This window comes from Halorubrum rutilum (genome assembly GCF_024494565.1).
The window spans coordinates 328,555-383,208 of the sequence record NZ_JANHDN010000001.1 but is presented as its reverse complement, the minus strand read 5'-3'; the positions used below and the strand labels follow the sequence as shown (position 1 = coordinate 383,208).

Annotated in this window: 57 protein-coding genes (2 of these 57 cut by a window edge); 15 read left to right on the top strand and 42 right to left on the bottom strand. The window is 71.0% G+C overall.

Features of this window, described 5'->3' with window-relative positions:
- The 4 genes from NO900_RS02080 to NO900_RS02065 form a co-directional block, all read right to left on the bottom strand.
- Positions 1–456 carry the 5' end (the start) of an ABC transporter substrate-binding protein gene (locus NO900_RS02080; protein WP_256407552.1) on the bottom strand. It extends 498 nt beyond the left edge of the window, so only the first 456 of its 954 coding nucleotides appear in the window; it begins with the start codon at positions 454–456; its stop codon lies beyond the left edge, outside the window.
- A 246-nt stretch (positions 457–702) separates the two neighbouring features.
- On the bottom strand, positions 703–1,554 hold the full coding sequence (locus NO900_RS02075; RefSeq protein WP_256407551.1) for an Nmad3 family putative nucleotide modification protein: 852 nt from the start codon (positions 1,552–1,554) through the stop codon (positions 703–705).
- A gap of 22 nt (positions 1,555–1,576) precedes the next feature.
- Positions 1,577–2,170 carry a DJ-1/PfpI family protein gene (locus NO900_RS02070; RefSeq protein ID WP_256407550.1) on the bottom strand — a complete coding sequence of 198 codons (594 nt, stop codon included), beginning with the start codon at positions 2,168–2,170 and terminating at the stop codon, positions 1,577–1,579.
- Positions 2,171–2,264: 94 nt separating this feature from the next.
- Positions 2,265–2,444, bottom strand: coding sequence for a hypothetical protein (locus tag NO900_RS02065; protein ID WP_256407549.1), 180 nt, complete (start codon positions 2,442–2,444; stop codon positions 2,265–2,267).
- 221 nt (positions 2,445–2,665) lie between these two features.
- On the opposite strand from NO900_RS02065, the gene NO900_RS02060 reads away from it, so the two are divergent.
- Entirely contained in the window at positions 2,666–3,322 is a 657-nt protein-coding gene (locus NO900_RS02060; protein WP_256407548.1) for a helix-turn-helix domain-containing protein, read from the top strand.
- A 33-nt stretch (positions 3,323–3,355) separates the two neighbouring features.
- Here NO900_RS02060 and NO900_RS02055 read toward each other — a convergent pair whose 3' ends face one another.
- Together NO900_RS02055 and NO900_RS02050 are read right to left on the bottom strand one after the other, a co-directional pair.
- On the bottom strand, positions 3,356–4,258 hold the full coding sequence (locus NO900_RS02055; protein WP_256407547.1) for an acyltransferase: 903 nt from the start codon (positions 4,256–4,258) through the stop codon (positions 3,356–3,358).
- Between the two features lie 65 nt (positions 4,259–4,323).
- Positions 4,324–4,500 carry a hypothetical protein gene (locus NO900_RS02050; RefSeq protein ID WP_256407546.1) on the bottom strand — a complete coding sequence of 59 codons (177 nt, stop codon included), beginning with the start codon at positions 4,498–4,500 and terminating at the stop codon, positions 4,324–4,326.
- 142 nt (positions 4,501–4,642) lie between these two features.
- Here NO900_RS02050 and NO900_RS02045 point away from each other — a divergent pair, with 142 nt between their 5' ends.
- Positions 4,643–5,713, top strand: a complete 1,071-nt coding sequence (locus NO900_RS02045) for an aldo/keto reductase (RefSeq protein ID WP_256407545.1) — start codon at positions 4,643–4,645, stop codon at positions 5,711–5,713.
- A 516-nt stretch (positions 5,714–6,229) separates the two neighbouring features.
- Here NO900_RS02045 and NO900_RS02040 read toward each other — a convergent pair.
- The 14 genes from NO900_RS02040 to NO900_RS01975 all read right to left on the bottom strand — a co-directional run bounded on the left by NO900_RS02040 (position 6,230) and on the right by NO900_RS01975 (position 19,572).
- Complete coding sequence (locus tag NO900_RS02040) at positions 6,230–6,727, bottom strand: type II toxin-antitoxin system VapC family toxin (RefSeq protein ID WP_256407544.1); 498 nt, start codon at positions 6,725–6,727, stop codon at positions 6,230–6,232.
- Complete coding sequence (locus NO900_RS02035) at positions 6,690–6,971, bottom strand: AbrB/MazE/SpoVT family DNA-binding domain-containing protein (RefSeq protein ID WP_256407543.1); 282 nt, start codon at positions 6,969–6,971, stop codon at positions 6,690–6,692. The genes NO900_RS02040 and NO900_RS02035 overlap by 38 nt, the downstream gene beginning before the upstream one ends.
- 23 nt (positions 6,972–6,994) lie before the next feature.
- Complete coding sequence (locus NO900_RS02030; protein ID WP_256407542.1) at positions 6,995–8,494, bottom strand: P-loop NTPase; 1,500 nt, start codon at positions 8,492–8,494, stop codon at positions 6,995–6,997.
- A complete protein-coding gene (locus tag NO900_RS02025; protein WP_256407541.1) occupies positions 8,494–9,120 on the bottom strand; it encodes an RAD23 family protein in 627 nt (208 codons plus the stop codon). Before NO900_RS02025 ends, NO900_RS02030 begins: the two co-directional genes overlap by 1 nt.
- Complete coding sequence (locus tag NO900_RS02020) at positions 9,117–10,070, bottom strand: HEAT repeat domain-containing protein (RefSeq protein WP_256407540.1); 954 nt, start codon at positions 10,068–10,070, stop codon at positions 9,117–9,119. The genes NO900_RS02025 and NO900_RS02020 overlap by 4 nt, the downstream gene beginning before the upstream one ends.
- A gap of 8 nt (positions 10,071–10,078) precedes the next feature.
- On the bottom strand, positions 10,079–11,104 hold the full coding sequence (locus NO900_RS02015) for an ethylbenzene dehydrogenase-related protein (protein WP_256407539.1): 1,026 nt from the start codon (positions 11,102–11,104) through the stop codon (positions 10,079–10,081).
- Positions 11,101–11,862 carry a molecular chaperone TorD family protein gene (locus NO900_RS02010; protein WP_256407538.1) on the bottom strand — a complete coding sequence of 254 codons (762 nt, stop codon included), beginning with the start codon at positions 11,860–11,862 and terminating at the stop codon, positions 11,101–11,103. Before NO900_RS02010 ends, NO900_RS02015 begins: the two co-directional genes overlap by 4 nt.
- 10 nt (positions 11,863–11,872) lie before the next feature.
- Positions 11,873–13,054, bottom strand: a complete 1,182-nt coding sequence (locus NO900_RS02005) for a 4Fe-4S dicluster domain-containing protein (RefSeq protein WP_256407537.1) — start codon at positions 13,052–13,054, stop codon at positions 11,873–11,875.
- Positions 13,054–13,734: a molybdopterin dinucleotide binding domain-containing protein gene (locus NO900_RS02000; RefSeq protein WP_256407536.1), complete on the bottom strand. Its 681-nt coding sequence runs from the start codon at positions 13,732–13,734 to the stop codon at positions 13,054–13,056. The genes NO900_RS02005 and NO900_RS02000 overlap by 1 nt, the downstream gene beginning before the upstream one ends.
- A gap of 99 nt (positions 13,735–13,833) precedes the next feature.
- Positions 13,834–16,236 (bottom strand): molybdopterin-dependent oxidoreductase, encoded by a 2,403-nt coding sequence (locus NO900_RS01995; RefSeq protein WP_256407535.1) that lies wholly within the window; start codon positions 16,234–16,236, stop codon positions 13,834–13,836.
- Positions 16,237–16,488: 252 nt separating this feature from the next.
- Positions 16,489–17,445: a DUF7260 family protein gene (locus tag NO900_RS01990; RefSeq protein ID WP_256407534.1), complete on the bottom strand. Its 957-nt coding sequence runs from the start codon at positions 17,443–17,445 to the stop codon at positions 16,489–16,491.
- Positions 17,446–17,640: 195 nt separating this feature from the next.
- A complete protein-coding gene (locus NO900_RS01985; RefSeq protein WP_256407533.1) occupies positions 17,641–18,483 on the bottom strand; it encodes an eIF2B alpha/beta/delta subunit family protein in 843 nt (280 codons plus the stop codon).
- Positions 18,484–18,920: 437 nt separating this feature from the next.
- The gene (locus tag NO900_RS01980) at positions 18,921–19,277 is read right to left on the bottom strand and encodes an RNA polymerase Rpb4 family protein (RefSeq protein ID WP_256407532.1); all 357 of its coding nucleotides are present in this window, start codon (positions 19,275–19,277) and stop codon (positions 18,921–18,923) included.
- Position 19,278: 1 nt separating this feature from the next.
- Positions 19,279–19,572: a 50S ribosomal protein L21e gene (locus tag NO900_RS01975; RefSeq protein WP_256407531.1), complete on the bottom strand. Its 294-nt coding sequence runs from the start codon at positions 19,570–19,572 to the stop codon at positions 19,279–19,281.
- Positions 19,573–19,901: 329 nt separating this feature from the next.
- On the opposite strand from NO900_RS01975, the gene mptA reads away from it, so the two are divergent.
- Positions 19,902–20,831, top strand: coding sequence for a GTP cyclohydrolase MptA (mptA, locus tag NO900_RS01970; protein ID WP_256407530.1), 930 nt, complete (start codon positions 19,902–19,904; stop codon positions 20,829–20,831).
- Between the two features lie 613 nt (positions 20,832–21,444).
- On the opposite strand, the gene NO900_RS01965 is transcribed toward mptA, so the two are convergent.
- From NO900_RS01965 to NO900_RS01955, 3 genes are all read right to left on the bottom strand, one after another.
- A complete protein-coding gene (locus NO900_RS01965) occupies positions 21,445–22,251 on the bottom strand; it encodes a TrmB family transcriptional regulator (protein ID WP_256407529.1) in 807 nt (268 codons plus the stop codon).
- A 144-nt stretch (positions 22,252–22,395) separates the two neighbouring features.
- Positions 22,396–24,054: a DUF255 domain-containing protein gene (locus tag NO900_RS01960; RefSeq protein WP_256407528.1), complete on the bottom strand. Its 1,659-nt coding sequence runs from the start codon at positions 24,052–24,054 to the stop codon at positions 22,396–22,398.
- A 170-nt stretch (positions 24,055–24,224) separates the two neighbouring features.
- Complete coding sequence (locus NO900_RS01955; RefSeq protein ID WP_256407527.1) at positions 24,225–24,446, bottom strand: DUF8028 family protein; 222 nt, start codon at positions 24,444–24,446, stop codon at positions 24,225–24,227.
- A gap of 253 nt (positions 24,447–24,699) precedes the next feature.
- Here NO900_RS01955 and NO900_RS01950 point away from each other — a divergent pair, with 253 nt between their 5' ends.
- Both NO900_RS01950 and NO900_RS01945 read left to right on the top strand, forming a co-directional pair.
- Complete coding sequence (locus tag NO900_RS01950) at positions 24,700–25,782, top strand: asparaginase (RefSeq protein WP_256407526.1); 1,083 nt, start codon at positions 24,700–24,702, stop codon at positions 25,780–25,782.
- Positions 25,783–25,853: 71 nt separating this feature from the next.
- A complete protein-coding gene (locus tag NO900_RS01945) occupies positions 25,854–27,038 on the top strand; it encodes a hypothetical protein (RefSeq protein ID WP_256407525.1) in 1,185 nt (394 codons plus the stop codon).
- Between the two features lie 60 nt (positions 27,039–27,098).
- Here the strand turns inward: NO900_RS01945 and NO900_RS01940 are convergent, their stop codons facing one another.
- The 9 genes from NO900_RS01940 to cheB all read right to left on the bottom strand — a co-directional run bounded on the left by NO900_RS01940 (position 27,099) and on the right by cheB (position 37,210).
- Entirely contained in the window at positions 27,099–28,217 is a 1,119-nt protein-coding gene (locus tag NO900_RS01940) for an ATP-dependent ribose-1-phosphate kinase (RefSeq protein WP_256407524.1), read from the bottom strand.
- Entirely contained in the window at positions 28,214–29,185 is a 972-nt protein-coding gene (locus NO900_RS01935) for a ribose 1,5-bisphosphate isomerase (RefSeq protein ID WP_256407523.1), read from the bottom strand. The genes NO900_RS01940 and NO900_RS01935 overlap by 4 nt, the downstream gene beginning before the upstream one ends.
- A 60-nt stretch (positions 29,186–29,245) precedes the next feature.
- Positions 29,246–29,920, bottom strand: coding sequence for a ribulose-1-phosphate aldolase (locus NO900_RS01930; RefSeq protein WP_256407522.1), 675 nt, complete (start codon positions 29,918–29,920; stop codon positions 29,246–29,248).
- Positions 29,917–30,630 (bottom strand): ribulose-1,5-bisphosphate 5-phosphatase, encoded by a 714-nt coding sequence (locus NO900_RS01925; protein ID WP_256407521.1) that lies wholly within the window; start codon positions 30,628–30,630, stop codon positions 29,917–29,919. Before NO900_RS01925 ends, NO900_RS01930 begins: the two co-directional genes overlap by 4 nt.
- Before the next feature lie 229 nt (positions 30,631–30,859).
- Positions 30,860–31,732 carry a CheF family chemotaxis protein gene (locus NO900_RS01920; protein WP_256407520.1) on the bottom strand — a complete coding sequence of 291 codons (873 nt, stop codon included), beginning with the start codon at positions 31,730–31,732 and terminating at the stop codon, positions 30,860–30,862.
- The gene (locus NO900_RS01915; RefSeq protein ID WP_256407519.1) at positions 31,733–32,944 is read right to left on the bottom strand and encodes a HEAT repeat domain-containing protein; all 1,212 of its coding nucleotides are present in this window, start codon (positions 32,942–32,944) and stop codon (positions 31,733–31,735) included.
- Positions 32,944–33,747: a CheR family methyltransferase gene (locus tag NO900_RS01910; RefSeq protein ID WP_256407518.1), complete on the bottom strand. Its 804-nt coding sequence runs from the start codon at positions 33,745–33,747 to the stop codon at positions 32,944–32,946. The genes NO900_RS01915 and NO900_RS01910 overlap by 1 nt, the downstream gene beginning before the upstream one ends.
- Positions 33,744–36,089 carry a chemotaxis protein CheA gene (locus NO900_RS01905; RefSeq protein ID WP_256407517.1) on the bottom strand — a complete coding sequence of 782 codons (2,346 nt, stop codon included), beginning with the start codon at positions 36,087–36,089 and terminating at the stop codon, positions 33,744–33,746. Before NO900_RS01905 ends, NO900_RS01910 begins: the two co-directional genes overlap by 4 nt.
- Positions 36,089–37,210, bottom strand: coding sequence for a chemotaxis-specific protein-glutamate methyltransferase CheB (cheB, locus tag NO900_RS01900; protein WP_256407516.1), 1,122 nt, complete (start codon positions 37,208–37,210; stop codon positions 36,089–36,091). The genes NO900_RS01905 and cheB overlap by 1 nt, the downstream gene beginning before the upstream one ends.
- 102 nt (positions 37,211–37,312) lie before the next feature.
- On the opposite strand from cheB, the gene NO900_RS01895 reads away from it, so the two are divergent.
- From NO900_RS01895 to NO900_RS01880, 4 genes are all read left to right on the top strand, one after another.
- Positions 37,313–37,783, top strand: coding sequence for a chemotaxis protein CheW (locus tag NO900_RS01895; RefSeq protein ID WP_092564880.1), 471 nt, complete (start codon positions 37,313–37,315; stop codon positions 37,781–37,783).
- Positions 37,784–37,901: 118 nt separating this feature from the next.
- Positions 37,902–38,597: an RAD55 family ATPase gene (locus NO900_RS01890; RefSeq protein ID WP_256407515.1), complete on the top strand. Its 696-nt coding sequence runs from the start codon at positions 37,902–37,904 to the stop codon at positions 38,595–38,597.
- Positions 38,597–38,983, top strand: coding sequence for a DUF8057 family protein (locus NO900_RS01885; RefSeq protein WP_256407514.1), 387 nt, complete (start codon positions 38,597–38,599; stop codon positions 38,981–38,983). Before NO900_RS01890 ends, NO900_RS01885 begins: the two co-directional genes overlap by 1 nt.
- A 43-nt stretch (positions 38,984–39,026) precedes the next feature.
- Positions 39,027–39,635 carry a DUF7504 family protein gene (locus tag NO900_RS01880; RefSeq protein ID WP_256407513.1) on the top strand — a complete coding sequence of 203 codons (609 nt, stop codon included), beginning with the start codon at positions 39,027–39,029 and terminating at the stop codon, positions 39,633–39,635.
- Positions 39,636–39,660: 25 nt separating this feature from the next.
- Here NO900_RS01880 and NO900_RS01875 read toward each other — a convergent pair whose 3' ends face one another.
- Positions 39,661–40,263 (bottom strand): hypothetical protein, encoded by a 603-nt coding sequence (locus tag NO900_RS01875; RefSeq protein ID WP_256407512.1) that lies wholly within the window; start codon positions 40,261–40,263, stop codon positions 39,661–39,663.
- A 127-nt stretch (positions 40,264–40,390) separates the two neighbouring features.
- Between NO900_RS01875 and glmM the strand changes: the two genes are divergently transcribed.
- Entirely contained in the window at positions 40,391–41,752 is a 1,362-nt protein-coding gene (gene glmM, locus NO900_RS01870; protein ID WP_256407511.1) for a phosphoglucosamine mutase, read from the top strand.
- A 169-nt stretch (positions 41,753–41,921) separates the two neighbouring features.
- On the top strand, positions 41,922–42,212 hold the full coding sequence (locus tag NO900_RS01865; protein ID WP_256407510.1) for a hypothetical protein: 291 nt from the start codon (positions 41,922–41,924) through the stop codon (positions 42,210–42,212).
- Positions 42,213–42,333: 121 nt separating this feature from the next.
- Here NO900_RS01865 and NO900_RS01860 read toward each other — a convergent pair whose 3' ends face one another.
- From NO900_RS01860 to NO900_RS01840, 5 genes are all read right to left on the bottom strand, one after another.
- Entirely contained in the window at positions 42,334–42,975 is a 642-nt protein-coding gene (locus NO900_RS01860) for an Sjogren's syndrome/scleroderma autoantigen 1 family protein (RefSeq protein ID WP_256407509.1), read from the bottom strand.
- An 85-nt stretch (positions 42,976–43,060) separates the two neighbouring features.
- On the bottom strand, positions 43,061–43,483 hold the full coding sequence (gene sufU, locus NO900_RS01855) for a Fe-S cluster assembly sulfur transfer protein SufU (protein ID WP_256407508.1): 423 nt from the start codon (positions 43,481–43,483) through the stop codon (positions 43,061–43,063).
- Positions 43,484–43,540: 57 nt separating this feature from the next.
- Entirely contained in the window at positions 43,541–44,104 is a 564-nt protein-coding gene (locus NO900_RS01850) for a response regulator (RefSeq protein WP_256407507.1), read from the bottom strand.
- A 380-nt stretch (positions 44,105–44,484) separates the two neighbouring features.
- Positions 44,485–45,762, bottom strand: a complete 1,278-nt coding sequence (locus NO900_RS01845) for an aminotransferase class V-fold PLP-dependent enzyme (RefSeq protein ID WP_256407506.1) — start codon at positions 45,760–45,762, stop codon at positions 44,485–44,487.
- Between the two features lie 499 nt (positions 45,763–46,261).
- Complete coding sequence (locus NO900_RS01840) at positions 46,262–47,059, bottom strand: inositol monophosphatase family protein (RefSeq protein WP_256407505.1); 798 nt, start codon at positions 47,057–47,059, stop codon at positions 46,262–46,264.
- Positions 47,060–47,195: 136 nt separating this feature from the next.
- On the opposite strand from NO900_RS01840, the gene NO900_RS01835 reads away from it, so the two are divergent.
- On the top strand, positions 47,196–47,453 hold the full coding sequence (locus NO900_RS01835) for a hypothetical protein (protein ID WP_256407504.1): 258 nt from the start codon (positions 47,196–47,198) through the stop codon (positions 47,451–47,453).
- Positions 47,454–47,556: 103 nt separating this feature from the next.
- On the opposite strand, the gene NO900_RS01830 is transcribed toward NO900_RS01835, so the two are convergent.
- From NO900_RS01830 to priS, 3 genes are all read right to left on the bottom strand, one after another.
- Positions 47,557–48,801, bottom strand: a complete 1,245-nt coding sequence (locus tag NO900_RS01830) for an MBL fold metallo-hydrolase (protein WP_256407503.1) — start codon at positions 48,799–48,801, stop codon at positions 47,557–47,559.
- Between the two features lie 86 nt (positions 48,802–48,887).
- Positions 48,888–49,958, bottom strand: a complete 1,071-nt coding sequence (locus tag NO900_RS01825) for a DNA replication complex subunit Gins51 (protein WP_256407502.1) — start codon at positions 49,956–49,958, stop codon at positions 48,888–48,890.
- Complete coding sequence (gene priS / locus NO900_RS01820) at positions 49,955–51,118, bottom strand: DNA primase small subunit PriS (RefSeq protein WP_256407501.1); 1,164 nt, start codon at positions 51,116–51,118, stop codon at positions 49,955–49,957. Before priS ends, NO900_RS01825 begins: the two co-directional genes overlap by 4 nt.
- A gap of 476 nt (positions 51,119–51,594) precedes the next feature.
- Between priS and NO900_RS01815 the strand changes: the two genes are divergently transcribed.
- The 3 genes from NO900_RS01815 (at position 51,595) to NO900_RS01805 (ending at position 54,058) form a co-directional block, all read left to right on the top strand.
- Complete coding sequence (locus NO900_RS01815; protein WP_176697281.1) at positions 51,595–51,741, top strand: hypothetical protein; 147 nt, start codon at positions 51,595–51,597, stop codon at positions 51,739–51,741.
- Positions 51,742–52,288: 547 nt separating this feature from the next.
- Complete coding sequence (locus NO900_RS01810) at positions 52,289–52,564, top strand: PadR family transcriptional regulator (protein WP_256407500.1); 276 nt, start codon at positions 52,289–52,291, stop codon at positions 52,562–52,564.
- A 153-nt stretch (positions 52,565–52,717) separates the two neighbouring features.
- Positions 52,718–54,058, top strand: coding sequence for an aminotransferase class III-fold pyridoxal phosphate-dependent enzyme (locus NO900_RS01805; RefSeq protein WP_256407499.1), 1,341 nt, complete (start codon positions 52,718–52,720; stop codon positions 54,056–54,058).
- Between the two features lie 57 nt (positions 54,059–54,115).
- Here NO900_RS01805 and NO900_RS01800 read toward each other — a convergent pair whose 3' ends face one another.
- Positions 54,116–54,654 carry the 3' portion of a non-canonical purine NTP pyrophosphatase gene (locus NO900_RS01800; RefSeq protein WP_256407498.1) on the bottom strand. 115 nt of this gene lie beyond the right edge of the window, so 539 of the gene's 654 nt are visible here — the last part of the coding sequence; its start codon lies off the right edge, out of view — the gene reads right to left on this strand; the stop codon is at positions 54,116–54,118.

Sequence of the window (54,654 nt, the reverse complement as noted above, 5' to 3'; positions counted from 1 at the left end):
GAAGCGGTCCTCGGCCTCGCCGACGTGCTCCAAGACGATCTCGTCCTCGTCGAACCCCTCGTTCTCCAGCATCTCCCGCATCGAGTAGAACGAGGTCGCGTACTTGTTGATCCCGACGCTGCGGCCGCGCAGGTCGTCGATCGTCTCGGCGTCGTCGTCGGCGTCGACGAAGACGACGCGGTCCCACTCGCTGTAGGAGCCGACGATGTCGCGGTCGGTCTCGGAGACCTCCTGGACCGCGTTCCACTCGCAGACGCCGTGGGTGCCGCCGTCCTCGTCCATGTCGTCCCACCAGTCGGCGTCGAAGGCGTTCTCGCCCTCGAACTCCTGGGTCCCGGGCGCGAAGTACGAGAGGTCGGCGTCGACGCCCTCGTCCTCGAAGTACCCCTTCTCCTCCGCGACGTCCTGCACGAGTCTCCACGTGAAGTATTCGTGGGAGACATTGAGATCTGACATCGAATGCTCCTTAGTTTTATTGTAAGGTATAGCCCCGGAAACCGACAAGGATGAGCGGTGCAACCGCCTTCGCGCAAATATTGCGGCGGCCGAACGTATTCGGTCGTCGTCCCGACGGAACAACGGCCGCAGATCGGCGTGAACGCCTCGTTACCGGTCGATTTTCGATGTGTCGTGTGAACTCTTCGCACCGCTATAACGAGCAATATTTGTGCCTTTCTCCGTCGCAGCGGGGGAACGAGCGTCTCAGCCCCGCTGGATGCGGTCCAGCAGGGTCGCCGTCGCGTCGGGGCCGAACGCCATCGGCCGCCGCCACCACGGCCCCTTCCCCGAGTCGCTGGAGAGCGCGGTGACGAGGCGGTTCGCCTCCGCGCCCGCGTCCGGCGTGCTGAGGGGGACGACGCGGTCGAAGGGTCCGGACGCCGCCGGGTCGCCGGCGACGACGACCCGCGCGTCGAACGGGTCGCGCTTCAGGTGGGCGTTCGTCGGCGCGAGCGCGGCCGCCGCGTCGCGGTCGACGGCGCGGGGGTCGCCCTCGTCGCCGGCCGATCCGCCGCCGGACGCGCCGTCGTCCGATCCGTCGCCGGTCCCGGAGCGGTCGCCGTCGCCGACCGCGAGCACCCGTTCGACGCGGATCCCCGCGAAGAGGTACGCGCCCCAGTCGGGCGCGAGGCCGTCGTCGCGGTCGAGCGCGTCCACCTCCGTCGACCGCTCTCTCGGCCCCGCCCAGTCGTACGGGCGCAGCGACAGCGTCGCGTAGAAGAGGAGCCAGTCGCCGGGTTCGAGGCCGGCGATCCGCCCCGCCTTCACGCCGTGAGGGTCGCCGTAGGTCGCGCGCTCGCGGCCGTGGACGCCCGGGAGCTCCGGGTCGAGGTGGACCGGGGTCGCGCGCAGGTCGGCGGGCACCGCGAAGGGGAGGTCGAGGTCGCCGTACGTCGGGAGCGGCTCGTCGACCGGGAACCGATCGCGCGGGAGCGTCGCCGCCGACTCGGGGATGGGCACGTACGCGAACGAACCGTCGGGGTAGACGGGGCCGCGGAAGCCGGGCGCGTTCGTGTTGGCGGCGACGTTGACGGCGACGGCGCGGGGGTCGGCCATCGGAAAAAGGGCTCCGGACGCGTCACTCCGCCGCGGCGGCGGGCGCGTCGTGGTCGACCTCGGTGCCGAGCAGGTCGAGGAACTGCGCGATCCACTCGGGGTGGTCGGGCCACGCCTGGCCGGTGACGAGGTTCCCGTCGGTGGTCACGCCGTCGACCCACGAGCAGCCGGCGGCCTCGACCTCGGGCCTGACGGCGGGGTACGCGGTGATCTCGTAGCCGTCGAGCACGCCCGCGGCCGCGAGGACCTGCGGGCCGTGACAGAGCGAGGCGACGGGCTTGTCGGCCTCGAAGAAGTGCCGCACCGCGTCGAGCACCTCGTCGTATCCGCGAAGGTACTCAGGCGCGCGCCCGCCGGGGACGACCAAGGCGTCGTACTCCGCCGGGTCGACCTCGTCGAAGCCGTGGGTGAGCTCGAAGTCGTGGCCGCGCTCCTCCAGGTACGTCTGGTCGCCGCGGAAGTCGTGGATCGCGGTCTTGACGGTCTCGCCGCCCTCCCTCTCCGGACAGACGGCGTGGACCTCGTGGCCGACGGCCTGGAGCGCCTGGAACGGGACCATGATCTCGTAGTCCTCGCCGAAGTCGCCGACGATCATCAGGATCTGCTGGCCTGTCATGCGTGGGACACCGGACGGACATACGCGCTGCTGTCAGATAACGGTACTGGCGCGTGGTAACACGCGCCTACCGCGGCGGCGGGGCGGTCGGCGCTCAGTCCGCCAGCTCGACGACCATGACCTCCACGTCCGAGTCGGCGCCGTCGGTCCGGTACTCCCAGGTTCCGCGGGGATCGACGCCGTTCTCCATGGCGGCGAGGATCAGTCGACCGAGCGCGGCCTCGAACTCGTCTGTGCTCGATATCTCGTCGTCGGCTGTGAAGTCGGTTGTCATAGTGGGACACACGCCCGACTGCGATGTCGACGCCGTCGCGACACCGTCGTCCACCGCCGCACGAACAGGGGGGACCGCAGTCTCGTGTCTCTGCGTTTCTCGGTACGCCTTCCCACGGCATAACGGTATCGAAACGCATGGTACACCAGGGTCGCCATCGCTCCGAGAGAGCCCCTCTACCGAGCATTTAACGCGGTTGCACCGAAACGGACGCGTATCGAATGAGCGTCATCGCCGAGATAACCGTCCCGTCCGCGGCGTTCGAACTGGGCCGGATCCTCCGGGTCGAAGGGGGCACCCGGATCACGCTCGAAACGATGGTGCCGCTGGGAGGGAGGCCCACCCCGTTCGTCCGGATCCGAAACGACGAGCGGGAGACGTTCGAGCGGTCCGTCCGCGAGCACTCGTCGGTCGACGAGATCACGCTCGTCAACACCCACGAAGACGAGACGCTGTACGCGCTGGACTGGGAGCCGTCGGGGGACTCGCTGCTGCGGACGATCCTCGACCTGGACGCGGTGCTTCTGAGCGCGACCGGGACCGCCGACGCGTGGGCGCTCGAACTCAGGTTCCCGTCTCACGAGGCGCTCTCCGCGTTTCAGGACCGCTACCTCGACGAGGAGATTCGGGTGTCGATCGAGCGCATCTACAACCCCACGAAGCCCGACGCCGGCCCCTGGTACGGGCTGACGCCCCCGCAGCGCGAGACGCTCGCGCACGCCGTCGAGTCCGGCTACTACTCGCTGCCGCGGGAGATGTCCACGAAGGAGCTCGCGGACGAGTTCGACATCTCCGATCAGGCCGTCACCGAGCGCCTCCGGCGCGGCATCGCTACCCTGGTGTCGAACACGCTGTTGATCGACGGGGAGCGCGACTGACCGCGGTCGCGCCCGCCCCCGCGAGCCGGCGGTTCAGTTCGGCGGCCGGAGGTCCCGGCCGAACTCGTCGAACCGGTCGAGGTCCTCGGGGAGCTCGTACTCGATCTCGCGCTCGTCCTGGTTGTCGGGGAGCCGGCCGTCCTCCAGCTCCTCGGCGACCTCCTCCCAGCCCGGCTTCACGCGGACGCTCCGGGCCGGGGAGCCGACGACGACGTGGTGGTCGGGGACGTCGCCCTGCACGACCGAGCGCGCGCCGACGACGCTGTTCTCGCCGATCCGGCAGCCGGCGCGCACCATCGCGTCGTAGGTGACGCGGGCGTCGTCCTCGACGATCGTGTGGAAGTTGCGGACCTCGGTCTGGTCGACGAGGTCGTGGTCGTGGCTGTAGAGGTGGACGCCGTCCGAGACCGACGCGCGGTCGCCGATCGTCAGCTTCCCGCGGTCGTCGAGGTGGACGTCGTCGTGGATCACGACGTTGTCGCCGACCTCGATGTTGTGGCCGTAGGTGACGGAGATCCCCTTGAAGAAGCGACAGTCGTCCCCGCACTCGGCGAACAGGTGGTTCCCGAGCATCTGGCGGAACCGGAGGGCGAACTCGACGTTGTCGGCCATCGGCGTGGCGTCGAACTGCCGCCAGAGCCACTGGAGGTGTTTCGAGCGCTGGAAGCGGTCCTCGTCCTTCTCGGCGTAGTACTCCGACTCCAGCGTGGCGTTGCACGGGTCGTACCCCTGGAGGCGAACGCGCTCGGCGCGCGACACCGACTCCCCGTCCCGCCACGCCTCCCACCGCTCGCGGTCCCCGTGGAGGTCGATCAGGACGTCGCGAACGACGTCGCAGGTGTCCTCGTCCGAGGAGAGGCGCTCGTCCACCTCGTCGATAAACCCTCGGACCCCGGCCTCCGCGCCGTCGGGCAGGGACACGTGTCGCTTTGTCATCGGCCCACCTTCGTCGCCGTCCCTCAAAGGGATTCGGTTGTGCGAGGGCGGCGCGCGGGCTCGGGTCAGTACAGCTCGGCGTCGACGAAGATGCTGACGAGGGCGCCCACGAAGGCGATCGCGATGAACGGGCCGATAGCGCCCCCGCCGAACGAGAGCAGCAGGGCGGTGACCGCGACGGTGGCGATGACCGAGAGCAGCGCGACGATCGCGTCGAGTCGACGACGGATGGAGTCGTCCATGCGCGTCCGATCGGTGAGGACCGAATAATATCCTCCGGCGGGGACGAGACGGTACCGTGGCCGTCGTAGCCGCGACCGCGTCGGTTCCCCCGGTCCGAGAGCGACCGCGTCCGATAAGTGTCCCGACCGCCAATCGAAAGACATGCAACAGCGCGAACTCGGGAACTCCGGCGTCGAGGTCTCGGAGATCGGCTTCGGCGCGTGGGTCGTCGGCACCGACTGGTGGGGCGACCGCTCGGACGAGCAGGCGGTCGCGATGGTCGAAGACGCGCTCGACGCGGGCGTCACCTACGTCGACACCGGGGACGTGTACGGCCACGGCGACAGCGAGAAGATAATCGGGGAGGCGATCGCCGGCCGCCGCGACGAGGTGACGCTGTCGACGAAGATCGGCTACGACTTCTACGACAACCCGCAGGCGGGCCACGGCGAGCTCCCGAAGGAGCTGAACCGCGAGTACCTCACCGAGGCGTTCGAGGCCTCCCTCGACCGGCTCGACACCGACCACGTCGACGTGCTCCAGCTCCACAACGCGAACGTCGACGAGGTGACGCCCGAGGTGCGCGACCTCCTCGCCGAGTGGAAGGCGGACGGCCGCGTCCGCGCGCTCGGCTGGGCGCTCGGCCCCTCGATCGGCTGGCTCGCCGAGGGCGACGCCGCCGTCGAGTACGAGGAGTTCGACGCGGTCCAGACCGTGTTCAACCTGTTCGAGCAGGAGCCCGGCCGCCACTTCGTCGACACCATCCGCGAGAGCGGGTCGGACACCTCCGTCATCGCCCGCGTCCCGCACTCCTCCGGCCTGCTCAACGAGCAGGTGACGCCCGACACCGTCCTCGAAGACGGCGACCACCGCTCGCACCGCCCGAAGGAGTGGTACGAGACCGGCTGGGAGAAGGTCGAGGCGATCCGCTTCCTCGAAGACCCCGATCACGCCGACGGGACGCGCACGATGGCGCAGGCCGCGATCCGCTGGCTGCTCGCGCACGACGAGGTCGCCTCCGTCACGCCGACGTTCCGCGACGGCGACGACATCGCCGAGTGGAGCGCGGCGGGCGTGCCGCCGCTCTCCGACGCCGAGTACGACCGCGTCGACGAGCTGTACGCCCGGAACTTCGACGTCGACCGCGACGACGGGATGGACGTCCTCCGCACTTCCGTCGACGGCGAGGACATCGAGGCCGCCGGGCTCGACAAGCGCGCCGCGTCGTACTGAGACCGGTCGCCGGCGGCGACTCGGAATCGAACCCGCTTCTTTCGCGTCGAGACTGCACGACAGCGGGGCGATACGGTCGCTCACGATCACTTTCACCACGGTCCGGACGACGCCCGAACTCCGCGGCGAGACCGCTCGCGGGGCGGAGCCGCGGCTCGACGGCACGGAAGTGGTGGCTCGGTGGAAAATCCCTCGTCACAAGGGGCTCAGTGGGGGTAACACGTCGTCATGGCCACCATGGATAGAGTAACCAGTTGACGGGTATAAAACGTCCGTAATTCGCTCTTTCATTGTTTACGAGATACTTGCTTATTTTTAAATTCTCGTCACCGAGCAGTAGGCGTGAAATGATAGCTCGGACATACATCTGTTCGACGACTTAGTCGATGTGAATTAATCCTAGTGATAATCCGCCCCTTCCCGAGATCTGGCGTGTTCGACCTGTAAATCCGCCATCGGCTTATTTCATAACAGCGGTTGGTAATGCGGTTTCTTTATTCAGAGAGGCGGCTGACATCAGTCTTCGAGAAATCTGTTCAGTTCGGCAAACTGCTCAGGCGAAAGGATCACCTCGGTATCGTATGCGTCAAACCGTTCGAAGTCGTCGTCAATCGTCACCACCGTCTTCACTCCTTCCTCGATCGCCACTTGAGCGTAATACCCGTCCCATCCATCAACGTTTCTCTCACCCGCTTGTGAAAATCCACCCCGAACGACATCTTCAGGCATCCGGTCGTACCAGTGAATTCGTTTCGCATCCAGAAAGTTCTGGAGCAGACGAGAGGCGTCCGCGTTCGAATACCCGTAGTGCGTCGTGAGGACGGTGTGAGCACCGAAGAGCGCAGGATACGGAACAACGGCGTCGATCTCGCCAGAGATTGCCTCTCGAACGTACGAGAGTGCCACATCACGAGCTGGGGCCGTTGTATGTGCGAGAGCTATCACTCCGGCATCGAGCAGGTACGGGCCACCAGCGTTACTCACCGTGTTGCTCCGCGCCTCGTTGAACGGCATCTCTATGCTCGTGGGCAACCGGGTCGACTCCCTCGGTAATCGGCATCGTCTCCCCCCGGTTCGAAGACGCTTCTTCAACGAGCCGTTCCATCCGGTCGAGAATTTCGTCGGGGCTGTCCTCTGGCTCAACAACTGCTTTCCCGTCTTTTTCGCGGACATCGACCTCTGTCCCCGGAGTAATACCGAGTCGCTCTCGCACTTCTTGCGGGAGGACGATTCGCCCTTTTGAATCCACCTTGGTCATATTCCCACTTGGAGTGGGAAGGATCATATTCGTTTTGATTCGGACCCCGCTCCCGAGCTCATTTCCGAATAATCTCCGTCGGCCGCGGATTCATCGCCGCTGTCGGACTCCGCTGCCGGTCGCTCGACGGTCAGCGACCACGCCTCAGTCCGGTGTCGGTGGACCGTCGCGTCAAGCCGCGCCAACGGTCGATCGAACCCGGCGGCTATCGCGTCCAGGAGCGGTTCCGGGTTCGTGTCGTGGATCACACGCAACGGCTCGCCGGGATCGATCGCCCCGGCTTCCGCACGGAGATGCTCGCGTCGGGCCCGTTCGGGCATCCCGCGGAGGTCGACGGCGGACTCCGGGAGCGGATCGGGGTCCTCGTCGGGCAGGCGGCTCCGGACGGCCCCGGCCAGCTCCCGCGCGGGCTCGGGAGCGGCCGGCTCCGTGTCAGTCGAACCCGTCTCCGGATCGTCTCCGTCGCGAGAGTCTTCGCCGTCGTCGACGCGGAGGGCGTCGCGGAGCGACGCGTCGAACGGGAGGCTCGCGAGCAGCGGCGCGTCGAGCCGTTCGGCGGGGCCTTCACCGTCGAACAGGTCGTGCGTGTCGCCGCAGCTGGGACAGGTGAACCCGTCCATGTTGCTGACGACCCCGAGCGTCGGGACGCCGTTCTCATCGAACAGCGATGCACACCGGTCGGTGTCGGCGAGTGCGGTCGGCGACGGCGTCGACACGAGTACCGCGCCGTCGACCGGGACGGACTGTGAGACGGTCAACGGGACGTCGCCGGTTCCCGGCGGCATGTCGACCACGAGGACGTCGAGGTCGCCGTCGGTCGTTCGCCCCCACGCGGTGTCGAAGAGGAGCTCCGTGAGCGCCTCGTGGGCCATCGATCCGCGCCACGCGACCGGCCCGCCCTCCGCCAGCAGCCCGACGCTCATCGCCTCGATCCCGCCGCACTCGACCGGCGCGGCCCGGCCGTCGTCGGTGGCCTCGACCGGCCCGTCGACGTCGAGCAACTCCGGGACGTTCGGACCGTAGACGTCCGCGTCGAACAGTCCGACGTCGAGACCGGCCGCGGCGAGTCCGCGGACCAGCGCCACCGTTACCGTCGTCTTGCCGACGCCGCCGTTCGCGCTCGCGACGGCGACGACCCGGTCGACGCCGTCGAGGACTCGGTCCTCGTCCGGGCCGTGGCCGCCGTGCCCGCGGCCGGACTCCCCGTGTTCGGGTGCCTCGTGTCCGTGGACCCCGCGTCCCCGACTCCCGTGGGGATCCGTCCCGTCGGGGGGTGCGGGCTCGACGCTCACCGACTCCACGCCGGGTACCTCGAACGCAGCGACACGGATGCGCTCGCCGACGCGGTCGGCCGTCTCGGCGTCGACGTCGGGCAGCGAGACCGCCGCCGTCACCGCCCCGTCGTCCGACCGGAGGTCGGTGACCACCCCGGCGGTGAACGGGTCGTCGGCCTCGATGCCCGGGAGGTCGGCGTCGGCGAGGGCGTCCGCGACGCGGTCGACGAGCGGTCGGTCGGCCGCCATCACCACGCCTCCTCGGCCTCGCGGCCGTCGCCCTCGTCCGTGTCCATCAGCGTGCCGCCGTACGGCCGGAAGTCGAGGCCGTACCGCTCCGTGACCGCCTCGACTAAGTCCTCGCGCTCGGCGATCGCGTCGGTCTCGAAGCCGTACCCCTCGACGGCCGCGACGAGCCCCTCGTCGTCGATCCGACCCGCCGCGTGCGCGTCGGCGATCGCGGAGCGGAACGCGTCGGCGTTCCGCCTGAGCCGCATCGCCTCGTCGAAGGCGGCCTCGACGTCGGCGGTCGCCGCCTCGCGGTCGAGCGGGATCCCGTCGAGCAGTTCGACGGCGCGGTCGTCGTACCCGTCGGCGGCCGCGAGCACCTCCTCGACGCGGTTCCGCATCGAGAGTTCGCGCCACTCGTCGCGGGCGTCGGCCGGGACGAACTCCCCGACGGCCTCGTCCCAGGTCGCGTCGAGTTCGGGGTCCTCGAACGCCTCGGCCACGAAGGCGGCGACGTGGTCGTCGGGAACGGTGAGGCCGAGGCGCTCGCCGACGGTCCCGGGATCATCGCCCGGACCCGCGTCGGCGTCGGTCGCGGGCCCGCCCCCGTCGCCCGCGTCGTCGGCGTCGAGCTCGTACTCCGTCATCGGTGCTCACCTCCCCGCGGGCCGCGGTCGGCCAGGTGGCCGGGACCGCCGGTTCCGTCGGGCGGACCGCCGGAACCGCCGCGGAGTCCGCCGTCCACGCCGCCGCGAAGCCCACCGGTCGTACCCGACGCCGTGCCGAGCGTCTCCGACGGTCGGTCCGGGCCCCCACCGGGCGCGGCTGACGGCAGTTCGACGTCTTCCGGATCCTCCCCTCGCGCGACCGCGACCGCCCGACGGGCCGCCCTGACCACGTCCTGACTGCGGTCGGTGACGCCCTGCGACTCCAACGCTTCGACGGCGCGGTCGGTGCCGAGCTCGCCGAGGGACGTCGCCGCCGCCGCGCGGACCAGCGCCTCCCGGTCGCGTGCGAGGACGGCCGCGAGGAGCGTCACGCTTTCGTCGGTCTGACCGGGATCGTCGGCGAGGTATCTGGCGGCGTACTCCCGAACGCCGGCGTGTGAGTCTCGCTTCAGCCGATCGCGGAGGGTCCCGGGGTCGACGCGCCCCGTCTTCGCGAGCGCGATGACGGCGTTGCGCCGGACCGCCCCCGAATCGTCGTCGAGGGCGGCGCGGAGGCGTTCGCCGACGTCGACATCGCCCCCATCGTCCCTCCGCGCCGCCGCGCGCGACAGCGCCACGACCCCCTCGGCCCGGACCCACTCGTCGGCGTCCGTCAGCGCCGGCGCGACCGTCGCTGCCGGCGCCCCGGCCGCGCCGAGCGCCTCGGCGGCGAACTGCCTGACGTCCGGGTCCGCGTCCGCCTCGACACGCTCCGCGAGGCGGGCGACGGTGGCCTCGTCGAGGCCGTCGGTCGAGGCGTCCACGAGACCGAGCGCGGCGTCGCGCCTGACTCCGGGATCGTCGGCGGTCAGGTGGTCTCGAAGCGTCGATTCGTCTCCGGCCGGCGCTCGGCCCCGTGCGCTCCAGTTGGCGTATTCGTCGTCAGACATGGGTGAAGCTAGGACTTCCGCTTGATCATGGCGTACGCGACGAGGAAGGTGACGGCGGCGGCGATGGTGCCCCCGCCGACCGCCGAAACGAACGACGAAACCGAACCGCTACCGCCGTCCGTTTCGGACCCGCCGTCGGACCCGGAGCCGTCGCCGGGGACGGACAGCGCGTCCCCCTCTAGCTGGCTGTACCGATACGTCAGCGACTTCGCACCGTTGACCTCGTCGGCGCTCCCGTTCCAGACCGCGAACGCGAGATGGACCGGTTCGCCGGCGGTCAGGTCCGCGTCGTACTCGCCGTCGGTAGTTCGCTCGCGAACGAACGTCACCTGCCAGAAGCCGCCGGTGTAGCGACCCTGTGCCGATACCGGCTGCGTCTCCGCGTGGGTCAGCGAGCCGAACCCCTCGGCGTAGTAGTTCTGTGCGTAGCGCGTGTACCGCTCCTTCGAGAGGGGGTTATCCGCCGCGAGCCCGGGCGTCGTCGTCTCGTCGTCCTGCGGGTACGCGTACATGTCTCCCGTGCCGTCGGCATCGTCGGCCGACTGCCAGCTCGCACGCCAATACCAGATGTTGACCGGTTCGCCGGCCGCGCCCATCGTGATCGGCGGCTCCTCGCCGCGGCGGAGCATCACCGCGGCGGCGTCGCTGTAGCTGTTCGGCGCTCCGAGGCTCGCGTCTCGCGTTTCGTCTTCCCAGGTCAGCCTGAAGGCGACGTGCGACTCGTTCGTCACCGCCTCCACGTCGACCTCGTCGACGGAGCCGCCCCCACGCGGAATCGCCATCCGTTGGGGGTCGAGGTTGACCGTCCGGCGCTCCGCGTCCGCCCACGCGTCGGCGCCCGGCGACGAGGGGACGCCGCCGCCGACGTTTTCGACGGGCTGGCTCCCGCTGACCGCGGCGGCGCTGACCGCCGCTTGCACCCCGATCAGGAGCGCGACGACCGCGACGGTCACGACCGCTGCCTGCGCCACGGCGGAGGAGTCGAAGCGGTCGGTCGCGACTCCGACCGCGGCGCGGATTCGGTCGCCGCTCACGCCGGCTCACCTCCGGTTTCGGGTTCCGGCGGTTCCGGATGGGCCGCCCGGTCGCGCTCGACGAGCGCGGTCGCCAGGTCGGCCGCGGCCACGTACACGTCCGCCGCCGGGTCCGGACCCGCCTCCCGCTCAACGGCTCCGCCGAGCTCGTGGGCGAGCGCCGGGATGAAGTCAGCGAGGTGCCGGTCCAACACGGTCGCCTCCGCGAGCGCGAGCTGCTCCGCCCGCTCGCGGTCGCCCTCCTCGGCGGCGAGCGCGCGCCGCGCCGCCAGCACCTGCAGGAGCTCGAGCTCGACGGCGACGTGGTCGCGCCGCTCGTGGAACGAATCGGCGCGAGCGAGGTCGAACTGCTCTAGGAGGCCGGATACCGTCGCGATCCGACGCTGTCTGGCGCCGATGTCGTCTCTGACGGTGTAGTTCGCCTCGTACGGCACGACCGGGTACTCGCCCTCGTCGCCCGGGAGCCCGAACAGGGCGTCGTACCCGTCCGCGAGGGTCTCGTCGTCGAGCGCCGGGTCCGAGAGCGCGTCGGCGAGCGCGTCTCCGGCCGCGGCGCAGTCGACGGTCGCCGCCGCCGTCCGGAGGCTTTCGATCGCGTCGTCCGCGGTCAGCGCTGCCACCCGCTCCGGCTCCGGGTAACAGAACGCGCCGGCGGCGGCGGCGTACAGCGCCGCCCGCGATCCGTGACGGCCGGGAGCGTCGACGGGATGCGAGCCGTCGTCCGCGTCGTCGGTCGTCGCGTCGGTGTGTTCAGTCACTTGGATCACCTCAGGGCTGATTCGTCCACTGCTCGCCCTCGCGCACTTCCATCGGCTCCTCGATGGGCATGTCGACCACCTTCTTTCCCTTGCGGTCCCACCCCTTCACGCGGTTCTCCTTGACGGTGTACGTCTCGATGAGACGGGTGGTCGCGCCGAACAGCTGGAGGATGCCGAGCACGTGGTGGCTCGGATCGCGGGCCCGCCGCTGGATGATCTTCACCGACTCCTCGTACGTGGAGCCGGGCCAGTCGTTCCGCTTCTCCTCGACGTTCGGCGTGAACATCTGCGTGAGGAACTCCGGCGGGACGTGGAACGGCGGCATGTAGAACACCTGCGGCTGAGTGCCGAACTGCGGGTACAGCGGAAGCGCGACCTTCTCGTCGGACTTGACGAGGTAGTTGATCGGCGAGCGTCCCGCCGCGGCCGAGGAGACGCCGTTCGGGCGTCCGGCGTCGGGGCCGCGGTTGATGTTGCCGTGCAGGCGGGTCTTCCCGATACACGAGGAGACGCACCGCGGGACGTTGCCGTCCTCGATGCGCGGGAAACAGCCGACGGGCTTCTCGGAGATGCCCGTCTCCGGGTTGTACATCGGCTTGTGATACGGGCACGCTTTCACGCATCGACGGTAGCCGCGGCACCGCTCCTGATCGAGCAGGACGATGCCGTCCTCCTCGCGCTTGTAGATCGCCTTCCGCGGACAGGCCGCGAGGCAGGCCGGGTTCTTGCAGTGGTTACAGAGCCGCGGGAGGTAGAACTGCCACATGTCGTGGTACTCCTCCTCGTGGGGATCCGACTCCACCACGTCGCCGGCGGGGTACTCTCCGTGGGACTGGTCGTCGCCGAGCGCCGGGTACTCCCAGTCCTCCTTCTCGGCGACGTACCCGCGGACCTGCTCGCCCTCCTCGGCGGCCTCGAATATCGTCCGGTCCGCGCCGAGGTCGTCGAGCAGCCGCATGTCCCACCCCATCGGGTAGCCGCCGTACGGCTCGGTCTCGACGTTCATCCACCACATGTACTCCTCGCCCTCGCCGCTGGTCCACGTGGACTTGCAGGCGAACGAGCACGTGTTGCAGTTGATACACCGGTTCGTGTTGATCACCATCCCCCAGTGCCAGTCGCGCTCCTCCTCGCGCTTCTCGTAGGGATAGCTCTGCTCACGGCCGAGCTGCGGATTGTAGGTCCGTGGCATCAGTCGTCACCTCCGCCCGCACTGCTCGTCGTCTGTAGGCTGCCGTCGATGTAGTCGGTCACCAGATCGTCCTGCCGGGCGTCGCCCGGCCGCCAGTCCGCCTCCTCGTACTTTTCGACCTCGACGAGCGTGTCGCGCTCGACGCCGGTAGGGGCCCAGACCGCCTCCTCGTACCCCTGCGCGAAGCCGGCGTCGTGCCAGGCGACGTCCTCGTCGACGAGCTCGGAGACGTTCGGGTCGCCGAAGGTCGGCTTGTGGACCATCCCGTCGGACTCCAGCAGCGGATCGAGCCAGATGTTCGTGGCCACGTTGTAACCGTGCGCCTCCTTGTCCGGGTTCTTCTCGTCCTCGGGGAACTGCTGGTCCCACCACCCGTGCCAGATGGTGAGCTGCCCCACGTCGCCGGCGTCGGTCGGGCGCTGGCGCTCGCTGACCATCGCGCGGACCACCATCGACCCGCGCTCGCCCGAGATCCGGACGTAGTCGCCGGTCTCGATCCCGATCTCCTCGGCGTCGGTCGGGTGCATCTCCACGAACGGCTCGCCGAGCGGCGGGGCGTCGTTCGTCTCGCCGTCGCCGGTCGGGAACGAGAAGTCGTCGACCAGCCGCTCGGTGCCCGCGGGGTCGGCGTTGGTGGAACCGAAGTCGCGCGACGACCAGATGAGGTTCCAGTCGGTCATCCCCCACGAGGAGTGGGTGCGGTACTTCGGGTGCGGGGTGTTGTAGTGGAACCGTTTACCGTCTTCGTAGAGGTCGTTGCTGCCGGTCTTCGCCGCGTCCTACTTCTCGCCGGGGTCGTACGGCGTCCCCTCGACGCTCTCGAAGTGGTGGATGTCGTCGCGGCCGAGGTCGATGAGCCGGTCCTCCTCCTTGTGGAACTCCATCCGCCCGGTCTTCGTGTAGAAGGGGCGGTCCTCGTTGACCTGCGAGTAGAACGGGATCCGGGGATACGTCTTCAGCTGGAGCCGCTCGGGCCCGTCGCGGAGGTCCTCGACGTCGATGTCTTTGGTCGTGGTCCCCGCGTCGAACGCCTCCTGAATGTACTCGGTGACGTCGCCGTCATCGTCGAGGAACTCCGCGAAGTACGAGCGGTAGGAGTCGACGTTGCGCTCCGCGGGCGGGATTTTCTCGTCGAGCTTCTCGGCGACGCGCGCGACGATTTCCCCGTCTTGCATCGTGTCGTAGATCGGGTCCATCACCCCGCTGTCCATCTGGACGAACGGGTTCTCCGGCCCGACCGTGACGTCGGGGTAGTCGCACTCCAGCCAGGAGGGGACCGGGAGGACGATGTCGGCGTACTCCGCCGAGTACGTCATGTGCATGTCCGAGACGACGAACAGCTCGTTCGCCGTGTCGGGGTGCGTGACGAAGTTGTCCATCACGTGCTCCTGGTGTTTCGTCTGGTTCAGGAGGTTGCAGTTCATCGTCCACAGGATCTCGGGCCGGTGGAGGTTGAACGAGGATGCGTCCTCGGGCATCAGCGGCTCCGCTAAGTCGTCCTGCGCGACGAGGTCGCCCTCGAACTCCCCGCGGACCTCGCGGGGATCGAGCGTCTCACCGCCGAAGAACGCGAACATGTGGCCCGGGTAGATCCCCTCGGCGCTGTTGCCGTCGGGGTTGACGTACGTCGGATAGCCGTCGAGGAGCTCGATCTTGTACTGGCCCGAGTAGTTGTAGTAGCCAGCCCCCCGCTGACCGATGTTCCCGAGCATCGCCTGGACGAGGAAGATACCGCGCTGGACCTCGCTGGCGCCGTAGAACCAGTGGTTGATTCCCTCACCGGTGAACCACTGTCCCTTGTCGGCGGCGGCGAACTCGCGGGCGGTCTGCCGGAGCTTCTCCGCCGGAATCGTCGTAATCTCCGCGACGGTCTCGGGGGCGTAGTTCTCCAACACGTTCGCCTTCTGGCGGGCGAAGTCGGACCGGACGGAGACCGTACTGCCGTCGGCCAGGCTGATCTCGGTGTCGACCTCCAGCTGCGGTGTCTTCGGGGTCTCGGCCCCGACCGACTCGCGGTCGACGGCGTACGGCTCGCCGTCCTCGCCGACGGCGACGAACTGACCCCAGTCGCCCTCGATGTGGTGGCTCGGCTCCTTCTCGACGCCGCCCTCGGGCGGCTCGACGTCGTCGAACACCTCGTGCGCCCGGAGGTACTTGTCAGTGTCATCGCGGACCAGCAGCGGAAGCGAAGTGTACCCTCGCATGAACTCCTCGTCGTACAGTCCCTCGTCGATAACGACGTGCGCGAACGCGAGGGGGACCGCGGGGTCGCTCCCGGGCCGGACGGGGAGCCACCGGTCGCACTTCTGGACCGTCGGCGAGTAGTCGGGATAGATCCCGACCATCTTCCCGCCGCGCTCGCGGCTCTCCTGGAGCCAGTGGTTGTCCGCGAGCTTGTTGTGGATGAGGTTCTTCCCCTGAATGATCGTGTAGTCGGCGGCCCGCCACGCCGAGGCGTCGGCGTCGCTGGTCTGATGACCCGTCGTCATGACGTGGCCCGGCGGGAGGTCGGCGTACCAGTCGTACTCGGTCCACTCGCTCCCGCCGAAGATCGACGCGAGGCGACGCGCCGAGCCGTGCCGCGTGAACAGGCCGTCGGCCTTGATCGCGTTGAAGACGTGAAAGCGACGCTCGTCCTCTAAGCTCGCCATCTTCTCGGCGATCAGGTCGAGCGCCTCGTCCCACGAGACGCGCTCGAACTCGTCCCGTCCTCGCCCCTCGGGGTTGGGGTCGTCCGGGTCCCACCCCTTGCGGACGAGGGGGTACTTGATCCGGCTGGGTTCGAACGTGCGCCGGTGGAGCGTCAGCCCCTTCATGCAGCCGCGGGGGTTCCAGTGGCGGCTGACGCCGGCCTCCTCGTACCCGCCCGGGCTCCCCGGTCCGGGGCTCCCTTCCTCCTCGTGGTATATCTGTTCGGCCCGGATCGGCACCCCGTTCCGCATGTAGAAGTTCAGCGCGCACGACTGGGTACAGTTGGGGTGACACACCGTCCAGTCGACCGCGTCGTATGCGTAGATGTCGTGGTACACCTCTTCCCAGTCGCGGTTGGGATACGACCGCAACGGGTTCTCGACGTCGGTGACCGGATCGACGGACTGCGTCGCCGCCCAGCCGCTCGACGCCAGTGCCGAGACCGCACCCGCGGCCGCGGACGTGATGAACTCCCGTCGGCTCAGTTCCACGCCGGTCCACCTCCGTGCTCGTTCGGGCGCATACGCGTGAGATTCCGATTATGACCTTACAAAGGAGCCACCGCGTTTTCGAAATGTAGTGCACCCGCACGAACATATTCGTGGGAAAGTGGAAGCTTGTCAAATTGCGGGTAGCAGTGCACGGCTGCTGGGGTCGGTGACGCCCCTCGTCGGAGCACACGGGAACACGTCTCCCGCGACGACCGGCGCGGAGCGCCTCGACGAGGCGCGCGGCGTCGGCGGCTACCGTCCGTCGGCCAGCCGCCGCGCGACGCGGTCCCGGTCGTCGCGGATCCGCTCCGCCAGCTCGGACACCTGCGCCAGCACGGGGTATCGGGGCCCGTCCGTCGGCTCGTACAGGTACTCGTAGAAGGCGCGGTCCTCGCCGGGGTCGGTCGCGGGGTCCGGCGTCATCGGCGGGTCGGCGAGCGTCTCCTGTCGCTCCGCCGCGATCTCGTCGCACTCGTCCTCGAGCTCGTCGAGCCGCTCCCAGACGTCGAGCGCCGCGTCGGTCCCGGGTCCGGAGACGCCGTCGAGGTGTTCGAGGAGGCGCCGCCGGCGGCAGTCGACGCGGGAGAGGTCGCTCTCGAACGCCCGCAGCGCCTCGATCTCCTCGTCGATCCCGTCGGCGAGCGACGAGCGCGCCTCGGCCGCCCGCCGGCTGCGCCTGACGAGCGCCGACTGGGACGCCGCGGAGAGGGTGCCGTTCGACGCCAGCGCGGCCGCCGTGTCGGGGCCGAGCTCGGCGGCGAGGCTCTCGGGGATCGTCTCGTCGTACTCCTCCCTGTAGTGGGGGACCGACATCACCGTGTCGCGGTACGCCGCCAGCACCCGCCTGAGCCTGACGTCGTCGCCGCCGACGCGGTCGGCCGTGCGGACCGCGGCCATCGACCCGTCGAACCCCGGCCCGGTCGACCCGGTCGGCGCCGGGTCGAGCGTGGAGACGCGGTCGGCGAACTCCTCGAACGCGTCGCGCTCGGCGAGGACGCGCCGCCGCTCGCGCTGGTCGGCGTCGACCGCCTCGCGGACGTACGCGAACGCGAGGAACGCCGCGAGCCCGACGACGACCGCCGCGACGACGGCGGCCGGCTCGGTCGCCGCCGCGCCGACCTCGCACGAGAGGCCCGTACACTCTCTCATCGCTTCCGGGTCCGCGTGGCGGATCCGGAAGACGTTGGCGGAGCCCGAATACACGCTCATTACGCTCGTTAACACGGTACATACACAAAGCAGTTACGTCCGCGTTCGGGCTCCGACGCGGTGGCTCCGCGTCGGCGCCGGGTTCGATAGCGGTCGCCCACCGTCCGGCTGCCGTCCGGCTGCCGCCCGGCGACCGCCCGGCCACCGCCCGGCGACCGCCCGGCCACCGCCCGGCGACCGCCGGCGACTCCCCGGCTACTCGACGACGCCGTCGTCGGTGATCACGGTGTCGATCATCCCGATCGGGGTCGCGTCGTAGCTCGGATTCTCGATCTCGACGTCCTCGACCGGCTCGCGCATCACCTCGACGGCGTCGCGGAACTCGTTCTCGAAGCGGAACTCCTCGATCGTCTTCGCGCCCGAGCCGACCGCGGTCACCGGGATCCCGAGCTCGCGGGCGGTGACCACGAGGGGGAAGGTCCCGATCCGGTTGTAGTAGGTGCCGCCGGTAATACAGGTGATCCCGAGGAGGACGCGGTCGCAGTCGCGGAGGGCGTACCCCATCGCGCTGTCGACGACCATGTGGACGTCGACGCGGGACATCCCGGCGAGCACGCGCGCCGTCTTCCGGCCGAGGGTCCGCGGGCGCGCCTCGGTGACGTAGACGGTCAGGTGCGCGCCGTCGCGGGCGGCGTTCTCGATGGACTCCAACACCGTCGTCGAGTAGTCGTGGACGAGCAGCGTCTCGCCGTCCTCGATGCGTTCGGCCGCGTTGGCGGCGGCCTCCCCCTTGGCCGTCTCGATGTCGTCGGCGACCCGGTCGATGGTGTCTTCGAGGAGCTGTTTCGCGTCTTCGACGCTCGTGGGCTCGCCGATGATCGAGCGCTCGACGTCGCGCATCGCGTTGTGGAGCGCGGCGTGGGAGGGGTTCGACCGCCGCAGGACGCCCGCGTTGTGCTCTAGGTCGCGCTCGAACTCGTCGACGGTCACGTACTCGCGGTCGAGCAGCTCCGCGAGCGCGCGCGTCGCCTTCACGGCCACCGCCGACGTGCTGTGAGTCCGCATCGCCCGGATCTCGGCGACGGTCTCGTCGATCATACCGATCCCCTCGTCGCCGCCGTTCAAAGGGATTCCGGGGTTTCGCCGACCGATCAAAAAACGCGGTGGCGCGTGCCGGTGAGCGGCCGGTAGGCCGCGAACCGCACGCGCGAGGGAGTCGGTGGTCCGGAGCAACGCGGAGGACCACCGACGAGGCTGGGGAGGCGTGAGGCGCTGTGCGGAGCGGTCGGGCGGGACTCAAAGGGGCAGCCGCGCTCGACGAACCCCAGCGACGCAAGGACCGCAGGGAGCGTAGCGACCGAGGACCGCAGCGAGCTGTGGGAGTCGAGCGCGGCTGGGGCTTTGGCGATGTTCGTCGGCGATCCACCGGCAGCCATTTATAAGTGAGCGGCTGGGGCCTTGGCGGTGCACTCTGCAGAGCAACCGTCAGTGACGTATCGAACGAAACGCGAAACAGAAAGCCGCTCAGCGACGTCTCAGGCGTACTTCGCGACGATGTCCAGCACGTCGTCGAGCTCGTCGCCGTCGAGCGAGTAGCGCTCCTGGGCGAACACCGAGCGCAGCTCGGTGCGGTCCTCGGGGAGCAGGTCGGCGATCTTCACGGCGGTCGGGACGTCGATCTGCTCCAACTCCGTCAGCTCCTCGACGAGCTCGCGGGACTCGTCGGCGTCGAGCCGGGCGAACCGGTTGACGTGCTCGATCGCGCGGGCGAGCTCGTAGCGGAGGTCGCGGTCCTCGTCCTCGGCGCGCTCCGCCTCGATGTCCACGAGGACCTCCTTCGCCTCGGAGACCGTGACGTACTCCTCGTCGACCTTCTCTTTGAAGATCGTCATCTCAGTTCTGCTGGGCGCTCATGTGGGCGGCGCGGACGATGAGCGTCTTCGTCTTCCCGCCGTCCGGAATCTCGACTTTGAACGCGGCGCCCTGCTTGCCGACGACGGTCCCCGTCCGACCGTCGAAGCGGGGGTGGAAGCGACCCTCCTGGACGCTGGGGTCGATCTTGAGGTGGACCTGCGAGCCCGTCTCGAACTCCTGAATGGCTCGCTGCGGCGGCGACGTGCCGCGGTCGCGCGGTTTGTTCGAGAGCTTGTCGCGGGTCGCCTTCTGAGGCCCATTGGAACTCGGCATGGTCTTGGGCTACGTTCCGCTGCCGCAGGTATAAATGGTGCGTTACGGGTCTCGCCCGAGATCGGGTACCATGCCCGGGTCGGGCGCCGGGTCGGCCCTAATCGAGCTCCGGGTCGGACTCCGGATCGGTCCGCTGGCAGACGCCGGATCGGTCCCCGGTCGGGCACCGGATCGAACGCGCCCGGCGGGGGCGGTTCGTCGATCGAACGACGCGAGGAAGTCGCCGCCGAGGAGCGGGGTCCGAGACCCCCGCCGCGGGCGCCGAAACTACCCCATGCAAGCCCCCCTATCGAAAGTGCTAATCCCGGGAGTTCCCTAACGTGTTCGTAATGAGTCATCAGCTGCCGGACGTACAGGCGTCGGCGCCCGACGTCACGGTCGGGCTCTCACAGGTCGGCGTCACCGGCGTGGAGAAGCTCGTCAAGCTCGCCCGGGGGGATCGCCGTCCCATCGTCCTCATGGCCGAGTTCGAGGTGTTCGTCGACCTCCCGAGCGGCCGCAAGGGGATCGACATGTCGCGGAACCTCGCGACGATCGACGAGATCCTAGAGGAGATCACCCGCGAGGAGGCGTACCGCGTCGAGGACGTCTGCGGGGACGCCGCCGAGCGGCTCTTAGAGAAGCACGACTACACCACCACCGCCGAGGTGTCGATGACCGCGGAGCTCGTCACCCGCGAGGACACGCCGGCGTCCGGGATCGAGACGCAGAGCACGTCGACCATCATCGCCAGCGCGACCGCGACGGAGGACGGCACCCGCGAGGAGATCGGCGCGGAGGTCACCGGCATGACCGTCTGTCCCTGCTCGCAGGGGATGAGCGAGTCCCGCGCCCGCGAGAAGCTCGCCGAGCTCGGCGTCGACGAGGAGACGACCGAGGAGTTCTTGGACGCCGTCCCGCAGCCGGGCCACTCCCAGCGCGGTCACGCGACGCTCACCGTGACCACCGACGGCCACCCCGACATCGACCTGCGCGACCTCATCGACGTCGCCCGCGACTCGATGAGCGCGCGGATCTACAACATGGCGAAGCGGCCGGACGAGGACCACATGACCTACGAGGCCCACGCCGACGCGAAGTTCGTCGAGGACTGCGTCCGCGCGCTCGCCGAGGGGACGATCGAGGAGTTCGACCACCTACCGGACGACGCCGTGATCCGCATGAAACAGTCGAACGACGAGTCGATCCACCAGCACAACGCCCACGCCGAGCGCGAGGTCACGATGGGCGACCTGCGGACCGAACTGAACGCGCGCTAGACGCAGCCAGATACCCGTTCACCGAACGACCCTCGAACGCTCTAACCGCTCGATCAGATCGAGTCGCCCACTCTGTAGCGAACGCCGCCGAAGCCCCAGCCGCTCGGTTGTACGCGGTCGCCACTGGATTGCCGGTGAACACCGCCAAAGCCCCAGCCGCTCGCTTATAACTGATTGATACTGGATTGCCGGTGAACACCGCCAAAGCCCCAGCCGCTCGCTTATAACTGATTGATACTGGATTGCCGGTGAACACCGCCAAAGCCCCAGCCGCGAGGACTGCGCACGCTCGCTGCGCTCCTCACTCGGTCGCTCACTCTGTTCGCTTCCTCGTTGCGGTGCTTGGCGTCGCCTGCGCAGTCCTCGCGGCTGCCCCTTTGAGTCCCACCCGGACCGCACCGCAACCGCAGCCTCACACCTCCCCAGCCTCGCCGCGGCCGCCGGCGGCGGCCGCGGGCTCCCTCGCGCGTGCGGCTCGCGCCGCGTTGCGGCGCTCACCGGCACGCGCCGACCGCGTCGTTGTTTATAAATAGTCACCGCCGTCGCTCGCTGCCGCGTCTCCGCTGGCCGAGGTCGGCTCAGCGTGTGTCAGCGAATATCGAACGGATCGATCTCACCCGAACGACAGCGGTTCCGCCTCCGTCCACCGCGGCTCGAACTCCTCGCTCACGCTCGTCGCGAACTCCGCGTCCTTCACGTCGATCATCGCGAACGGCTCGTCGCCCGAGAGCGGATGCGGCACCTCGATGCACACCTCGATCCCGTCGAAGACGTTGAACGTCCCGTCGACGCCCGAAGTGGTTCGGACCTCGAACCCCGCCTTGTCCGACAGCTCCGCGGTGTAGCGCCGGCCGACGCTCCGCGGGAGCGCGTCGACGGTCTCCGGCGACAGCAACACCCGGATCTCGACGCCGCGGTCGAGCGCCGACTCCAGCTCGGCGGCGACCTGCTCGCCGATCGTGCCGAGGTCGAAGCCGGTCGCCGGCGCGCCGACGACCACCACCATCCGGCGCTCGGCGGCCGCGATCCGCTCCAAGAGGAGGTCCGTCGCCTCCTCCGCGCCGACCGCCGCGGTCCAGAACTGGCCGTCGACCGGTTCCCCCGCGTCGAGCTCGGTCGAGAGGTCGGCGACGACCTCCTCGTACTGCTCCGCCCGCGTCTCCAGCTCCCGCTTCTTCTCCTCTAACAGCCGGTCGAGCGCCGCGTCGGGCTCGACCGCCGCGTACTTCTTCGGCCGGCTGGCGGCCTGACTCCGGACGAGGCTGTGCTGCTCTAAGCTGTTGAGCACGTCGTACACCCGTCCCATGGGGACCTCGCTGGCCCGCGAGAGGTCCTTCGCCGTCGTCGGTCCGGTGCGCAACAGCGCGCGGTAGGCGCGCGCCTCGTACTCGGAGAGCCCCAGGTCCCGAAGGGATGCCATACGGACCGATCAGACGGCACCGATATAAACACGTCGCCCGTTTACACGCGGAGGTAGTGGGAAGCCCGCCGTGCCCGGGCGGCGGCGGACCGGGCCGATCGCGGAAACCGACCGAATACGGTCGAACGCGCCGACCGCCGCGTCCTACTCCGCGGTCTCGGCGACCCGCCGCATCAACTCGTCCGGCGTTTCCGCGGGCTTGGAGACTGCGTCGCCAGCGAGCACGACCGCCGACCCGGCGGGGACCGACCGCGGCGCGGGCGCTTCCTCCAGGTGGGCGTTCGGCGCGACGACCTTCTCGTGGTCGGCGACCCGCCACGCCGCGCGGTGGAGGTCGCTGCCGGGCTCGTCGCCGACCGCGACGACGGTGGTGCCGCGGCGGAGCCGCCCGACGAGGCTCCCGTAGCCGGCGACCTGCACGCTCAGCCGCTCCGTGGCCCCCGCGAACGATTCGGCCGTCTCGCGGGCGACCTCGCGGTAGCGGTCCTCGCCGGTCAGCGCCGCCAGGTCGAGCAGCGCGGTCGCCATCTCGACGTTGCCGTCGAGCGGGCGGAACGGGCGGTCGAGCAGGCCCGCCCCCGACCGCGGCCCGTCCACGAAGGAGCCGTCGACGTGCAGGCGGTCGATCGCTCGGTCCGTGACCGCGCGGGCGACGTCGACGCCCTCGCCGAGGACCCCGGCGGCGCGGACGTACGCGCTCACGACGCGGGCGGCGTCGTCGAGCAGGTCCGACTCGCCGGCCTCGTCGCTCCCGCGGAAGTGCGTCACCTCGCCCGAGTCGGCGTCGATCAGGTCGCGTTCGAGGCCGTCGAGGATCCGCTCGGCGTACTCCCGGGCGCGCTCGCGGTCGGTGTAGGCGGCGACCGCGAGCAGCGCGTCGGCCGCGAGCGCGTTCCCGCCCGCGAAGACGGTGAGGTCGCGGCGGGGCGCGTCGAGCTCCGCGCGGTCGTCGGCGGGCGCGGCGTAGTACGCGCGACCGAGCCCCGGGCCGAGGCTCCCGCCGACGCCGTAGCCGGTCCAGAGGTCGTCGGTGAGGAAGCCGACCGCGTCGGTCGCGGGCGTCAGGTACGCCTCGTCGCCGGTGTAGAGGTAGGCGTTCGCGAAGGCGCGCGTGACGGCCGCGTTCGTGTCGATCGGCTTCTCGTAGGCGACGTCGCCCCAGTCGCGGGTCCCCGCGAACCGGAAGAAGCCGCCGGCGACGTCGTCGGCGAGGTGGTCGCGCACCGCGTCCAGCGTCCGGAGGGCGCGGTCGCGGTCGCGCTTGAGCGCGAACTCGACGGTGCGGGGAAGCGGGAACTTCGCGTCCGTCCCCCAGCCGGCGTACTCGGCGTCGTACTTCGCCTCGACCTGTCCGGCGAGGTGGCTCTCGATCGCGTCGGTCAGCTCGCCGCGCGGCGGGAGGTCGGCGTCGAGCGCGCGGGGGACCCGTCCCGCCGACCGCCCCTTGTCGGCCCACATCCCCCGGACAGACTCCAGCACCTGTCGCATCCCGTCGACGTCGAGGTAGCCCGCGCCGGTGAGCAGCTCGCCGTCGGGCGTGAGGAAGGCCGTGGTCGGGAACCCGCCCATGTTGTACCGCTCGCGCACCCGGGGGCGCCGGTCGACGTCGACGCGGACCGGGACGAACCCCTCGTTGACGTTGGCGGCGACGCGGGGCTCCGCGTACGTGACGGCGTCCATCTCGTGACAGCCCTCGCACCAGGTGGCGGACAGCGAGAGGAGCACGGGACAGTCCCGCTCGTCGGCCTCGGCGAACGCCTCGGCGCCCCAGTCGCGCCACTCGACGTGCGTCTCGTCGGTCATACGGGCGGTCGGGTCGGCCCGTGGGTAAGCGCTTCGAGACGGCCGGGAGGCCGGCCGCCGTATCGACGGCCGCGACCGCGGAAGGCGATCGCAGAAGGCGAGCGGGAGGGCGTCGTCGAACGGTCCGATGCGGTCGAAGGGCGGCGCCTCGGCTCCGGGCGCCGCGCCGGTCAGCGCTTGTAGTCGTGGCCGACCGCGAGCGCCAGCGCGTTCGCGAACAGCAGGCCGACGAACAGCAGGCCGGTGCCGCCGTCGAGCCCCGAGTACAGGAGGACGGGGTAGGCGGCCGGGATGGCGATCGCGGCCCAGAAGGCGGCGGCCTTCACGGTACCGGTCATCAGTCCGGCCACCTGTCGGCCGGAGGCGAGGCGCGTGGGAGCGGGGATCGACATGGACACCGCTCACTACGACGGGGACCCACATATACCCGGGAGAGGGTTCGGGGGATTTCACCACGTTTCTCGGCGGACGACGAACGTTTTAGAACGCCTTCAGAGACGAGTAAAACGTTCATAGAGGGATGATATCTTTTTTCGGCCGCGGTCGGAGATCGATCCGGATCGCCGCCGAACGGTCCCGCCGCCCCGTCGGACGGGGTGCCGCCGCGGGACCAACCGCTTTGGTCCTCCGGGAGTACCGGGAGGTATGACGAACGCGAAGCCGACGGCGGAACGCGGAGCGCGAGGGGAGGGACGGACCGCGGCCGACGGCGGGACGAAGCCGCGCGTCGCGGTCCTCGCCTGCGGCGGCACCATCGCCTCGGAGCCGGACGACGGCGGCGCGGCGCCGGCGAAGACCGGCGACGACCTCGTCGCGGCGGTGCCGGGCGTCGAGCGACACGCGACCGTGAGCGCCCGCGAGGTCTGCTCGCGGCCGGGGTTCGACGTGCGGTGGCGCGACGTGCTCGCGACCGCGGCGGCCGCGCGGGAGGCGGTCGCCGAGGGGGCGGACGGCGTCGTCGTCACCCACGGCACCGACACGCTCGCCGACACCGCGTTCGCGCTCGACCTGCTCACCGACCTCGACGCGCCGGTCGTCGTCACGGGCGCGCAGCGCCGGCTGGACGAGGCGTCGAGCGACGCGCCCGCGAACCTGACGCTGGCGGTCCGCGCCGCCGCGGACGACCGGTTCGCGCCGGGCGTTCACGTCGCGTTCGACGACGAGTGCCACGCCGCCCGCGACGTGATCAAGGGCCACAGCAACGCGCTCTCGACGATGACCTCGCCGGGGACCGGCCCGGTCGCGACGTTCACCCGGGCCGGGTCGCGGCTGGTCCGGACGCCCGAGCGCGGCGTCGACGTCGACCCGCTCGCCGACGCGATCGGCGGCGCCGACGAGGTCCCCGAGGTCCCCGTGATCCACTCCGGGACGGGCGTCGGCGCTGACGCGATCGAGCGCGCGGTCGACGCGGGCGTCGGCGGGCTCGTGGTCGAGGGGACCGGCCTCGGGAACGCGACCGCGGCGATCGGCGACGCGGCCGCCGAGGTCCTCCCGGAGACCCCCGTCGTCGTCGCCGGACGCCCCCCGGCGGGCCCGACCGAGCCGGTGTACGGCACGCCCGGCGGCGCGGTCACGCTCGCGGAGCACGGCGCGACGTTCGCCGGCCCGCTCCCCGCGTCGAAGGCGCGGGTGGCGCTCGCGCTCGGGCTCGCGGCCGACCTCGACCGCGGCGGGGAGGGCGCCGGGGGCGACGCCCTCGCCGACCTGTTCCGGACGCCGGACGTCTGATGGGCGAGAAGGCACAGGGAGCCGTTTGCGCTTACGGGAAACACTTATGAGCGTCCGGCGTAGCGACGGCCATGACCCGACGCACGCGGCGGGCGGTCCTGTGCGGCCTCGGCGCGGGAGGCGTCGCCGCGCTCGCCGGCTGCACGAGCGAGGACGACCCGGGAACCGGCGACGGTGGTGACGGTGACGGCGACGGGAGCGACGGTGACGCCGCGGACGACGGTGACGGCGACGACGGCGATCCCGACCCCGAGACCGCGGTCCATCAGGTCGGCGGCGCGCTCTCCGGGCCGGCGTGGAACCGCGAGGAACGACGCGGCTTCTGCGCGCTGTTCGCGGAGGAGAGCGACGCGGCGTGGCTGCTCCGGGACGCCCCCGCGGAGACGGTCGCGTTCGTCGAGGCGACCGACTTCGACGAGTCGGTGCTCGCGTACGTCGAGTCGGTCGGCCCGACGACCTGCCACGCCAGGGTCTCGTTCGCCGACGTCGCGGTCGATGACGGAACTCTCGTCGCGAGCGCGACCGTCGAGGGGCCCGGCGACGACGTCGCCTGCGGGGAGGCGATCACCTACTCCGGGGCGTTCCTCCGAGCGACGACCGACGCCCGTCCCGACTCGGCCCGCGTCTCCCTCACCGACGGCTGGGGCGAGACGGGGACGGTGCGCGACGGTGACGGGATCCGCGACCCGGAGGGGCTCGCCGGCGACGTCCGTCCCGACCACGAGCCCTCGAACGTCCCCGCCGCCTTCGACTGCGACGCGGAGGGATTCGAGCGCCACCCGCAGGCGTACGACGGCGATGTCAACTGGGGCGGCGGGGGCGGCGCAGGCAGCGAATCGGGCGGCGACGGCCCGCTCGCGCTCCGCGTCGTGATCCCCGGCGACGGCGCCCCGGGGTCCGACCCGCTCGCGATCGGCCGCGGGACCCGGTTCCGGATCGAACTGACGAACGTCTCATGGCGGGTGGCGTACGTCGGCAACCAGGGGAAGTACAACCTGGAGATCCGCACGGCGGCGGGCTGGACCGAACTCCGCGGGACCGACGGCAACGCGACCCTCGGCTACACGGACGAGGCGCTCGCCGTCGATCCGGGCGAGACGCTGGCGTGGGAGTTCGAGATGACCGAGTCGGGGCTCGTCGAGGGCGGGCCGCACGCCGACGCGCTCCGGGTCTGTCCGGACCTCGTCCCCGGTCGCTACCGGTTCGTCTTCTTCGGCGCCGCCGATCTCGCGGTCGCGTTCGACTACGAGGGGTGACGGAGGCGGAGGCGTCGGGTCCGCGCGCAGCGGTCGCGTCCGCCGTCGAGCCCGTCCGCGTCAGGCTCGCACCTCGATCAGGAGGTCCGACTCGGGCGACTCGCCCATCGTCTCGCGGACGCGGTCCCACGAGAGCTCCGCTCGGGCGGTCACCGTCTCGGCCGCGATCGCGCCGCACGCGTTGCCGACGAGCAGCGGCACCTGGTAGTCGCGCGGGTCGTGCGAGAACCCGCCGTCGACGATCTCCGGCTCGCGGAGGGCCGCGCCGAGGAACCCGGCCGCGAAGGCGTCGCCGGCGCCGGCCGTGTCGACGGGGTCGACGTCGAAGCCGGGATGCGAGACGTCGCCGTGAGGCGTCCGGACCGTCGCGCCCTCGTCGCCGAGCTTGATCGCGACGACGCGGTCCTCCGGCTCCCACGGGTCGACGTCGGTCGAGTCGGCCAGCGCGTCGGCCTCCCGAGCGTTCAGGAAGAGGGCGTCGGCCGCGTGGAGCGCCGCGCCGAACTCGCGGTCGCCGACGCGCCGCCCCGGGTCGAAGCTCCGGGTCGCGCCCGCCTCGCCCGCCGCGGTCGCCAGCGCCGCCGCCGTCTCGGGCCGCTGGCCCGTGAGGTGGAGGTGGTCGGCCGCCGCGAGGGCGTCGCGGTCGAGCCCGGCGGCCGTGAACGACTCGTTGGCGCCGTCGTTGGCCAGCATCAGGAGCTCGCCGCCGCCGTCGACGATCACGTACTTCACCGAGGTGGGCTCGTCGGCGTCGACGAGGACCTGCCCGGGGTCGACGCCGGCGCTCGCGAGCTCGCGGAGGGCGAGCGCGCCCGACTCATCGCCGCCGACGCTCCCGTAGACCACCGACCGCCCGCCGAGGTCGACGAGCCCGACCGCGACGTTCGCGGCGCTGCCGCCGCCGGACTGTTCGAGCCGCTCGATCCGGGTCTCCCCGTCCGGCTCGGGGAGCCGGTCCACGTGGATCGTCACGTCCCAGTTGATGTGACCCGCGGTGACGACCTTCGGGCCGCGGCCCGACTCGTCGGGCGCGAGGTCGGGGTCCTCGTCGACGTGGCCGGCGTCCTCGCCCGGGGCCGAGCCCTCCGGTCCTCTCGCGTCGTTCGTCCCTCTCCCGTCGTTCGTCCCTCTCCCGTCGTCGCCCGATCCGGCGCCGTCCGCCGCCCCGTCCCGGCTCATGGCTCCGCCCACGGCTCCGCGGCGCCCTCGCCGAACAGGTCCCGCATGAGCGTCACGATGCTCTCGGGCGGGAACTGCCCCTGCTCGGTGACGATCGCGTCCATGTACCGCGGCGGCGTCACGTCGAAGGCGGGGTTCTCGACGTCGATCTCGCCGATCGCCTCGCGGGCCTCGGCGTCGATCACCTCCGCCTCGTCGCGCATCTCGATCTCGACGGTGTGGCCCGTCAGCGTCTCCGGGTGGAGCTTGATCGTCTGGGCGGCAGTCATGATCGGGACGCCGCGCTCGCGGGCGTTGACGGCGAGCCCCGAGGTGCCGATCTTGTTGATGACGCCGCCGTCGGCCGCGATCGAGTCGGCGCCGACGACGACGTGGTCGACCTCGTCGAGGTAGCGCCGCGCCGCGGAGTCGACGATGAGGGTGACCGGGACTCCGGCGTCGCGGAGCTGCTCGGCGGTGATGTGGCCCTGCTGGCGCGGGCGGGTCTCCTTGACGACCGCCGAGATCGACTTCCCCTGCTCGACGGCCGTCTCGATACACGCGAGCGCGTCCGTCGAGTGGCAGTGGGTCATCACCGTGTCGCCGTCGGCGAGGCGGTTCGCGCCCACCCGCCCGAGGTCCTCCCGCGCGCGGTCGAGCTGGCGGACGAACGCCTCGCTCGCGTCGACCACGCTCCGGCGGAGCCGGTCGACCGACTCCCCCTCCATCCGCTGGAGGACGTACCGGAGGGCGTTCGGCAGCGAGACGGCCGTGGGGCGCGTCTCGCGGAGGGTCCGGGCCGCGGCGCGCATCGACGCGCGGAACGCCGCCGGATCGCTCGCGGTCCGGCCGCTCGCCGCGGCCGCGCGCGCCTGCTCGGCGAGCGCCTCGGCCGCCGCGGACGCGATGGTCGCCGCCCCGCGGACCTCCATCGTCGCGATCGCCTCGGCGGTCTCGCGCACCGCGGCCGCCGGCTCGTGCTCGGTCATACCGATCCGGTAGCCGGCCGGCTATTTATAAAACCGGGCGACCGTCACGGGATCCGGATCCTACTCCGCGTCCGGCCGCTGCCCGTAGCTCTCGAACCGCTCCTCGACGGTCGCGAGCTGGTCGTCGGTGAGGACGTTCGGCTCGCCGACCGCCGACGCCCGGAGGTAGAGCCGACAGAGGTCCTCGACGTGGTGCGTGTTCTCGATCGCGGTCTCGACGTCCGGCCCGGTCACCACGAGCCCGTGGTTCGCGAGGATCGCCGCGTCGGCGTCGGCCTCGGCCATCGCGGCGACGGCGTTCGCGGCCAGCTCCTCGGTGCCGTACGGGGCGTAGTCGGCGAGCGGGACCTCGCGCCCCACCGAGACGATCATGTAGTGGACCGGCGGCAGCTTCCGGCCGAGCGTCGCCATCGTCGTCGCCCACGGCGAGTGGGTGTGGACGATCGCGCCCGGCCGGTCGTGCTCGTAAATGCCCGTGTGCATCGGCACCTCGCTCGACGGCGCCATCCGGCCCGCCAGTCGCTCGCCCCCCAGCGAGACCACCGGCACGTCGTCGGCGTCGAAGGCGTCGTACCGCACGCCGGTCGGCGTCACCGCGACCGCGTCGCCGTCGCGGACGCTGAGGTTCCCCGTCCGACCGGGCGTCAGGGCGGCGAGCGCCGGGGCGTGCTCGACGACCGCCTCGCGGGCGTCGCGGAGCAGGTCCGGGTCAGAGGCCGGCGCGTCCCGGCTCACGGCGCCACCTCCGTCAGGTCGGCGAAGGCATCGAGGCGGTGGTCCGGACGCCGCGGCCCGCGGAGCTCCCCTTCGTCGGGCGCGTCGCCGCCGGCGACGAACAGCGCGGTGTCCATCCCGACCGCGTTCGCGCCGGCGACGTCGGCCTCGACGTTGTCGCCGACCATCAGCGCCTCGCTCGGTCGGCAGTCGAACGCCGCGAGGGCGGTCGTGAACGGGAGCGCGCTGGGCTTCTCGCGGCCGACCTCCTCGGAGGTGACGAGCCGGTCGATCCGGTCGCCGATCCCGAGCCGCGCGAGCTTCCGGAGCTGCACGCGGGTCGTGAGGTTCGTCACGACCGCGACGTCGGTCCCGGCCGCCGCGAGCGCGTCGAGGACCGACTCGACGCCGTCACAGAGCGCCATCTCCTCGGCGTACCCGTCCCAGTAGGCGTCGCCGACCGCGAGCGCGGTCCCGGCGTCGCACTCCCCGGCGTAGCGCCGGAGCGCGCGCTTGAAGTAGATGTGCCGGTCGTGGGAGGCGGCGGTGCCGGCGGTCTCCCGCTTCGCCTCCCGCCGCGCGGTCGCGTACAGCTCGTCGAACGCCTCGCGGTCCATCTCGTGGCCGCGGTCGCGGAGTGCCGCGAGCGCCGCCCGCTTGCCCGCCTCGTTACAGGGCGGGTACGGGTACAGGGTGTCGTCGAGGTCGAAACAGACCGCCTCGTAGCTCATGACTCCACTCGGCCGGGCGGCGACTTAAGCGTGGTTCGACGGGGCGCCGGCGGTCGCTCCGACGGACCGCCCGCTTATCACCGATGCCGCGGCCAACGCGCCCGTGAACTGACCGATCGCCCGCGGCGACCGAGGCGGGAGTCCGGCGCACCGCCGCGGGGGAGCCGCCGCGCCCGCGCCGGCTGTTCGCCACTTCCGCGGAGACGCACCTCGACCGCGGTCCGTCCGCTCACTGCTCGTTCATCGCCTCGCTGGCGATGTTCCGGCCGCGGGAGTTGAGCGCCACCTCGCGGCGCACGCGCACCTCCTCGACCACTTCGAGCTCCACGAGCCGCTCGAACGTCTCCTCGACCGCGTCGACGTCCATCCCGAGGAACGACGGGATCTCGAACGGCGAGACGCCGGAGTACAGCGCCATCAACACCTCCCGGTCGCGGCTTGAGAGGTCGACGTTCGTCGACGAGCGCTCCTCGCCCTTCCGGAGCCACGCCTCGACGAACCGCATCCGGTTGGGGTCGCCCGCGACGTGCGTCTCGATACTGGTGCCCTCGTCGTCGGTGTGGGACACCTCGATGACGGGCTTCTTCTCGCCGTTGACCGTGCGTTTGGCGGCGTCGAGCCCGCTGATGTCGTCGAGGTCGAACTCCACGAACGCGCCGCCCTCTAAGGCGGCGTTGAGGCCGTTCTCGTCGACCTTCACGCGGGCCTGTTCCCACTCCGTCTCCCGGACGACGCCGCCCTCGATCGCGGGGTGTTTGGCGGTCACCGTCCGCTGGTCGAGCAGCGCCCGGTACACGTCGCGCTCGAACTCCTCGTGGTCGGACGCGGCGACCAACAGCACCTGGTCGCCGAGGTCGAAGCTCACGTAGTTCGAGACGCGCGCGACCGACTGGTTAGCGTCGTGGCGCCCGCCCAGCCCCCGGAGTTCGGAGAGGGGGATCGTGCGCTTCCCGTCGTTGCCGGCCAAGATCAGCCGCCGGTTCGAGAGGAGCACCCGGCCCGGCGTCCACGAGACGTCGCTCACCTTCCGCCCCTCCCGGACCGCGACCGCGAAGCGTCCCTGGGTGTCCGCCACCTTGTACTCGCCGCCGCCGTCGGACATCTACGGCCCCCCCGCCCGGAGCTTGGAGACCGCCGAGAACACCCGCTGCCGGACCGCGGAGCTCTCGTCGTCGGTGAGGCCTTCGAGCCGGTTCAGCGTCTCCTGCCCGCCGATCTGCCCGAGGACGAACACCGCCTTCGCCCTGGCGTCCTCCGGGTGTTCGGTGCCGATCCGGTCGAGCAGCCGGTCCTCGACGACCGGGCCGCCGAGGCTCTTGAGGCTGGTGGCCGCGAACTGGGCGGTCTGTGCGTCATCGTCGGCGAGCGCGTCCGCGAGCGCCTCGACGGCGAGCGCCGACTCCGGCTCCGCGACGCGGCCGAGGATCCACGCCGCGTTCCGGCGCTGACGGCTCTGTTGACCCTCCGTGAGGATCTCGACGAGCGGCTCGACGACCGTGTCGTCGTCGGCCGACTTCAGCTTGGAGACGACGCGGTCCCGGACCGCGTGGCTCTGTTCGGTCGGGACGTTCGACAGCAGCTCGATGACCGAGTACACCGCGGCGTTGCGGACGACGGCGCTCTCGTCGCCGAGCGCGCGCGCCAGCGGCTCCACCGGTTCGGGGTTGTTCGCCTTCCCGAGCGCGCCCGCGGCGATCCGCCGGAGCGACTCGTCGCCGGCGTCGAGGAGGTCGAGCAGCGGCGAGAGCGCCTGGTCCGTTCCGACGTTCCCGAGGGCGTTGGCCGCGGCCCGCCTGACCCGTGGGTCGTCGTCGTCGAGCCGCTCCGTGAGGGCCGGCACCGACCGCTGGTCCGCGAACGTCCCGCAGGCCTGACAGGCGCGCAGCCTAACCCGGGAGTCCTCGTCGTCGAGCGCCTCGACGAGGTGTGGGAGCCCGGTGGCGTCGTCGAGCCCGCCGAGCGCGTTCGCGGCGGCCATCCGGAGCTCCGGGCGGTCCGCCTTGAGCGCGCGGGCGAACTTGCGGGCGGTGACCCACTCCGCCTCGGAGCCGCTGGTACCGGTGAGCTCTTCGAGGAGCTGTTCGAGCGCCGCCTGTCCGAGCTCGTCGAGCGCGTCGACCGCGGCGCCCCGGACCTCCGCGTCGTCGTCGCTCGTGGCCGCGCGGAGGAGTCCGTCGACGGTCGCCTGATCGCCGACGTCGCCGACCTCGCCGAGGAACTCGGCCGCCCGGCGCCGGACCGCGGCGCTGTCGCTGCTCAGCGCGTCTCTGAGCCGTTCCACGTTCTCGTCCCGAGCGTGCTGATACAGCGACATCAGACCCTCCCGAACACCCGTCGGCGCTTGTCGATCGGCTCGTACCTGTCGGACCGGTCCGGCGGGACGCTCTCGGTCATGCCGAGCACGAGCACGCCGTCGTCGGCGATCGACGCCTCCAGCGTGTCGAACAGCGCCCCCTTGTGGTCGGCGTCGATGTAGATCAGCAGGTTGCGGCACAGCACGACGTCGAACGGGTCGCGCGCGCCGTCGCGGATCAGGTCGTGGGTCTCGAAGTCGACGAGGCGCTTGACCGCCCGCCGCACCTCGAACGTGTCGCCGTCGCGCTCGACGTACCGATCGGGGTCGGAGAGCGGTTCCAGCTCCTCGGCGATGTCCGTCGTCCGGGTCGTGTGGTAGACGCCCTCGCGGGCGCTGTCGAGCGCCTCCTGACTGATGTCGGAACCGAGCACCTCGACCCGCGACTCGTCGATCCGGGGGTCGTCGCAGGCCAGCATCGCGACCGAGTACGGCTCGCGGCCGTCCGCCGAGGGGGCCGACCAGACGCGGACCCGCCGCTGCTCGCTCGTCCGATCGCGGAGCACGTCGCGGAGCGCGTCCCACATCTCGGGGTTGCGGAAGAACTCCGTCACGTTGATCGTGAGCGCGTCCATCAGCGCCTGCCGCTCCTCCTCGTCCTCGCGGAGCAGCCGCTCGTACTCCGCGTGCGACTCGGTGTCGCGGCGGCGCATCCGCGCGGTGATCCGGCGGTCGAGGTACGACTCGTTGTAGTATCCGGGCTCGAACGGCACCGTGTCGTCGATCTGTCTGAGGACGCCCTCGAAGGGGGTCTCGGCGCTCATAGGCTCACCACGTCGAGGACGGCCACGACGTCGCCGTCGCCGAGGACCGCCGTGCCGCTGAGTCCCGGCGTCCCCGACAGCGGGCCGTCGAGCGGTTTCACCACCACCTCCTCCTGGTCGAGCACGGCGTCGCAGTGGAGCGCGACCTGTCGCGTCTCCTCGCGGATCCGCACGAGCATGCCGTCGTCGGTCGGTTCACCGGCCCCGCCGTCGTCGGACGCCGTCGGCTCCGCCGGGACGAACCCGTCGTCGCCCGGCTCGTCGGGCGCGACGCCGCCGTCCGCTGCGGGGGGGCCGGTCCCGGACGCCTCGGCCGCGGACGCCTCGGCCCCCGTCGAGCCGACCTCGCCGAGCCGCTCCTCCAGTCGGATCACGGGATAGAGGTCGTCCTCGTGGCGGACGATCTCGTCGCCGTGGACCTCCTCCACGTCGTCCGCGCGGGCGACCTCGGCGATCGACTTGATCGGGATGCCGTACTCCGTCCCGCCCACGTCGACGAACATCACCTTCACGATGGCGACGGTGACCGGGAGCCGGAACCGGACCGTGGTCCCCTCGCCGGGCTCGCTCTCGACGGAGACGGACCCGTCGAGGTCGCGGGCGGTCGTCCGGACCACGTCCATCCCGACCCCGCGCCCGGAGACGTCGGTCACCTCCTCCGCGGTGGAGAGGCCGGGGTGGAAAACGAGGTCGTACGCCTCGTCGTCCTCCATCGCCTCGACCGCCTCGCGGCTCCTGACGCCCTCGTCGACCGCCTTCTCGCGGAGCCGGTCGGGATCGAGCCCGCCGCCGTCGTCCGCGACCTCGATGATCACGTGGTCGCGCTCGCGCTCGGCGGTGAGCCTGACGTGCCCGGTCGGGTCCTTGCCGGCGGCCTCGCGCTCCTCGGGCGACTCGATCCCGTGGTCGACCGCGTTCCGCAGGACGTGCACGAGCGGGTCGCGCATCTCCGTCAGGATCGTCCGGTCGAGCTCGACGTCGTCGCCCTCGATCTCGAAGTCGATCCGCTTGTCGAGGTCCCGCGAGATGTCGCGGACGAGCCGCGGGAAGGAGTCGGACACCTGCGAGAACGGGATGAGCCGCATGTCCATCGCCGTGTCCTGCAGGCTGGACGCGAGCTTGTCGAGCTCGTCTAACGTGTCCGACTCGGCGTCGGCCGCCTCCAGCTCGCGCCGGAGCTTGATCCGGCTCGTCACCAGCTGCTCGACGAGCCCGTACAGCTCGTCGACCTGGTCGACGTCGACCCGGATGGACTTGATCTCGTCGCGGTCGGCCTTCCCGGACGAGGAGTCGGACCCGCCGTCGTCCGGATCGGTTTCGGCTTCGCCGTCGTCGTCCGGATCGGTTTCGACTTCGCCGTCGTCTGAATCGACGGTGACCTCGCCGTCGTCCGATTCCGGCGCCTCGGCCGATTCGTCCTCCGGAGACGTCGCTTCCGGTTCGCCGTCCGGGGAGGTCGCCTCCGGATCGGCCGGCTCCCACTCGTCGTCAGCCGTGCCGTCGACCGCGCCGTCGCGGTCGGCCGCGCCGTCACCGTCGACGAGGGCCGTCGCGATCGACTCGACCTGCGTCAGCGCGCCGAGCCCCTCCGCGACCACGTCGGGGTCGGCGTCGGCGACGAAGGCGTCGAACCCCTCGTCGTACTCGCCGTCTTCCAGCGCGTCCGGGCCCGGCTCGGTGACGTGACCGTCGAACTGGTCGTCGAGCGCCTGCAGGACGAGCGCGGCGTCGACCCCGGCCATCGCCGTCTCGCCGACCGTCACGTCCGCGTACACGACGGGGCCGTCGAGCGCCGCGACCCCTGCGGGGAGTTCGGGGACGGAAATATCGGTGTCGTCGCCGTCGACGGCGTCGTCCGGGTCGGTCGCGTCGCCGTCCTCGCCGCCGTCGGCGTCCGCGACCGACCCGCCGCTCGCCGAGCCGTCGCCCTCCGCGTCTCCCGCGTCGCCCGCGTCGCCGCCGACGGTCCCGTGCTCCTCCATCTCGCGGAGTCGGCCCTCCAGGTCGGCGGGATCGGTCGCCACCTCGCCGTCGTCGGCGATCTCGGCGACCATCGCCTCGACGGTGTCGACGCCCTCGAACAGCAGGTCCATCAGCTCGGGCGTCACCTCCCGATCGCCCTGCCGGACCGCGTCGAGTAAGTCCTCCAGAGCGTGTCCGAAGTCGGAGACGTCGTCGTATCCCATCGCCGCGGCGTTCCCCTTCAGCGTGTGTGCGACGCGGAACACGTCGTCCATCGCCTCGGCGTCCTCGGGGTCGGCCTCCAGGGCGAGCAGGGCGTTGTTGAGGTCCGTGATGCCGTCCTCCGCCTCGGCGACGAACGCGGCGCGGTGGGAGTCCATCAGGCCTCACCTCCCACGATCGCGCCGGCGACGTCGTCGAGGTCGCACACCTCGTCGACCCCGCCGGTCTCGACCGCGCGCTTCGGCATCCCGTAGATGACGCAGGTGTCCTCGCTCTGCGCGATCGTCCGCGCGCCGGCGTCGGCCATCGCCCGGATCCCCTCCGCGGCGTCCGACCCCATCCCGGTCAACACGACGCCGACGAGCGGGTCGTCGACGACCGCGGCCGCCGAGCGCATCGTCACGTCGGCGGCCGGGGTGACCGACTTGGAGTCGTCCTCGTCGAGCTTGACGCGGAGCCGCCCCGCGCGGTAGCTGTCGATACGGGTGTGGCTCCCGCCGCGGGCGACGACCGCCTCGCCGGCGCCGATCCGCGCGCCGTCGCTCGCCTCGCGCACGTCGTACGCCGAGGCGGCGTCGAGGCGGTCGGCGAACCGCGAGGTGAACGCCTCCGGCATGTGTTGAACGACCACGACCCGGCAGTCCGCCATCGGCAGCGCCGACATGACGCGCTCGACCGCGTTCGGGCCGCCGGTCGACGCGCCGATCACGACCGTCAGCGGCCCGTCGACGTCGACCGCCTCGCCGTCGCTCGAAGCGGCCGAGCCGGTCGCGCCGGCGGAGCCGCGCGAGCCGCTCGCGTCGGTCGCGTCGTCGCGCTCGCGTCGGTCGCGGGTCGCCGCGTCGAGGTCGGCGCCCGCGACCGACCGGACCGCCTCGACGAGCCGATCGGACTCCCGGGAGACGCCGGTGGACACCTCGCCGCCCGGCTTCGAGAAGAAGTCGACCGCGCCGCGCTCCAGCGCCTCGAAGGTCACCGCCGCGCCCTCGGCGGTGTGCGCGGACAGCATGAGGACGGGCGTCGGCGTCTCGGCCATCAGCCGCTCGACGGCCTCCAACCCGTCCATCCCGGGCATCTCGACGTCCATCGTCACGGCGTCCGGACGCGTCTCGGCGACCACCGACAGCGCCTCCGCGCCGTCGCCGGCCTCGCCCACCACCGCCACGCCGGCGTCCGTCAGGAGGTCGGCGATCAGGCCCCGCATGAACGGCGAGTCGTCGACGACGACCACCCGCACCGGGTCGTCGCGACCCCCCCGCCGATCCGTCGTCCCACTCATACACGAAGGCGGACTCAGAATCGGCATAAACCCACGGACCCAGGAATCACCCCTGATAATTCAGGGGACACGGTTATTGGACCCGTCGCCGCAGGTCCGCCCATGGCAGCCACCGAGACGGAGGCCGAGCCCACGAAGGTGTTGGAGTTCGGACTGGGCGACGGGACGTACTGTCTGGACATCGGCGTCATCGACGAGATCGTCGACGCGGGCGAGCTCACGCGCATCCCGAACTCCCCGGCCCACGTCGAGGGCGTCATGGACCTGCGCGGCCGGACGACGACGATCGTCGACCCGAAGACGCTCTTCGACATCGCGGAGGAGGGCCCCCGCGAGCGCATCGTCGTGTTCGACGACGACGAGATCGACGAGGGCGGCACCGTCGGCTGGATGGTCGACGAGGTGTTCCAGGTCCGCGACGTCGCGCCCGAGGACGTCGACCGGGGGACGACCGTCGACGACGAGGGGATCCGCGGGATCGTCAAGTCCGACGACCGCTTCGTCGTCTGGGTCTCGCCCGACGTGGAGGACTTCGACGTCGGCGAGGCGATCTCCGAGGACGCCGAGGCCTGACGCGGGGGCTCGGCGCGGATCCGCGGACCCGCGGACGCGACGGGGATCCCCCGCCGACCGTTCTCACCCCTGAGAAACGGGAGCCAACCCTTATGCGCCGACCGGCGAGTGCCTTCGTATGCGCGCCACAAGCGGCGTTCCCGGGTTCGACGACCTCGTCGGCGGCGGCTTCCCGGAGAACCGCCTGTACGTTGTCAGCGGCCCTCCCGGCAGCGGCAAAACGACGTTTTGCTCGCAGTTCGCCGCGCAGGGCGCCCGCAACGGCGAAGACGTGTTGTACATCAGCATGCACGAGACCAAGGAGGGGATCCGCCGCGACATGGGCGGGTACGACTTCGGGTTCGACCGGGCCCTCGACACGGACCGGGTCACCTTCCTCGATTCGTTCTCCTCGGACGGCCGCCGGTTCTTCGGCCTCCCGGGCGAGCGCCGGGACCACTCCGGGGTGACGAACCGGCTCACCGGCTTCATCAACTCCCGCGACATCGACCGCGTCGTCTTCGACTCCACCATGCTGTTGCGGTTCCTCCTCGACGACGACGAGGACACGATGGTCCAGCTGCTCTCCTCGCTGAAGCGGACGGACGCGACGACGCTGCTCATCTCCGAGATGACCGACCCGAGCGCCTACTCGGAGGAGCACTACCTCGCGCACGGCGTCGTCTTCATGCACAACTACCTCGAAGACGAGGGGATGCAGCGCGGGATCCAGGTGCTGAAGATGCGCGGGACCGACGTCGACACCGACATCCGCGACATCGAGTTCACGGACGGCGGGCTCCGCGTCGGCTCGGCCGCGACGGTGACCCACTGATGTACGACCGGACCTTCGGCACGGAGTGGGACGACCTCACCCGCGAGGAGGCCGTCCGGCGGGCGTTCGCCCTCGGCGTCGCCGAGGGCGTCGGGGACCGGCGCCCGGCCGAACTCGACCGCGTGATGGAGGCGTTCCCGAGCGCGTACGACCGCAGCCTCGTCGAGCTCGCGTACGACGAGGGCCGGACCAAGGCGCTCGCCGCCGCCGACGAGGCGGACGACCCGACCGAGGTGTGGGAGGCGCTCGTCGACGGGGACGGCGCGCCGCGCGAGCCGCCGGTCCGGGCCGCGCTCCCCGGAGCGATAACGGATCTGACACTGACGCGACCGCCCCGAGAGGGCCCCCCGTCGTCGCTCGATCTCCCGTCGATGCTGCGGAAGTGATCCCTCGGAAGGGTTTTACGCGATACCCTCTCAACCCAGACACATGACCGTGCTTCCCGGCGCTGTCCGCGACGCCGACAGCGTGCTCGTCAGCGGCCCCCCGATGAGCGGGAAGTACGACCTGTTCAACCGGATGCTCGCGGAGTGGTCCGACGAGCCGGTCGTCATCTCGACCGGCCGCACCGCGGAGAAGGTCCGCGACGACTACGAGACGATCACCGGGCGGGACGGCGACGACGTGACCGTCGTCGACTGCGTCACCCACGAGCAGGGCGACAAGCGCGAGGACACGCCGACGACGAAGTACGTCGCCAGCGCCGGGAACCTCACCGATATCGGGATCAAGTTCACCGACGTCGTCGAGTCGTCGGCCGGCCGCGACCGCGCGGTCGGCGTCTACTCGCTCTCTCAGCTGCTGATGTACTGGGACCCCGAGCGCATCTACCGGTTCACCCGCGTCATGACCTCGCAGACCTCCGGCGAGGGGTGGCCCTTCGTCGGCGTCGTCGGGTCGACGGCGCACGACGAGCAGGTGGTCCACACGCTCCACGAGCCGTTCGAGGTCGTCGTCGAGACGCGCGTGGAGGGCGACGACCGCGAGTTCCGCGTCCGCGGACGGGTGGGCGGCCCCTCCGACTGGACCGGGTTCTAACCGGAAGCCTGGGCGACGCGTCCCCTCACCCGATCAGCTCGAACTGCGCCGAGAGCGGCGGGGCGTCGACGATCCCCCAGTAGACGAACCGATAGGTCCCGGGACCGAGCGGCGGGCAGACGGCCAGGTCGAGGTCGGGGACCGCCGACGCGATCGCCGTCTCTTCGAGGTCGATCGACCAGCTGTACGCGCCGGTCGAGTCGAACGTCTCCTCGGACCGGGGGAGTTCGACGGCCTCGCCGGTCGTCGAGCCGCGGACGTCGAGCCACCCCTCGGCGGTCTCGCGCTGTAGCGAGTAGGCGTGCCGCCCGAGGGCGGTCGCGGGCTCGTCGCCCGTGTTCCGCAACACGAGCCGGATCGGCTGGCCGTACGTCTCCGAGTTCCCCTCAGAGGAGAGCTCGACCGTCGTCCCGCCGACCTCGACGAGGGTCCCCGCGACCTCGCCCTCGAACGGCTGCGCGAGCCGGACGAACCCCTCGTCCTCGCAGGACAGCGTCTCCGGGATCCCCGCCGGTCCCTGGGGCCCGTCGCCGGCGGCGAAGTCGAGGCAGCCGGCGACGCCGGCCGCTCCCGCGGCCGCCAGCGTCGCCCCGGTCCGCGCCAACAGGTCGCGTCGCGTGCGCTCCATACGAGCGATACGGGCGGGACGGGTTTCAAGGACACGCGTTCGGACCGGCCCTCTCTCGTCCCTCCCCGACGCCCCCTCCCGCCCCGCGTTCGGAACCGCTTTCCCGTCGGCCGGCGCATGGCCGCCCATGGAGCTGTTCGGATCCAGCGGCATCCGCGGGGTCGCGCTGCGGTACCTCACGCCGGAGCTCGTCCTCGACATCGCGAAGGCGGCCGGTTCGGTGTGGGACGCCGACCGGGTCGCCGTCGCCCGGGACACCCGCACCACCGGCGAGCTGTTCGCCAACGCCGCCGCGAGCGGGCTGGCCGCCGTCGGCTGCGACGTCGACCGGCTCGGGGTCGTGCCGACGCCCGCGGTCGGCAGCTACTGCGAGTCGGCCGGGGTCCCCGCGGTGCTCGTCACCGCCTCGCACAACCCCCCGGAGTTCAACGGGATCAAGCTCGTCGGCGACGACGGCGTCGAGCTCTCGGTCGACGTCTTAGAGCGCGTCGAGCGCCGCGTCCTCGACGACGAGTACGACCTCGCCGACTGGCGGGCCGCCGGCGCGACGACCGCCGTCGAGGGCGCGGTCGACGACTACGTGAACCAGCTGCTCGACGCGGTCGACCGCGAGGCGATCGCCGACGCCGACCTGACGGTCGCGGTCGACCCCGGTCACGGGGCGGCGTCGGTGTCGTCGCCGCGGATCTACCGCGAGCTGGGCTGCGAGGTGCTGACGGTGAACGCGACGCCGGACGGTCACTTCCCCGGCCGCGACTCGGAGCCGGTCCCGGGGAACCTCGGGTCGCTCTCGCGGCTCGTCGCGACCAGCGACGCCGACGTGGGGATCGCCCACGACGGCGACGCGGACCGCGCGGTCTTCGTCGACGAGGAGGGGGGGTTCGTCGACGGCGACACCTCCTTCGCGGCGATGGCCGACGCCTGTCTGGAGCCCGGCGACGCCGTCGTCAGCGCGGTGAACGTCTCCCAGCGGCTCGTCGACGTCTGCGACGCGAACGACGCCGCCCTCGAACTCACGCCCATCGGCGCGACGAACATCATCACCCGGACGCGCGAGCTCCACGAGGAGGGGGTCAACGTCCCCGTCGCCGGCGAGGGGAACGGCGGGGTGTTCTTCCCGCCGTACCGGCTCTCGCGCGACGGCGCGTACATCGGCGCGCGCTTCCTCGAACTGCTCGCGGACGCCGGCGACCCGGTCGGCGACGTGGTCGCGCCGTACGCCGACTACCACTTCGTGCGGCGGAACGTCGAGTACGACGACGACGCCGAGCGCGACGACATGCTCTCGGCGGCGCGGGCGTACGTGGAGACGGCGGACGCCGAGCCGAACACCACCGACGGCTACCGCCTCGACTACGGCGACGCGTGGGTCCTCGTGCGCCCCTCCGGGACGGAGCCGAAGATCCGGATCTACGCCGAGTCCGCCGACGCCGACCGCGCCGAGCAGCTCGCGACCGACATGCTGGTGGCCGTCGAGAGCGGGCGGTAGCCGAGACCGGAAACGGCGCGCAGCGAACGCGGTGAGCGACGTATCGGGAGCGCGACGCGACCGACACTCGGTGAGCGACGCGACTATCGCGACCCCCGCGAAGCGACATGACACGAGATCGGTAGCTACCGGTAGTAATATATTAACTCGTTCTATAGTAACAATCGACATGACCGCGAAGCAGTCCGACGTCGCATCGCACGCCGACCGACGGAGTCCGACCGCACCGACCGACCTCGTGCGGACGATGGAGAGCGAAACGGAGACGATCACCGGCGCGGTCGCCGCCGGCGAGGTGACGTTGGAGGACCTCGACCGGTTCGTCCGGCGCGTCGAGCGCGGCGAGGTCGACTGCCGTGAGGGGACCGACGCCGTCGTCCGGATCGTGCGGTCGCTGTTGAGCGAGCAGCGCCCGAGCTGGGAGGAGATGGCGGAGGCGGGGCAGGCGACGGGCGCCTGACCCGAGCTCGACGTAGCCCGCTATCTGCGGTCTCTCGGATCGCTCGTCCGCCTTTTCCCTTTCTCGGCTCGGCTTCCCTCGTCCGTTCGCCCGGACCGGTTCGCCCGCCGCGGCCCGCTCGCTACCGGTCGAGCGCCGCGAGCGCCTCGGCCGCCTCGCGGGCCGCCTGCAGGCGGTCGCGCGCCCGTCGGGGGTCGTCCGTCTCCTCGGCCGCGGCGGCGAACCGGTGCAGGGTGCGCGTCAGGGACGCCCGCGCGTCGGCGACGCTCCCCGACCCGCCGTTCGCCGGCGCCGCGGTCCCGTCCGCGGACCCGCCCGCGGCCGGGGCCGATTCGGTCGCGGGCGACTCGGGGGGAGCGGTCGGCGGATCCGGCCTCTCGGCGGGCGACTCCCGACCTGCAGGATCCGGTCGCGGGTCGGTCCCCCCGGGGCGGGTCGCTCCGTTTTCCCCGACCGGCGGGGACTCCTCGCCGGCTGCCGAAGGCGACTCCCCGTCGGCCTCCGACGCCGGCGACTGCCCGGCGGCGGCCGATCCGGCGTCCGCGGCGTCTTCGGCGTCGACCGTGTGGCAGGTCGGACAGAACTCCTGTCCGTCCTTCCGGAAGATGGGGTCGCCGCAGTCGTCGCAGTGGCGGTTCGTCATCGTCGCCCCCTGCAAGAGCAGTTCCGACATCCGCTGGGTGTGCGCGCGCTCCTCCTCGTCGTCCGCGAACTTCTCGCGGAGCTTCTCGCGTTCGGCCTCCTTGTCGAACCCGTCGCTCATGCGTGGACGCACGTCGTTGACGAGCAAAAGTCCGTGGGCTCGGGACGACCGCGGTCGGCGGGGCGCGGTCCCGCCGCGAGGCCGACTACTCCTCGGTGATCGTGCGGTCGTCGGGGTCGAGCTCGCCGCGGTGGATCTTCGAGCCGTCCTGCGCGACCTGCCGGCCGAGCACCGCGCACTTCACGCGCATCGGGGAGATGTCGACGCCGAGCATCTCCGTGACGTCGTCGGTGTCCATCTCGTGGAGCTCCGCGACCGCCATCCCGTGGAGCCGCTCCGAGAGCATGCTCGCGGAGGCCATCGAGATGGCGCAGCCGTCGCCCGTAAAGCGCACCGCCTCGATCGTCTCGCCCGCCTCGTCGAGGTCGACGTCCATCCGGATCGTGTCGCCGCAGGAGGGGTTCTCGCCGACGTGCGTGAAGTCCGGCTCCTCGAGCTCCCCGTAGTTGCGCGGGTTCTTGTAGTGGTCGAGGATCTGCTGCCGGTACATGTCCGAGCCCAGTCCCATATCGGTCACAGGTAGGCCGGTGCGGGTCAAAAGGGTTCCGTCGCCCCCGACGAGCGGCTACTCCTCGCCGGCGGACGACGCCGACACGTCCGGGGGGACGCCCGTCGCCGCGCGGGCGGTCCGGGGGTCGCCGTCGCCGAGGAGTCCGCGGAGTCGTTCGAGGACGCGCCCGTACTGACCCCGCTCCGAGCGCTTGGCGAAGTACGCGTCCGCGCCGGCGTCGAGCGCCGCGGCCTCGGTCTCCGCCTCGCGGCAGGTGGTGTGGAACACGACGGGCACCTCGACGCCCCGCCCCCGGATCCGGTCGACCAGTTCGACCCCGGAGCCGTCGGGGAGGCGGTGTTCGGTCACGACGCAGTCGGCCTCGTCGACCGCGTCGAGCGCCGCCGCCGTCCCGTCGACCGACCGGACCGCGATCCCGTCGGCGAACCGGTCCACGAACACCGAGAACAGCTCCGCGGAGCGCGGGTCCGGCTCGACGTGGAGCAGCGCGGTGGCGTCGGCATCGGTGACGCGATCGGCGGCGGTGTCGTCGGTGGCGTCGTCGGCGTCGTCGGCATCGGAATCGGCGGTGTCAGTGGTGGCGTCGTCGGACGTGGTGCGCGTCGTGTGGTCGGTCATGATCGGGTGGTCGCGGCGGCGAGATCTCGACGGATCGGAGAACGGTACCGGGAGTCCGCGTCCTGGCTTACACCCTCGATCGCCGGGGTGATAACGGTTGTGCGACGGGCGTTCTCACGGCCGTAGGAGCCTGTTAGCACGGATCACGCCGTCACGAGAAAACGCCGGTTCTCGGGGCGGCGACGGTCGGTCGAACCCGGACGGAGTCGGCGCGGCGGACCGTCCAGGGTCCGATCGGGTGATTACTCGGTGATATCTCGATACGGACGATAACGGGGAGGGGGAGGGGAGAGCGGAGAACGCGAGGAGAGCGGGAAACGCTGGGAGAGCGCGAACGCGACGATGGTGCGACGGGTCGGGGACCCGGACGGCCGGTGATCTCAGGCGAACAGGTCCCGCGCCTCGCCGACGGCCTCGACGAGGGCGTCGACCTCCTCGACGGTGTTGTAGAGGTAGAAGGAGGCGCGCGCGGAGGCGGAGACGCCCATCTCGTCGTGGAGCGGCTGCGTGCAGTGGTCGCCGGCGCGGATCGCGATCCCGTAGTCGTTGAGGATGCTGGAGAGGTCGTGCGCGTGGACGCCCTCGACGTTGAACGCGACGAGCCCGCCGCGGTCGTCGCCGGGCGGCCCGTAGATCTCCACGCCGCCGAGGGCCGACAGCTCGTCGTAGGCGTACTCGGCGAGCAGGTCCTCGTGGGCCTCGACCCGGTCCATCCCGATCTCCTCCAGGTACTCGATCGCGGCCGCGAAGGCGATCCCCTGCGCGATCGAGGGCGTGCCGGCCTCGAACTTCCACGGGAGGTCCTCCCACGTGGAGTCCTCGAAGGAGACGCGCCGGATCATGTCGCCGCCGTAGAGGTACGGCTGCATCTCCTCCAGCAGCTCTTCCCGGCCGTACAGCGCGCCGATCCCGGTCGGGCCGCACATCTTGTGCGCCGAGAAGGCGAAGAAGTCGACGCCGAGCTCTTTCACGTCGACCGGGCGGTTCGGCACCGACTGCGCGCCGTCGGCGAAGATCAGCGCGTCGCGGTCGTGCGCGAGGTCGGTCAGCTCACCGATCGGGTTGATCGTCCCGAGCGTGTTCGAGACGTGGACGACCGACACCATCTCCGTGTCGTCGTCGATGAGCTCGGCGGCGTCGTCCATGTCGAGCCGCCCCTCGTCGGTCACGTCGATGAACCGCACGTCGGCGCCGGTCCGCTTGCCGATCTGCTGCCACGTGACCAGCGAGGCGTGGTGTTCCATCTCGGTGAGGACGACGTTGTCGCCCGGACCGAGCTCTTCGAGCCCCCACGCGTACGCGACGAGGTTCATCGCCTCGGTCGTGTTCTTCGTGAAGACGATCTCCTCGCGGCCCGACGCGCCGACGAAGTCGGCGACGGCGTCGTGGGCCTCCTCGTAGGCGACGGACGCCTCCTGGCTCAGCTGATGGATCCCGCGGTGGACGTTGGCGTTGTAGCTCCGGTAGTAGTCCGAGATGGCGTCGACGACCGGGTCCGGCGTGTGCGATGTCGCCGCGTTGTCGAGGTAGACGAGCGGCGTGTCGTCGCCCGGCCCCTCGCCGGGCGACTCCGGATCGCCGCCGACCTTCCGGTCGAGGACGGGGAAATCGGCCCGGAGCGCTTCCACGTCGAACGGGTACTGCTCCTGAACTCCCATTACCTCGATTTGGGCCCCGAGCACTAACACGTCTTCGGTTCGGTAGGTGTTGCGGATAGCTGGGAGGGATATCGAGGTCGCCGCTCTATCGCTGCCGATAATGCGGCCGCCATCGCCGACGCGTTCGTCGAGGGACGGTGCGTGAACGGTGACTTCGACGCGAACACCGCCACAGCCCCAGCCGCTCGGTTATAAATGATTGAAACCAAATCGACGGGGAACACCTCCAAAGCCCCAGCCGCGAGGACTCGCGCGGCTTGCTGCGCGCTTCGGTCGCTCGCTACGCTCGCTCCCTGTAGTGCTTACTGCGCCGTGCTTCGTCCTCGCGGCTGCCCCTTTGAGTCCCACCCGACCGCACCGCAACCGCACCTCACACCTCCCCAGCCTCGCGGTTCGCGCTCTCCGAGCGCTCACCGCGTCCCTCGCGCGGTGCTCCTCGCGGGCCGATGGCCCGCTCGGAGGCACGCGCCGCCGCAGATCTATATATAAATACCCGCACTCACTCCGACTCCTCGATCGCCTGCGCGGCGGCGAGCACCTCGTCGTGGAGGGTCCCGTTCGAGGCGACGAGCCCGGTCGAGTCGTGTCGCCAGCGGTCGCCGTCGAGGTCGGTGACCTGCCCGCCGGCCTGTCGGATCATGAAGACGCCGGCGACGGAGTCCCAGGGGTTCGCCCGCAGGTTCGAGACGACGCCTTCGAGGCCCCCCGCGGCGACGGTGGGGAGCACGACCTGTGCGGCGCCGAACCGCCGCATGTCGGCGAACCGCCGGACGATCGCCTCGCAGGCGTTGGCGTACTCGTCGCGGGCGTCGTGGTCCCACCACAGCGTCGGGTCGACGGCGGCCCGACGCGGGTCGGCGACGTCGCTGACGGCGATCGGCTCGCCGTTCCGGAACGCCCCGTCGCCGTCGGCGGTGTACACGTCGCCGAGCGCGGGACAGGCGGTGGCGGCCGCGACCGGCTCGCCGTCGACGACCGCCGCGACCGCGGTGCCCCACACGCGGATCTCGCGGACGTAGTTGTGCGTCCCGTCGATCGGGTCGATCACCCACGCCGCGCCCTCCTCGGGCACGGTCTTGCGCTCGTCGCTCTCCTCGCCGACGATCGCGTCCTCCGGGAACGTCTCCCGGATCGACTCGATCACGGTTCGCTGGGCGGCGCGGTCGGCCGCCGTCACCACGTCGTCCTCTCCCTTGGTCTCGACCGCGATGTCGTCCCGGAAGCGGTCGTGCGCCACGCGGCCCCCCGCTCGCGCCGCGCGCTCGGCCACGGCCGCCCGCTCGTCTGCGTCGGTCATGGACGCCTTCCGGGACCCTGCCGCGTATAAACGTCGATCCGCGCCCCTCCGCGCCGGCGACTCCAGCTGGCGCGTGATTATTAACTCAATTCCGAATCCGAGTATACTTAAGTGCGACGAGGCCGAGCGTTCGGATATGGAACCACAGGAAGCGGTTCGCCAGCTCGAGTACGCCATCGACGCCTCCCTCGACCAGACCGGACAGCGCGCCGCCGCCGGCTACCGCCCGACGTTCGAGCGCGTCGCCGAACGCGCCGACGGCTCGGCCGTCTACGCGCTCGCCTGCGACCTCACCGACGAGGTCGTCTCCGGACAGTGTCCCAGCCCGGCCGAGGCGGACGCCACCGCGGACCGCGTGCTCGACGACCGGGCGTACACCGACGGCGGCGAGTAGCCGGAGCGCCGCCGAGAGCGAGGACGACGACCCGCCTTCCCTACGGCCCGATCCGTCTCTTCCGTAATCCGACCCGCCTTCCTCACAGCTCAACCAGCCTTCCTCACAGCTCGACCCGCGCTCCGACGTCGGGCGCGCTCGCGTCGTACCCGTCGGCCCGGAGGTCCTCGGCGAACGCCTCGCACCGGTCGCCGTGGTTCGCCAGCACCCGCGCGCCGCGGTACGAGTCCAGGAACGACTCCAGCCCCTCGCGGTCGGCGTGCGCGGAGAAGTCGTACGACTCCACCCGGGCACTGACGGGGCGGACCCGACCGTTCAGCTCCAGTCGCCCGCGGTCCTGTAGCTCTCGGCCCGGCGTCCCCTCGACCTGATACCCAGTCAGCGTCACGAGGTTCGTCGGGCTCCCGCGGATCGCCGGGAGGTACGAGCGGACCGGACCGCCCGCGAGCATCCCCGAGGTGGTGATTATCAGTTCGTTGTCGGCGGCGATCCGCTCGCGCTGGCCGTCGCGGCCGGTGACGAACCGCGCGGCGCCCGCCGCCCGGCGGAGCGCCTCGGGGTCGGACAGGAACTCGGGGTACCGACGGACCAGCCGCGTCACTTCGGTCCCCATCCCGTCGACGTATGGCGTGAGGTCGTTCGCCTCGGCGACGAGCATCATCTCCTGGGTCCGCCCGATGGCGAACGCGGGCGCGACGACGGTGCCGCCCTCCCAGATCGTCGTCCGCACGCTCTCGGCCCAGCGCTTCGCCACCGCGCGGCGGTTCCCGTGGGTCACGTCCGCGTACGTCGACTCGCAGATCACGGCGTCGGCGTCGGGCCGCGCCGTCGTCCCGGACACGAGCCGCTGGTCGTCGGTGTGGAAGTCGCCGGTGTACAGCAGTCGGGTCCGGCCGTCGTCCACGAGCACATGCGCCGACCCCGGGATGTGGCCCGCGTCGAACAGCGTCACCTCGTAGTCGGTCCCGCCGGCCTCGACGACGAACGGCTCCCCGTACGCGTGCCGCTCCTCGACCTCGCCGAGCCGCGCGACGTGCTCCTCGGAGAAGGGACAGAGCGGGCTGTTGCCGTGCAGCTTGAGCGTGTCGCGCGCGAGCGTTCGCGTCAGGTCCGCGGTGGGCGGGGTCCAGTGGACCGCGGGCCGGCGGTCGCCCTTCAGCAGCGCCGGCACCGCGCCCGCGTGGTCGAGGTGGCCGTGCGAGACGACGACCGCGTCGGGCTCGGGATCGCGGACCGGATACTGCGGCGGTTCCGCGGTCAACAGCCCGTAGTCGAGGAGCAGCGCGTCGTCGACGAGGACCGCGCTCCGACCGACCTCGCGGGCGCCGCCGAGGAACTCGACCTCCATTGCGGATCCGTAGTCGCCCGCGGCGTTAGTGCTCGTCGGTCCCGATTCGGGCGACCTCGGAGAAACCCGCGCGTCGCGCTCCCGGCTCAGTCGAGCCGCTCCGCGGCGTCCCGCTCGACGAGCGGGGCCGCGTTCTCGGCGGGGAGGGTCACGACGTCCTCCCTCGCGAGGTCGTACTCCCGCTCGTCGACGCCGAGGATGGCGCCGACGTCGCGCGTGATCCGGACGGTTTCGCGGCCGTCGACGGCGGAGCCGGTCCCGGCGTCACCCTCGGCGGGCGCCTCCGCCGCGCCGTCGCGGGAGCCGGTCTCGTTCGCGTCCCCGGGGGAATCGCCGTCGCTCGCGCCTCCCGAGTCGTCGACCCCGGGGGCGCCCGGCGGCGCGGGGTCCGGCGGGACCGCGGTCGGGCCGCCGTCGGTGGTCGCCCCCTCACCGGGGGCGTCGCTCGGTCCGCGGTCCGGGGCGTCGGTCGGCGGGGGCGAATCCGGCGCCGCCCCCGCCTCGTCTGCGGGCGCGTCGAGCGCGTCCGCGACTTCGTCGTCCGCGCCGCCCATGGCGCCGGCGAGCGCGTCGGGGACCTCGCCGTCCTCCGCCGGCCGTCCGTCCCCCGCGGCCTCGTCGGACGCGAGCGCCGGATCGGGTTCGGAGGTCGAATCGGGTTCGGAGGTCGAATCGGGTTCGGAAGTCGAATCGGGATCGGGCGTCGGGTCGGTCGCGGGCGTCGAGTCGGATCCGGACGCCGGATCGGACCCGGACTCGTCCGTCGACACCTCGCCGGAGAGCACGTCGAGCACGCTCGATTTGTTCGCCTTGATCCGGTCGACGAGGTCGTCGAACAGCCGTCGCTCCTCGGTCGTCATGCCGTCCGCGTCGACCGACATGTCGGCGGCCGCGAACGAGGCGAGCTTGACGACCTTGCCGACGCGGCGCTCGTACAGCGCCTCGGCGACCTCCTCGGCCGTCTCGACCTCGTCGGAGAGGCGGCGGACGTCGTCGTCGGAGAAGGGGTTGTCGACCTGCTCGGCGCGGCGGTCGCGGGCCGCGCGCAGGTCGGCGACGTAGGCGGCCACGTCGTCGTAGAAGGAGTCCCGCAGGTGCTGGAGGCTGTCCTTGCGGCGTTCCTTCGCCTGCGCCGATCTGAGCTCGTCGAGGTTCATCGTTCGGGTGCCTTCCGCGCCTCGCCGCGGGCCATGAGGAAGACCCCGGCGAACTCGGGCACGGTGTTTCTACCGGGTTCAACTCTGACGCGCTCGCCGTTTAATTCTACCGTCCGATCGAGGTCGGTCTCGATCCGGATCTCCCGCCCGACGAACCGGTCGGGCACCGCGTCTCGCAGCGGGTCGAAGCCGGCGAGGTCGTCGCGCGCGATCGGCGTGACGACGAGCCCGGACCCGCCGTGGAGCGTCCCCGGGAGTCGGATGAGCCGCCGCGTGTCGGTCGTGACGGGCTCGTCGATCGGGGCGGTGTCGGTCGCGGTCACGCGCGAGGCGAGCGCGGAGACGAGCCGGCGCACGCCCGGCCCCCCGGCCTCGACGTTGCCCTCGCGGACGGCGGCCGGGTTGCGCTCGAACGCGCCGAGGATCGTCTCCGCGCGTCCCTCGCCGATCCCCTCCAGCTCCATCAGGCGCTCGCGGGCCGCCTCCTCGTCCATGTCGCGGAGGTCGTCGGCGTACTCGACGAGCGCCTCGTGGACGCGCGCGCCCCACCCGCCCTCGGTCCGGAGCACGCGCTTCGTCGTGCCGCGCTCGGAGACGGTGCGGATCAGCCCCTCCGTGTCGAGGTCGATCGCGCGGACGTAGTCGACGATCTCCCGGCGCGCCTCGCTGTCCAACTCCCGGACGCTCTCGTCGCGGACGTGGACGTGGTAGCCGCGCCCGCCCGAGAAGACGACGGTGAGGTCCTCGAAGGCGAAGTCGTCGTCGAGGAAGTCAAGCAGCCGCAGGAGGGCCTCCTTGCACTCGGCGAGCATCTCCGGGTACGGGGTCGCCTCCGGGTCCACGCCGGGGAGGTGGTCGGCGTCGAGGTCGAAGATCAGGTCCGCCGAGCGCCACCCCTTCTTCGACATCGTCGAGGCGCTGGGGTCGTCGTAGCGCGCGGCCGAGAAGTAGGCGTGCCGGGGCGCGTTGTCCGCGAAGAACGTGTCGACGTCGCCCAGGTCGAACAGCGACTGGTGGCGGACCATCGTCGTCCCGGAGCCGGGCGTCCACGGGATGTGGCCCCACTCGCGGAGGTTCGCGTCCGGCGGGAGCGACGGCGACGCGCGGCGGTAGTAGTCGCCGAACCGCCCCTTCAGGTACTCCCGCGTCCGGTCGTCCATCGTCTCACCGAGTACCGGCGGTCGACGTATCAACGTATCGTTCGCGGGCGAGTTCGGACCGACGGAACGGTGTCGACTTATAAATAAACGGGGCGGTGGCGCGTGCCGCCGAGCGCTCGCAGGGCGCGAGGTGCACGCGCGAGGGACGCGGCGACCGGAGCGAAGCGGAGGGAGCCGCGAGGTTGGGGAGGCGTGAGGTGCGGTCGCCGTGTCGGGCGGGACTCAAAGGGGCAGCCGGGAGGACGAAGACGGGCGACGCAAGCACCGCAGGGAGCGAGTGAAACGAGCGACTGAGGAGCGCAGCGAGCCCATCGAGTCCTCCCGGCTGGGGCTTTGGAAGTGTTCACCGCGGAGTCGTCGCTCACGTACAGCCGAGCGGCTGGGAGTCAGAGATGTTTCCCCGTCGATCCGCATCACGCCTCGTATACGTCGTCCGCGGCCACAACACTATCCCGACCCGAATCGTACCCGCGCCCATGCGCTCCGAAGACGAGATCCGCGAGCAGTACGAGTTCCTCCGCGAGCAGCTCGACGACGAGGAGATGAACCACCGGGGCGTCGAGCAGCTGTTCACCCACTACAAGCGCGCGCTCGGCTGGGTGCTGGAAGAGGAACACATGTGAGCGAGTCGCACGGCCCGAGACTCCCCCCGACCGACCCGTTTCGACCCGTAACGTGTGACCGATCGAACACCAATAGCGAAGGCTCGTTACCTTTATCAGTTTGAACCCTGTATCGACAGGTGACGCTTCGTCTGGAGGGCCGAAGCGTCAGCGGGGACCAATCGGCCGCCCGACGCGGCTTTTTTCCGCGTCGGGCGCGCCGGCTTTCTGCTCGCGATACCGCCTTTTCGCGAGCGACGCGACGGCCGATCACCGACACTCACCGACACTCGCGACACTCCCCGACAGTCGGGAGCGACCGCTCGGACGGGTCCCGTCGCTTTCCGCCGCTCCACGCCCCGTCACGAGCGACGCGTCCCGACGGCGACGTATCAGTTTTCGAGCGTTCGATCGGGGCGGCGGTTCGGGCCCGGATCCGCGCACCATAGTTGGCCTTCTGACAGATCCAAACCGTGCGGATCGAGTGACTCCGCGGGTCGAAGCGCGGATCGAGGTCCGTTATAACGGCATATTTATTTATTTAGAACGGGAATGTACGGTCAGTTGTATGTACGACCTTACGGGTTTTCAGCGTGACCTGCTCTACGTGATCGCCGGCCTGGACGAGCCCCACGGGCTCGCGATCAAAGACGAGCTCGAGGAGTACTACGAGAAGGAGATCCACCACGGCCGGCTCTACCCCAACCTCGACACGCTCGTCGAGAAGGGGCTCGTCGAGAAGGGTCAGCGCGACCGCCGCACGAACTACTACACGCTGACGCGCCGCGGTCGCCGCGAGATCGAGGCCCGGACCGAGTGGGAGACGCAGTACGTCGACCACTGACCGACCTCGCCGCTCGCCGCCCCGTTCGCTTCCCTCTTTTCCTCGTCTCTCCCGCCCCACTCGGTTTCTCCCCGCCCGCGACCGCGGTTGGAGCTATCTCCAACGACCGCGGGATCGCCTCGGATTTATTCGGCTCGCGTGCGACCCGTGGACATGGATCGCCACACGGCCACCCCCGAGGTCACCGAGCTCCCGGGCGACCGCGCGCGGGAGTGGGTCGACTACCACCACGAGTCGGCCGCGCCGAGCACGTACGTCTACGAGTTCGTCTGGGACCGCACCGCGCCCGCCGAGGGCCCGTTCTGCACCGACGTCGACGGCAACGTCCTCATGGACTTCACGAGCCACGTCGCCGCCGCGCCGCTCGGCTACAATAATCCGTTGATCATGGAGCCGCTCGCCGAGTTCGACCTCGTCGATCCGCTAAAGATCGCGGGCCAAGACTTCTACGTCGCCGGCGGCGACTCACCCGGCGACGGGGTCCCGGGGTCGTCCGGGCTGATGGAGCGGCTCACCGAGGTCACCGCCCACTACGACATGGACACCGTCTTCCTCTCGAACTCCGGGGCGGAGGCGGTCGAGAACGCGATCAAGATCGCGTACGACGACTCCGACGGCGCCAAACACGCGATCACGTTCGACGGGGCGTTCCACGGCCGGACCCTCGGCGCGCTCTCGCTCAACCGCTCCAAGTCCGTCTACCGCCGCGACTTCCCCGAGGTCAGCGGCGTCCACGACGCCCCGTTCTGCGAGGACCGGACCTGCACCCCCGAGAGCTGCTCGTGCGGCTTCTTCGCCGGCGGCGTCTCCCGGCTGCGCGAGAAGCTCGACCCCGAGCGCGGACACATCGACCCCGACGACGTGGCGTACCTCATCCTCGAACCGATCCAGGGCGAGGGCGGCTACCGGTTCCCCTCCGACGCGTTCACCGACGAGGTCGCCGCCCTCGTCGACGAGCACGACATCACGCTGATCGCCGACGAGATCCAGTCGGGCGTCGGCCGCACCGGCGAGCTGTGGGGCGCCGACCACTACGCGCTCGAACCCGACGTGATCGCCAGCGCGAAGGGGCTCCGCGTCGGCGCGACGGTCTCCCGCGAGGACGTGTTCCCCGAGGAGAAGAGCCGCCTCTCGTCGACGTGGGGCGCCGGCGATATCGTCGCCGCCGCGCAGGGGGCGCTCACGCTCGACGCGATCCGCGAGCACGACCTCATGGACAACGCCACCGTCCGGGGCCGACAGTTCAAGGAGACGATGCGCGACGCCGACCTGCCGGGCGTCGAGGACGTGCGCGGGAAGGGGCTCATGCTCGCGCTCGGGTTCGACACGAAGGAGCGCCGCGACGCGGCCCTGAAGGCGGCGTTCTCCCGGGGCCTGCTCACGCTGGCGGCCGGCCACGACGTGCTCCGGGTCCTCCCGCCGCTCGACGTCACCGAGCGCGAGATCGAGCTGGGCTGCGACCTGCTCGCGGACGCGATCGCGGACGTCGCCTGAGACGCCGCCATCGACGACGCCGCCTGAGACGACGACACCGCCCGAGCGGTCGCCGCCTCACCGGTCCGCGTACCACTCGGCGAACTTCTCCAACGCCCGACCCCGGTGTGACACCGCGTTCTTCCGGTCGGTGTCCATCTCGGCGAACGTCTCGCCGTCGTGTTCGAAGATCGGGTCGTAGCCGAAGCCGCCCTCCCCGCGCGGCGCGACGATCCGACCGGGCACGTACCCCTCGAACAGCTTGACCGGGAGCGCGTCGGCCTCGCCGCGCTGACCGGCTCCGTCCCCGTCGCCGTCTCCCCCCGGGCCCGCCGCCGCGGCCGCGTTCCGGTCACCTCGGTCGACCGGGTCCGGGCTCGCGGCGAAGCCGTCGCCGTCGCAGTAGCCGAGGGTGCAGCGGAACGCGGCCCGGCGGTCGTCGAGGTCGCTCGCGGTCTCGTGGACGCGCTCGATCCCCAGCGTCTCCTCGACGTACGAGGAGTACGGCCCCGGGAAGCCGTCGAGCCCCTCGACGAACAGCCCCGCGTCGTCGACGAGCACCGGCTCGCCGACGTGACGGTACGCCTCCCGAGCGCCGCGCGCGGCGATGGGTCCGA

Coding starts and splice junctions, on each gene's coding strand:
- NO900_RS01965 (WP_256407529.1), bottom strand. CDS start 22,251: ATGGCATCCCTTCGGGACCTGGGGCTCTCCGAGTACGAGGCGCGCGCC.
- NO900_RS01945 (WP_256407525.1), top strand. CDS start 25,854: ATGACCCGACGCACGCGGCGGGCGGTCCTGTGCGGCCTCGGCGCGGGA.
- NO900_RS01875 (WP_256407512.1), bottom strand. CDS start 40,263: ATGGAGCGCACGCGACGCGACCTGTTGGCGCGGACCGGGGCGACGCTG.
- NO900_RS01895 (WP_092564880.1), top strand. CDS start 37,313: ATGGCAGCCACCGAGACGGAGGCCGAGCCCACGAAGGTGTTGGAGTTC.
- NO900_RS02075 (WP_256407551.1), bottom strand. CDS start 1,554: ATGGCCGACCCCCGCGCCGTCGCCGTCAACGTCGCCGCCAACACGAAC.
- NO900_RS01860 (WP_256407509.1), bottom strand. CDS start 42,975: ATGAGCGACGGGTTCGACAAGGAGGCCGAACGCGAGAAGCTCCGCGAG.
- NO900_RS02000 (WP_256407536.1), bottom strand. CDS start 13,734: ATGACCGACTGGAACCTCATCTGGTCGTCGCGCGACTTCGGTTCCACC.
- NO900_RS02060 (WP_256407548.1), top strand. CDS start 2,666: ATGAGCGTCATCGCCGAGATAACCGTCCCGTCCGCGGCGTTCGAACTG.
- NO900_RS01980 (WP_256407532.1), bottom strand. CDS start 19,277: ATGACGATCTTCAAAGAGAAGGTCGACGAGGAGTACGTCACGGTCTCC.
- NO900_RS02045 (WP_256407545.1), top strand. CDS start 4,643: ATGCAACAGCGCGAACTCGGGAACTCCGGCGTCGAGGTCTCGGAGATC.
- NO900_RS01915 (WP_256407519.1), bottom strand. CDS start 32,944: ATGTCGCTGTATCAGCACGCTCGGGACGAGAACGTGGAACGGCTCAGA.
- NO900_RS01975 (WP_256407531.1), bottom strand. CDS start 19,572: ATGCCGAGTTCCAATGGGCCTCAGAAGGCGACCCGCGACAAGCTCTCG.
- NO900_RS01885 (WP_256407514.1), top strand. CDS start 38,597: ATGTACGACCGGACCTTCGGCACGGAGTGGGACGACCTCACCCGCGAG.
- NO900_RS01880 (WP_256407513.1), top strand. CDS start 39,027: ATGACCGTGCTTCCCGGCGCTGTCCGCGACGCCGACAGCGTGCTCGTC.
- NO900_RS01890 (WP_256407515.1), top strand. CDS start 37,902: ATGCGCGCCACAAGCGGCGTTCCCGGGTTCGACGACCTCGTCGGCGGC.
- NO900_RS01960 (WP_256407528.1), bottom strand. CDS start 24,054: ATGACCGACGAGACGCACGTCGAGTGGCGCGACTGGGGCGCCGAGGCG.
- NO900_RS01850 (WP_256407507.1), bottom strand. CDS start 44,104: ATGACCGACCACACGACGCGCACCACGTCCGACGACGCCACCACTGAC.
- glmM (WP_256407511.1), top strand. CDS start 40,391: ATGGAGCTGTTCGGATCCAGCGGCATCCGCGGGGTCGCGCTGCGGTAC.
- NO900_RS02025 (WP_256407541.1), bottom strand. CDS start 9,120: ATGACGGAGTACGAGCTCGACGCCGACGACGCGGGCGACGGGGGCGGG.
- NO900_RS01925 (WP_256407521.1), bottom strand. CDS start 30,630: ATGAGCTACGAGGCGGTCTGTTTCGACCTCGACGACACCCTGTACCCG.
- NO900_RS01910 (WP_256407518.1), bottom strand. CDS start 33,747: ATGAGCGCCGAGACCCCCTTCGAGGGCGTCCTCAGACAGATCGACGAC.
- NO900_RS01840 (WP_256407505.1), bottom strand. CDS start 47,059: ATGACCGACGCAGACGAGCGGGCGGCCGTGGCCGAGCGCGCGGCGCGA.
- NO900_RS01985 (WP_256407533.1), bottom strand. CDS start 18,483: ATGATCGACGAGACCGTCGCCGAGATCCGGGCGATGCGGACTCACAGC.
- NO900_RS01940 (WP_256407524.1), bottom strand. CDS start 28,217: ATGAGCCGGGACGGGGCGGCGGACGGCGCCGGATCGGGCGACGACGGG.
- sufU (WP_256407508.1), bottom strand. CDS start 43,483: ATGGGACTGGGCTCGGACATGTACCGGCAGCAGATCCTCGACCACTAC.
- NO900_RS01920 (WP_256407520.1), bottom strand. CDS start 31,732: ATGTCCGACGGCGGCGGCGAGTACAAGGTGGCGGACACCCAGGGACGC.
- NO900_RS01830 (WP_256407503.1), bottom strand. CDS start 48,801: ATGGAGGTCGAGTTCCTCGGCGGCGCCCGCGAGGTCGGTCGGAGCGCG.
- NO900_RS01845 (WP_256407506.1), bottom strand. CDS start 45,762: ATGGGAGTTCAGGAGCAGTACCCGTTCGACGTGGAAGCGCTCCGGGCC.
- mptA (WP_256407530.1), top strand. CDS start 19,902: ATGAGTCATCAGCTGCCGGACGTACAGGCGTCGGCGCCCGACGTCACG.
- NO900_RS01990 (WP_256407534.1), bottom strand. CDS start 17,445: ATGAGCGTGTATTCGGGCTCCGCCAACGTCTTCCGGATCCGCCACGCG.
- NO900_RS01835 (WP_256407504.1), top strand. CDS start 47,196: ATGGAACCACAGGAAGCGGTTCGCCAGCTCGAGTACGCCATCGACGCC.
- NO900_RS02065 (WP_256407549.1), bottom strand. CDS start 2,444: ATGACAACCGACTTCACAGCCGACGACGAGATATCGAGCACAGACGAG.
- cheB (WP_256407516.1), bottom strand. CDS start 37,210: ATGAGTGGGACGACGGATCGGCGGGGGGGTCGCGACGACCCGGTGCGG.
- NO900_RS02050 (WP_256407546.1), bottom strand. CDS start 4,500: ATGGACGACTCCATCCGTCGTCGACTCGACGCGATCGTCGCGCTGCTC.
- NO900_RS01815 (WP_176697281.1), top strand. CDS start 51,595: ATGCGCTCCGAAGACGAGATCCGCGAGCAGTACGAGTTCCTCCGCGAG.
- NO900_RS02005 (WP_256407537.1), bottom strand. CDS start 13,054: ATGCCACGGACCTACAATCCGCAGCTCGGCCGTGAGCAGAGCTATCCC.
- NO900_RS01950 (WP_256407526.1), top strand. CDS start 24,700: ATGACGAACGCGAAGCCGACGGCGGAACGCGGAGCGCGAGGGGAGGGA.
- NO900_RS01865 (WP_256407510.1), top strand. CDS start 41,922: ATGACCGCGAAGCAGTCCGACGTCGCATCGCACGCCGACCGACGGAGT.
- priS (WP_256407501.1), bottom strand. CDS start 51,118: ATGGACGACCGGACGCGGGAGTACCTGAAGGGGCGGTTCGGCGACTAC.
- NO900_RS01805 (WP_256407499.1), top strand. CDS start 52,718: ATGGATCGCCACACGGCCACCCCCGAGGTCACCGAGCTCCCGGGCGAC.
- NO900_RS02040 (WP_256407544.1), bottom strand. CDS start 6,727: ATGCCGTTCAACGAGGCGCGGAGCAACACGGTGAGTAACGCTGGTGGC.
- NO900_RS02055 (WP_256407547.1), bottom strand. CDS start 4,258: ATGACAAAGCGACACGTGTCCCTGCCCGACGGCGCGGAGGCCGGGGTC.
- NO900_RS01935 (WP_256407523.1), bottom strand. CDS start 29,185: ATGACCGAGCACGAGCCGGCGGCCGCGGTGCGCGAGACCGCCGAGGCG.
- NO900_RS01825 (WP_256407502.1), bottom strand. CDS start 49,958: ATGAACCTCGACGAGCTCAGATCGGCGCAGGCGAAGGAACGCCGCAAG.
- NO900_RS02030 (WP_256407542.1), bottom strand. CDS start 8,494: ATGGCGGCCGACCGACCGCTCGTCGACCGCGTCGCGGACGCCCTCGCC.
- NO900_RS01955 (WP_256407527.1), bottom strand. CDS start 24,446: ATGTCGATCCCCGCTCCCACGCGCCTCGCCTCCGGCCGACAGGTGGCC.
- NO900_RS02035 (WP_256407543.1), bottom strand. CDS start 6,971: ATGACCAAGGTGGATTCAAAAGGGCGAATCGTCCTCCCGCAAGAAGTG.
- NO900_RS01905 (WP_256407517.1), bottom strand. CDS start 36,089: ATGGACTCCCACCGCGCCGCGTTCGTCGCCGAGGCGGAGGACGGCATC.
- NO900_RS02020 (WP_256407540.1), bottom strand. CDS start 10,070: ATGTCTGACGACGAATACGCCAACTGGAGCGCACGGGGCCGAGCGCCG.
- NO900_RS01810 (WP_256407500.1), top strand. CDS start 52,289: ATGTACGACCTTACGGGTTTTCAGCGTGACCTGCTCTACGTGATCGCC.
- NO900_RS02070 (WP_256407550.1), bottom strand. CDS start 2,170: ATGACAGGCCAGCAGATCCTGATGATCGTCGGCGACTTCGGCGAGGAC.